Source organism: Streptomyces sp. NPDC049541 (assembly GCF_044465725.1).
Classification (GTDB): domain Bacteria; phylum Actinomycetota; class Actinomycetes; order Streptomycetales; family Streptomycetaceae; genus Streptomyces.
The window spans coordinates 534016-590704 of the sequence record NZ_JBITLY010000005.1 but is presented as its reverse complement, the minus strand read 5'-3'; the positions used below and the strand labels follow the sequence as shown (position 1 = coordinate 590704).

49 protein-coding genes and 1 pseudogene (1 of these 50 cut by a window edge) are annotated in these 56689 nt (G+C 70.9%); 14 read left to right on the top strand and 36 right to left on the bottom strand.

The window, feature by feature from the left end; genetic code table 11:
- On the bottom strand, positions 1–1282 hold the 5' end (the start) of the coding sequence (locus ACIBW9_RS22040) for a UPF0182 family protein (RefSeq protein WP_398957659.1). The gene continues 1655 nt to the left of window position 1, outside the view; only the first 1282 of its 2937 coding nucleotides appear in the window; its start codon is at positions 1280–1282; its stop codon lies beyond the left edge, outside the window.
- 166 nt (positions 1283–1448) lie between these two features.
- Between ACIBW9_RS22040 and ACIBW9_RS22035 the strand changes: the two genes are divergently transcribed.
- Positions 1449–1991 (top strand): PPA1309 family protein, encoded by a 543-nt coding sequence (locus ACIBW9_RS22035; RefSeq protein ID WP_398957440.1) that lies wholly within the window; start codon positions 1449–1451, stop codon positions 1989–1991.
- A gap of 19 nt (positions 1992–2010) precedes the next feature.
- On the opposite strand, the gene ACIBW9_RS22030 is transcribed toward ACIBW9_RS22035, so the two are convergent.
- From ACIBW9_RS22030 to ACIBW9_RS22015, 4 genes are all read right to left on the bottom strand, one after another.
- Positions 2011–3105 carry a PDZ domain-containing protein gene (locus ACIBW9_RS22030; protein WP_398957438.1) on the bottom strand — a complete coding sequence of 365 codons (1095 nt, stop codon included), beginning with the start codon at positions 3103–3105 and terminating at the stop codon, positions 2011–2013.
- Between the two features lie 56 nt (positions 3106–3161).
- A complete protein-coding gene (locus tag ACIBW9_RS22025; RefSeq protein ID WP_398957665.1) occupies positions 3162–3293 on the bottom strand; it encodes a hypothetical protein in 132 nt (43 codons plus the stop codon).
- Positions 3294–3502: 209 nt separating this feature from the next.
- A complete protein-coding gene (locus tag ACIBW9_RS22020; protein ID WP_390693452.1) occupies positions 3503–3961 on the bottom strand; it encodes a molybdenum cofactor biosynthesis protein MoaE in 459 nt (152 codons plus the stop codon).
- Positions 3962–4055: 94 nt separating this feature from the next.
- Positions 4056–5168, bottom strand: coding sequence for an SDR family oxidoreductase (locus tag ACIBW9_RS22015; RefSeq protein ID WP_398957436.1), 1113 nt, complete (start codon positions 5166–5168; stop codon positions 4056–4058).
- Positions 5169–5361: 193 nt separating this feature from the next.
- On the opposite strand from ACIBW9_RS22015, the gene ACIBW9_RS22010 reads away from it, so the two are divergent.
- Both ACIBW9_RS22010 and ACIBW9_RS22005 read left to right on the top strand, forming a co-directional pair.
- Positions 5362–6816 carry a zinc-dependent metalloprotease gene (locus ACIBW9_RS22010; protein ID WP_398957434.1) on the top strand — a complete coding sequence of 485 codons (1455 nt, stop codon included), beginning with the start codon at positions 5362–5364 and terminating at the stop codon, positions 6814–6816.
- Positions 6813–7334, top strand: coding sequence for an NUDIX hydrolase (locus tag ACIBW9_RS22005; protein WP_398957432.1), 522 nt, complete (start codon positions 6813–6815; stop codon positions 7332–7334). Before ACIBW9_RS22010 ends, ACIBW9_RS22005 begins: the two co-directional genes overlap by 4 nt.
- Positions 7335–7389: 55 nt before the next feature.
- Here ACIBW9_RS22005 and ACIBW9_RS22000 read toward each other — a convergent pair whose 3' ends face one another.
- From ACIBW9_RS22000 to ACIBW9_RS21985, 4 genes are all read right to left on the bottom strand, one after another.
- Positions 7390–8145 carry an AIM24 family protein gene (locus ACIBW9_RS22000; RefSeq protein WP_115906049.1) on the bottom strand — a complete coding sequence of 252 codons (756 nt, stop codon included), beginning with the start codon at positions 8143–8145 and terminating at the stop codon, positions 7390–7392.
- A 12-nt stretch (positions 8146–8157) separates the two neighbouring features.
- Complete coding sequence (locus ACIBW9_RS21995; RefSeq protein WP_398957430.1) at positions 8158–8838, bottom strand: AIM24 family protein; 681 nt, start codon at positions 8836–8838, stop codon at positions 8158–8160.
- Between the two features lie 11 nt (positions 8839–8849).
- Complete coding sequence (locus tag ACIBW9_RS21990; protein ID WP_398957428.1) at positions 8850–10472, bottom strand: TerD family protein; 1623 nt, start codon at positions 10470–10472, stop codon at positions 8850–8852.
- Between the two features lie 117 nt (positions 10473–10589).
- Entirely contained in the window at positions 10590–11186 is a 597-nt protein-coding gene (locus tag ACIBW9_RS21985; protein WP_398957425.1) for a M48 family metallopeptidase, read from the bottom strand.
- A gap of 253 nt (positions 11187–11439) precedes the next feature.
- Between ACIBW9_RS21985 and ACIBW9_RS21980 the strand changes: the two genes are divergently transcribed.
- Both ACIBW9_RS21980 and ACIBW9_RS21975 read left to right on the top strand, forming a co-directional pair.
- Complete coding sequence (locus tag ACIBW9_RS21980; protein ID WP_398957423.1) at positions 11440–12672, top strand: TOMM precursor leader peptide-binding protein; 1233 nt, start codon at positions 11440–11442, stop codon at positions 12670–12672.
- On the top strand, positions 12665–14029 hold the full coding sequence (locus ACIBW9_RS21975; RefSeq protein WP_398957421.1) for an ABC1 kinase family protein: 1365 nt from the start codon (positions 12665–12667) through the stop codon (positions 14027–14029). Before ACIBW9_RS21980 ends, ACIBW9_RS21975 begins: the two co-directional genes overlap by 8 nt.
- A gap of 161 nt (positions 14030–14190) precedes the next feature.
- Here ACIBW9_RS21975 and ACIBW9_RS21970 read toward each other — a convergent pair whose 3' ends face one another.
- The 5 genes from ACIBW9_RS21970 to ACIBW9_RS21950 form a co-directional block, all read right to left on the bottom strand.
- On the bottom strand, positions 14191–14400 hold the full coding sequence (locus tag ACIBW9_RS21970; protein WP_398957419.1) for a hypothetical protein: 210 nt from the start codon (positions 14398–14400) through the stop codon (positions 14191–14193).
- A 135-nt stretch (positions 14401–14535) separates the two neighbouring features.
- On the bottom strand, positions 14536–14859 hold the full coding sequence (locus ACIBW9_RS21965; RefSeq protein WP_389076121.1) for a hypothetical protein: 324 nt from the start codon (positions 14857–14859) through the stop codon (positions 14536–14538).
- Positions 14856–15224: a WhiB family transcriptional regulator gene (locus ACIBW9_RS21960; RefSeq protein WP_010984500.1), complete on the bottom strand. Its 369-nt coding sequence runs from the start codon at positions 15222–15224 to the stop codon at positions 14856–14858. The genes ACIBW9_RS21965 and ACIBW9_RS21960 overlap by 4 nt, the downstream gene beginning before the upstream one ends.
- 175 nt (positions 15225–15399) lie before the next feature.
- On the bottom strand, positions 15400–15723 hold the full coding sequence (locus ACIBW9_RS21955; protein WP_398957416.1) for a hypothetical protein: 324 nt from the start codon (positions 15721–15723) through the stop codon (positions 15400–15402).
- A 166-nt stretch (positions 15724–15889) separates the two neighbouring features.
- Positions 15890–18085: an ATP-dependent DNA helicase UvrD2 gene (locus tag ACIBW9_RS21950; protein WP_398957414.1), complete on the bottom strand. Its 2196-nt coding sequence runs from the start codon at positions 18083–18085 to the stop codon at positions 15890–15892.
- A 183-nt stretch (positions 18086–18268) separates the two neighbouring features.
- Here ACIBW9_RS21950 and ACIBW9_RS21945 point away from each other — a divergent pair, with 183 nt between their 5' ends.
- Positions 18269–18526, top strand: a complete 258-nt coding sequence (locus ACIBW9_RS21945) for a mycoredoxin (protein ID WP_398957412.1) — start codon at positions 18269–18271, stop codon at positions 18524–18526.
- Positions 18527–18692: 166 nt separating this feature from the next.
- Here the strand turns inward: ACIBW9_RS21945 and ACIBW9_RS21940 are convergent, their stop codons facing one another.
- On the bottom strand, positions 18693–18980 hold the full coding sequence (locus ACIBW9_RS21940; RefSeq protein ID WP_398957410.1) for a hypothetical protein: 288 nt from the start codon (positions 18978–18980) through the stop codon (positions 18693–18695).
- Positions 18981–20136: 1156 nt separating this feature from the next.
- On the bottom strand, positions 20137–21840 hold the full coding sequence (locus ACIBW9_RS21935) for a recombinase family protein (protein WP_398957408.1): 1704 nt from the start codon (positions 21838–21840) through the stop codon (positions 20137–20139).
- A gap of 46 nt (positions 21841–21886) precedes the next feature.
- On the opposite strand from ACIBW9_RS21935, the pseudogene ACIBW9_RS21930 reads away from it, so the two are divergent.
- A pseudogene (locus tag ACIBW9_RS21930) lies at positions 21887–21961 on the top strand (NrdH-redoxin); the annotation flags it as partial.
- Between the two features lie 41 nt (positions 21962–22002).
- On the opposite strand, the gene ACIBW9_RS21925 reads toward ACIBW9_RS21930, so the two are convergent.
- The 7 genes from ACIBW9_RS21925 to ACIBW9_RS21895 form a co-directional block, all read right to left on the bottom strand.
- Positions 22003–22248, bottom strand: coding sequence for a hypothetical protein (locus tag ACIBW9_RS21925; RefSeq protein WP_398957406.1), 246 nt, complete (start codon positions 22246–22248; stop codon positions 22003–22005).
- Positions 22249–22259: 11 nt separating this feature from the next.
- Positions 22260–22610 carry a class I SAM-dependent methyltransferase gene (locus tag ACIBW9_RS21920; RefSeq protein ID WP_398957404.1) on the bottom strand — a complete coding sequence of 117 codons (351 nt, stop codon included), beginning with the start codon at positions 22608–22610 and terminating at the stop codon, positions 22260–22262.
- 13 nt (positions 22611–22623) lie between these two features.
- The gene (gene nudC / locus ACIBW9_RS21915) at positions 22624–23568 is read right to left on the bottom strand and encodes an NAD(+) diphosphatase (protein WP_398957403.1); all 945 of its coding nucleotides are present in this window, start codon (positions 23566–23568) and stop codon (positions 22624–22626) included.
- A 156-nt stretch (positions 23569–23724) separates the two neighbouring features.
- The gene (locus tag ACIBW9_RS21910; protein WP_398957401.1) at positions 23725–25137 is read right to left on the bottom strand and encodes a dipeptidase; all 1413 of its coding nucleotides are present in this window, start codon (positions 25135–25137) and stop codon (positions 23725–23727) included.
- 10 nt (positions 25138–25147) lie between these two features.
- Entirely contained in the window at positions 25148–28717 is a 3570-nt protein-coding gene (locus ACIBW9_RS21905) for an ATP-dependent helicase (RefSeq protein ID WP_398957399.1), read from the bottom strand.
- 120 nt (positions 28718–28837) lie between these two features.
- Complete coding sequence (locus ACIBW9_RS21900; protein WP_398957397.1) at positions 28838–32182, bottom strand: ATP-dependent helicase; 3345 nt, start codon at positions 32180–32182, stop codon at positions 28838–28840.
- A 257-nt stretch (positions 32183–32439) separates the two neighbouring features.
- Positions 32440–32826: an MGMT family protein gene (locus ACIBW9_RS21895; RefSeq protein WP_398957395.1), complete on the bottom strand. Its 387-nt coding sequence runs from the start codon at positions 32824–32826 to the stop codon at positions 32440–32442.
- A gap of 186 nt (positions 32827–33012) precedes the next feature.
- On the opposite strand from ACIBW9_RS21895, the gene ACIBW9_RS21890 reads away from it, so the two are divergent.
- From ACIBW9_RS21890 to ACIBW9_RS21880, 3 genes are all read left to right on the top strand, one after another.
- Positions 33013–35757 carry a lysylphosphatidylglycerol synthase domain-containing protein gene (locus ACIBW9_RS21890; RefSeq protein WP_398957393.1) on the top strand — a complete coding sequence of 915 codons (2745 nt, stop codon included), beginning with the start codon at positions 33013–33015 and terminating at the stop codon, positions 35755–35757.
- Positions 35758–35834: 77 nt separating this feature from the next.
- A complete protein-coding gene (locus tag ACIBW9_RS21885; RefSeq protein ID WP_398957391.1) occupies positions 35835–37388 on the top strand; it encodes an alpha/beta hydrolase in 1554 nt (517 codons plus the stop codon).
- Between the two features lie 136 nt (positions 37389–37524).
- Complete coding sequence (locus ACIBW9_RS21880; RefSeq protein WP_398957389.1) at positions 37525–39078, top strand: alpha/beta hydrolase; 1554 nt, start codon at positions 37525–37527, stop codon at positions 39076–39078.
- 216 nt (positions 39079–39294) lie between these two features.
- Here the strand turns inward: ACIBW9_RS21880 and ACIBW9_RS21875 are convergent, their stop codons facing one another.
- The 5 genes from ACIBW9_RS21875 to ACIBW9_RS21855 all read right to left on the bottom strand — a co-directional run bounded on the left by ACIBW9_RS21875 (position 39295) and on the right by ACIBW9_RS21855 (position 44071).
- On the bottom strand, positions 39295–39519 hold the full coding sequence (locus ACIBW9_RS21875; RefSeq protein WP_398957387.1) for a hypothetical protein: 225 nt from the start codon (positions 39517–39519) through the stop codon (positions 39295–39297).
- 184 nt (positions 39520–39703) lie between these two features.
- Entirely contained in the window at positions 39704–40882 is a 1179-nt protein-coding gene (gene moeZ / locus ACIBW9_RS21870) for an adenylyltransferase/sulfurtransferase MoeZ (protein ID WP_398957385.1), read from the bottom strand.
- A 63-nt stretch (positions 40883–40945) separates the two neighbouring features.
- Positions 40946–41695: a spherulation-specific family 4 protein gene (locus ACIBW9_RS21865; RefSeq protein WP_398957383.1), complete on the bottom strand. Its 750-nt coding sequence runs from the start codon at positions 41693–41695 to the stop codon at positions 40946–40948.
- Positions 41683–42642, bottom strand: a complete 960-nt coding sequence (locus ACIBW9_RS21860; protein WP_398957381.1) for an NAD-dependent epimerase/dehydratase family protein — start codon at positions 42640–42642, stop codon at positions 41683–41685. The genes ACIBW9_RS21865 and ACIBW9_RS21860 overlap by 13 nt, the downstream gene beginning before the upstream one ends.
- A 175-nt stretch (positions 42643–42817) precedes the next feature.
- Positions 42818–44071, bottom strand: a complete 1254-nt coding sequence (locus tag ACIBW9_RS21855) for a hypothetical protein (RefSeq protein WP_398957379.1) — start codon at positions 44069–44071, stop codon at positions 42818–42820.
- Between ACIBW9_RS21855 and ACIBW9_RS21850 the strand changes: the two genes are divergently transcribed.
- Positions 44072–44683, top strand: coding sequence for a hypothetical protein (locus tag ACIBW9_RS21850; RefSeq protein ID WP_398957377.1), 612 nt, complete (start codon positions 44072–44074; stop codon positions 44681–44683).
- 62 nt (positions 44684–44745) lie between these two features.
- Here ACIBW9_RS21850 and ACIBW9_RS21845 read toward each other — a convergent pair whose 3' ends face one another.
- The 8 genes from ACIBW9_RS21845 to ACIBW9_RS21810 all read right to left on the bottom strand — a co-directional run bounded on the left by ACIBW9_RS21845 (position 44746) and on the right by ACIBW9_RS21810 (position 54955).
- Positions 44746–46473 carry a DUF3492 domain-containing protein gene (locus tag ACIBW9_RS21845; RefSeq protein ID WP_398957375.1) on the bottom strand — a complete coding sequence of 576 codons (1728 nt, stop codon included), beginning with the start codon at positions 46471–46473 and terminating at the stop codon, positions 44746–44748.
- 189 nt (positions 46474–46662) lie between these two features.
- On the bottom strand, positions 46663–48525 hold the full coding sequence (locus ACIBW9_RS21840) for a dipeptide ABC transporter ATP-binding protein (RefSeq protein ID WP_398957373.1): 1863 nt from the start codon (positions 48523–48525) through the stop codon (positions 46663–46665).
- A complete protein-coding gene (locus ACIBW9_RS21835; protein ID WP_398957370.1) occupies positions 48522–49520 on the bottom strand; it encodes an ABC transporter permease in 999 nt (332 codons plus the stop codon). The genes ACIBW9_RS21840 and ACIBW9_RS21835 overlap by 4 nt, the downstream gene beginning before the upstream one ends.
- Positions 49517–50527, bottom strand: coding sequence for an ABC transporter permease (locus ACIBW9_RS21830; protein WP_398957368.1), 1011 nt, complete (start codon positions 50525–50527; stop codon positions 49517–49519). Before ACIBW9_RS21830 ends, ACIBW9_RS21835 begins: the two co-directional genes overlap by 4 nt.
- Positions 50528–50531: 4 nt before the next feature.
- Positions 50532–52250 (bottom strand): ABC transporter substrate-binding protein, encoded by a 1719-nt coding sequence (locus ACIBW9_RS21825; RefSeq protein WP_398957366.1) that lies wholly within the window; start codon positions 52248–52250, stop codon positions 50532–50534.
- Positions 52251–52434: 184 nt separating this feature from the next.
- A complete protein-coding gene (locus ACIBW9_RS21820) occupies positions 52435–52527 on the bottom strand; it encodes an Ms4533A family Cys-rich leader peptide (protein ID WP_351483554.1) in 93 nt (30 codons plus the stop codon).
- Between the two features lie 56 nt (positions 52528–52583).
- Positions 52584–53885, bottom strand: coding sequence for a DUF3152 domain-containing protein (locus ACIBW9_RS21815; protein ID WP_398957364.1), 1302 nt, complete (start codon positions 53883–53885; stop codon positions 52584–52586).
- 8 nt (positions 53886–53893) lie between these two features.
- A complete protein-coding gene (locus tag ACIBW9_RS21810) occupies positions 53894–54955 on the bottom strand; it encodes an alpha/beta fold hydrolase (RefSeq protein ID WP_398957362.1) in 1062 nt (353 codons plus the stop codon).
- 164 nt (positions 54956–55119) lie between these two features.
- Between ACIBW9_RS21810 and ACIBW9_RS21805 the strand changes: the two genes are divergently transcribed.
- From ACIBW9_RS21805 to ACIBW9_RS21795, 3 genes are all read left to right on the top strand, one after another.
- Positions 55120–55344 carry a hypothetical protein gene (locus tag ACIBW9_RS21805; protein ID WP_398957360.1) on the top strand — a complete coding sequence of 75 codons (225 nt, stop codon included), beginning with the start codon at positions 55120–55122 and terminating at the stop codon, positions 55342–55344.
- 205 nt (positions 55345–55549) lie between these two features.
- A complete protein-coding gene (locus tag ACIBW9_RS21800; RefSeq protein ID WP_398957358.1) occupies positions 55550–56194 on the top strand; it encodes a TetR/AcrR family transcriptional regulator in 645 nt (214 codons plus the stop codon).
- A gap of 152 nt (positions 56195–56346) precedes the next feature.
- Positions 56347–56574 (top strand): DUF3107 domain-containing protein, encoded by a 228-nt coding sequence (locus tag ACIBW9_RS21795; RefSeq protein WP_030929216.1) that lies wholly within the window; start codon positions 56347–56349, stop codon positions 56572–56574.
- Positions 56575–56689: the final 115 nt, after the last annotated feature.

The window sequence follows — 56689 nt, the reverse complement described above, 5'->3', positions numbered from 1 at the left end:
GGTTCAGCTCACGCAGACCGATGACGGTGTCCTGCTCCTTGCCGTCCTTGCTGTAGCGGTCGACGTCCAGGTTGTTCGGGAACGCGTAGTAGTTCCTGATCTGTTGGAGCTGCTGGAAGGTCGGCGAGACGATGTTGGGGTCCAGGATGCGGATGCTCGCCGCGTCGTCGACGCCGTCGCGCAGCTTCGACTTGTCCTGGGTGGTGCTCGTCCCCGAGTAGTCGGTCACCTTGGTGTCGTCGATGCCGTACGCCTCACGTGTCGCCTTGAGGTTCTTCTGTACGTACGGCGCTTCCTTGGCCTGCTCGTTGGGCTGGACCTGGAACTTCTGGACGATCGCGGGGTAGAGCCCGCCGATGAGGATCGCCGAGAGCACCATGAGGCCGAAGCCGATCACGGGCAGCTGCCAGGTGCGGCGCCACAGGGTGGCGAAGAACAGCAGCGCGCAGATGACGGCGATGCAGAACAGGATGGTCTTCGCGGGCAGATAGGCGTTCGCGTCGACGTACCTGAGGCCCGTCCAGTTGTCCGTCGCCTTGAAGTCGCTGGACTTGACCGCGAGGCCGTACCGGTCGAGCCAGTACGCGACCGCCTTCAGCGCCACGAAGATGCCGAGCAGCACCGAGAGATGACCGGTCGCGGCGGCGGTGGCGCGCGCGCCCGGGGAGGTGATCCTGAGGCCGCCGTACAGGTAGTGGGTGAGCGCGGCGGCGATCAGGGAGAGGATCGCGGCCGCGAAGCCGAAGCCGAGCAGGAAGCGGTACCAGGGCAGGTCGAAGGCGTAGAAGGAGACGTCGAGGTGGAACTGCGGGTCCTTCTGGTGGAAGGGCACGCCGTTGACCCACATCAGCCAGGTGCGCCACTGGCTCGACGCCGAGGCGCCGGCGATCAGACCGACCAGGGCGGTGATCCCGAGCAGCAGCCAGGTCTTGTACGGGGCGATGCCCATCCGGTAGCGGTCCAGGCTCTGCTGCTCCATGGACATGGCGCTCAGCGGCGGCCGCAGCCGGTGCGCCAGCCAGACGTTGAAGCCGACCGCGAGGGCCATCAGCAGACCGAAGACGAAGAACAGTCCGATCTTGGTCCACAGGGTGGTGGTGAAGACGGACGAGTACTTCACGGAGCGGTACCAGAGCCAGTCCGTCCAGAAGCCCGCGAACATGGTGAACGCCATGCCGAGGACGGCAAGGACGCCCAGCGTCATCAGCAGGGTCCGGACTCGCCGGGACGGGCGGCCCACTCTGATCCGTGGCCCCGTCGGGCCTCCGCCGCGGTCCGGCATCTGGAAAGCCAAGGTGCGCACCTCGAAGTCGCTGTCGGTTCGTCAGGCCCCCGCGTGTTCGTGAGCCCCTCCGTGGCCCCCCGTGATCGCGGGCCCACACCTATGCAACTTACTCACCGTTTACTCGGTTCCCGATTCCGGCCATGAACGAGGCAGGATTGTGACCATGTCCAACACTCCCATGGCAGCGAGCCCGCTCACCCGGGCCGTACTCGAGATCGACGAGTACGCCTCCGGCCTCGGCTGGGACCAGCCCGCCCGCCTCTTCGCCCTCGTAGACACCGCTCGGCTGCGGTCCCAGGAGCCCGCGCTCGCGGCCCAGCTGGGCCTTGCGGACGAACCCGACAGCACCGGGCTCACCCCGGTCGAGCAGGACGAGATCCCGGCCGGCAAGCCGCTGGACGAGTTCCTCGCGACGATCGCCTGGCCCGACGCGGTGGCCGGCTGCGCGCTCACGGTGGAGCGGCTGATGCTGCCGCCGTCCGCCGAGTCCCAGGTCCCCGAGGGGCTGGACGAGGCGGGGCTGGCGAAGTGGGTGGCCGGGCACCCGGACCGTCAGGAGGTCCGGATGACGGTGGCGGTGCTGCGTGACGGCGCCCGTGACTCGGCGCTGCGGCTGCGCGAGAAGGACACGCCGACGGAGGTCCTCACGGGCTCCGACCTGGTGCCGGGCCTGGCGCAGGCCCTGGCCGCGACCTTCGAGGAGTAGGCCGCCGTAGCCCTTCGGGCTACTTGGTCGTGCACTTCGGCAGGTCGGACGTCTTTCCGGTGCGGATGTCCTTCAGCGCGCCGAGGGCGTCCTCGATGGTGCTCACCTTGACCAGGGTGAGGCCGCTCGGGGTGTCCTTGGCGGCGGCCTTGCAGTTGTCGGCCGGCGTCAGGAAGTACTGGGCGCCCTTGTCGCGTGCGCCGACCGTCTTCATCTCGATGCCGCCGATCGGCCCGACCTTGCCGTTGTCGTCGATCGTGCCGGTGCCGGCCACGAACTTGCCGCCGGTCAGGTCGCCCGGGGTGAGCTTGTCGTAGATGCCGAGCGCGAACATCAGACCGGCGCTCGGACCGCCGACGTCGGCGAGCTTGATGTCGATGGTGAACGGGAAGGTGTGATCGGTCCCCGCGGAGATCCCGACGATGGCGCGCTTCTTGCCGCTGTCGTCGGAGGTGGTCGTCGTGATCGTGACGTCCTGGGTCGTGGTCGCCGTCGTGTTCTTCTTCTCGGCGGCGGCCTGCTCTTTCGCCGGCACGATCGTGAAGTCGACCTTCTCGCCGGGCTGGTGCCTGGTCACCAGCTTGGCGACGTCGGAGGGCTGCTTCACGGCCGTACCGTCGACGGCCTTGATCACGTCTCCGGCGTGCAGCCGGCCCTGCGCCGGGGAGCCCTTGACCACGGTCGAGACGATCACCCAGCTCTGCACCGGGATGCCGAGTTCCTTCAGGGCTGCGACCTTGGCGCTCTCCTGGGACTGGCTGAACTCCTCGGCGTTCTCCTGGGTGGACTGCTGTTCGGTCTTGCCGTCCGGGTAGAGCGTGTCGTGCGGCACGACCTTGCTGTCGTGGGCCAGCCAGCCGTAGACGGCCTCGACGAGGTTCATCTTGTAGTCGGCGCTGGTCACCCGCACGGTCGTCATGTTCAGGTGGCCGTCGGCCGGGTAGGTCTTGCGCCCGGAGATCTGCAGCACCGGCTCGCCGTCGTGCTCCCCGAGCGTGTTGACCGTGGGTCCCGGGGACATCTCCGAGTACGGCACGGGAATGAAGACTCCCGCGCACAGGAGCGCGATCAGCATCAGGGTGGAGGCGAGCATCGTCGCGGTGCGGCGTGGCATGCCAAGACAGTACGGGAAGGTCCTGTCAGCGCACCGTCAGCCCCCGCTCTGTCATGTCACGTACGGGAGGGCGGCTTCTCCATGGCCTCACGGAAGCGGGCGTAGCCGTCGAGCTCGGGCCCGTCGCCGCGGACCTTGCGGGTCCGGTTGGCCCAACTGCCCCACAGACCGGCTCCGATCGCTGCCATGAGCGGAATCAACAACCACAGGAGCGCCCCCATGCCGACCTCCCGACCCCAGTGAGCGACCGCAAGAACTGACTGATCAGCAGATTAACCAGTCACACTGAGAACGCTGACGCCAGGGGTGCAGTTACGCAACCCGGGCGTGGCGCAGGAGGTTCAGCAGACCCCCACCCGCCGTCCCGTCGCCCGACCACCACCCCTCGACGACGGCGCTACGCGCCGACCCATTCGTCTGTTCCGTCCGAGAAGGTCTGGTGCTTCCAGATCGGCACCTCGTGCTTGAGGTCGTCGATCAGCTTCCGGCAGGCCTCGAAGGCCTCGCCCCGGTGCGGACAGGACACGGCGACGACGACGGCGAGATCCCCGACGGCCAGGTCACCGATGCGGTGCACGGCGGCCAGGGCCCGCACCGGGTATCCGGCCACGACCTTCTCGGCGATCCGCCGCATCTCGGCCTCGGCGCTGGGGTGGCACGAATAGCCGAGCCGGTCCACATCGGCTCCCCCGTCGTGGTTCCGCACGGTCCCCACGAACAGCGCGGTCCCGCCCGCGGCGTCGTCCCCGACGGCCTGGAAGACCTCGTCCAGGGAGAGCGCGGTCTCCCGGACGGCGATCAGCTTGATGGGGTCCTGCGCGGCCTGCTCGCCGGGATGGTCGTTGGTGGGTGCCATGCCTCCATCGTGCCGCACACCGCTGACAACCAGGAACAGACGTTTCACCCGGCACGCGCGTGTGCGGTCTTGGAGTCTCCTACAAGGTTCGCTCTCAGATCCGGCGGCGGGCCTTCCGGGCCCTGCGCACCACGGCCGCCGCGCCCAGCAGCGCCACCGTCGCGCCCGCCGCTCCGGCCGCCGTCGCGTCCTTGCGGCCGAGGCGGCGGCCGGCGACGGTGTGCCTGCCGGAGACCTCCTCAAGGAGCTCGGCGAGCACTTCCTCGTTGGTCCACTGCGGCCGCCAGCCCGCGTCGTGCAGCCGGCTTCCGCTGACCACCCAGGGGTACATCGTGTACGCCAGGTCCCCGGCCGGGGACGGTGTCAGGCCGATCCGGTGCAGCCGGGCCGCCGCACCCAGGGCGACGGCCGACGGCAGCTCCATCCGCCGGATGCCGCTGAGCTCCTCGACCTCCTCCTGTTCCAGCCAGCCGTCGCAGCCCACCGTGAGTTCCCCTTCGACCTTCTCCAGGACGGCGTACTCCAGGGCGCTGCACAGGTCCTCGACGTGGCAGAACTGCCAGGCGGGCCGCGACCCGGCGACCACGAGCAGCCGGGGCGACTCGAAGTACCTGGTCAGCGCGGTGTCGGTGCCTCCGACGAGCACCGTGGGCCGTACGACGGTGACGTTGAGCCCCGGATGCGCGCGCGGCGCGCGCCGGGCGAGCCGCTCGATCTCCAGGAGGTCACCGACGCCGGTGGCCTCGGCCGTGGCCCGCAGCTCCGCGTCCTCGGACAGGGGCAGCTCGTTGTCCGGGAGCGCCCCGTACACCATGGCGGACGTGCACAGCACGACCCGGTGGACTCCGGCCGCGGCGGCCGCGGTCAGCACGGTCTGCGTCCCGCGTACGTTGTAGGCCGTACGGGCGGCGGGATCGGTCTCCAGATCCAGATCGAGCGCCAGGTGCACCACCACGTCGGCGCCCCGCAGCTTGTCCGCGATGGCCGGATCCCGTACGTCCAGGATGTGCCACTGCGCCCCCGCGCACTCGCCGCGCCGCTCGTCGATCGCGATGACCTGCTTGATCTCGTCGGAGGCGACGAGCCGTTCGGTGAGCAGTGCGCCGATGCCGGAGGCGGCGCCGGTGACCGCGACGACGGGCCCGCGCGTGGCGGAACTGGTTGACTCGTTTCGCGCTGCGCGAACCTGCGGATCTGGGGAACTCACCGGGCGTCTCCAGCGGTTGTCTTCAGTACGAACGCGAGTGACGCGTCCGTACCAGGTGGCATCCATCCTGCCGCAGGCCGAGAGTCGGCGAAGCACCGAGGCCCGAACCGCCCATGGTGTCTACGCTGGGTGGTGTTATCGGGCAGCCGTGCCGTCGGAGGAAACCCGGCGGCCTTACCAGCCGAGGAATCCCGTGAGTGACACCCCATTCGGATTCGGCCTTCCGCCGGAGGAGCCGGAAGACGGCGACGAGGGCAAGAAGAAGGACCAGCAGAGCGGTGGTGGTCAGGGACCGGCCAACCCGTTCGGTTTCGGCGGGCTGCCGGGGGCCGGAGGCTTCGGCGGCCCCGGTGCGGACAATCCGCTCGCTGCCATGTTCGGTTCGCTGAACCCCACCGACCTGGGCGCCGCCTTCCAGCAGCTGGGCCAGATGCTCTCCTACGAGGGCGGCCCGGTGAACTGGGAGATGGCCAAGCAGATCGCCCGCCAGACGGTCTCCCAGGGCACCGCTGACGGCACCAAGGACGCGAGTGTCGGCGCCGCCGAGCGCACCGCGGTCGAGGAGGCCGTCCGCCTGGCCGACCTGTGGCTGGACGACGCGACGTCGCTGCCGTCCGGTGCCGGCTCGGCGGTGGCGTGGTCGCGCGCGGAGTGGGTCGAGGCGACGCTGCCCGCGTGGCAGGAACTCGTCGACCCGGTCGCCGAGCGGGTCGGCGCGGCGATGGGCGATGTCCTGCCGGAGGAGATGCAGGCCATGGCGGGCCCGCTGATCGGCATGATGCGCTCCATGGGCGGCGCGATGTTCGGCACGCAGATCGGGCAGGCCGTCGGGGTGCTCGCGGGCGAGGTCGTCGGTTCCACCGACATCGGCCTGCCGCTCGGCCCGGTCGGCAAGGCCGCGCTGCTGCCGGTGAACGTCGAGGCGTTCGGCAAGGACCTGGGTGTGCCGAAGGAGGAGGTGCGGCTGTATCTGGCGCTGCGCGAGGCCGCCCACCAGCGCCTGTTCGCGCATGTGCCGTGGCTGCGCTCGCACCTGTTCGGCGCGGTCGACGGGTATGCGCGCGGGATCAAGGTCGACACGGCCAAGCTGGAGGACGTGGTCGGCCAGTTCGACCCGCAGAACCCCGAGCAGCTGCAGGACGCCCTGCAGCAGGGCATGTTCCAGCCGGAGGACACCCCGGAGCAGAAGGCGGCCCTGGCCCGTCTGGAGACGGCCCTGGCGCTCGTCGAGGGCTGGGTGGACGCGGTGGTGCACGCGGCGGCGAAGCCGCGTCTTTCGTCCGCGGACGCGCTGCGTGAGACCCTGCGCCGACGCCGTGCGACGGGCGGCCCGGCGGAGCAGACGTTCGCCACGCTGATCGGCCTGGAGCTGCGCCCGCGCCGCCTGCGGGACGCCTCCCGCCTGTGGGCCTCGCTCACGGACGCGCGCGGGGTGGACGGCCGGGACGCCCTGTGGTCGCACCCGGACATGCTTCCGACGGCCTCCGACCTGGACGACCCGGACGGCTTCGTGCACCGCGAGCAGCTGGACTTCTCCGAGCTGGACAAGATGCTCGGCGAGGCGGCGGGCGGCGGCTCCGGGGCGAAGCCGAACCTGAAGAAGGACGACGCTGCCCAGGACGACGACAAGGGCGACGACACCGAGTGAGCCTGTACGACGACGCGGTTCTCGTCCTGAAGGGGTACGAGGACCAGGAAGAGCTGCGCCAGACCTATCTGGACCACCTCGCGGCACACCCGGACGGCCTGTGGAAGGCGTGCCACGCGGGTCACCTCACGGCGAGCGCCCTGGTGGTCGACCCCTCGCGCGAGCGCGTCCTGCTGACACTGCACCGCAAGCTGCGGATGTGGCTGCAGATGGGCGGCCACTGCGAGCCGCAGGACACGTCGCTGGAGTCGGCGGCCCTGCGGGAGGCGACGGAGGAGTCCGGTGTCACGGGGCTGACGCTGCTGCCGGGCGGCCCGGTCCGCCTGGACCGGCACCCCATCCCGGCGCCGTGCCACTGGCACCTCGACGTGCAGTACGCCGTCCTGGCACCGCCCGAGGCGGACGTCACGATCAGCGACGAGTCGCTGGACGTCCGGTGGTTCCCCTACGGCGAGGTCGCGGACGTCGCCGACGAGTCCGTCGTACGTCTGCTCGAATCGACGCGCGCCAGGCTGTGAAGCTGTAAGGGGCGCCCGCAGCAGCGGGCGCCCCTTACGTCTGTTTCCTGGACGCTCAGCTCCAGACGTTCCCCTGGTTCTGCGCCCGCGCCCCGTGCTGCCCCATGCCGTACTGCGCGGCGAGGCCCGATCCGATCTGGGCGTTCTGCGGTGGCAGCAGCTCGCTCGGCTGGACCAGCGCGTAGCCGCTGCCCATGAAGCTGAGCTCCCAGCCCTCACCGGTGTTGCCGCGGCGCCGCCACACGCCCGAGGAGTGCGTCTGGGCCTGCATCTGGACGCGCAGCCCGGTCGACCAGGCGACGATCGCATCGGCGTCGCAGTTGACGTACTTGTCGGGCGTGACCTGCATCATCAGCGGCGCACCCGAGGTCATCAGGGCGACCTTGCCGCGGCCGGTGATGTTCAGCTGGTACTTCCCCGAGCCGGAGATGCCGTAGAGGCTGTCGACGGCGATCACCTCGTGGTGCAGTGAGGAGTCCATCGCGAGGACGTAGCTGCTGTCCACGGTCAGGCCGTCCTGCTCCACGTCCACCACATGGATGTGCTGCGCGAGGTTGGCGAAGTAGACCGTGCCCTGCCCGTGGCAGCGCATCAGGCTGAGGCCCTCGCCGGTGTGCGCACGCGCGCGTCGCTGGTTGTTGCTCTGGTACTCGGCGTCGAACTCGACGAGCCCCTGGTAGGCGACCATGGTGCCCTTGCGGGCCAGGATGTCGTCGTGGCCCTCCAGGGTGACGCGCAGCATCTGCTTGTTCTGCAGGCTGTAGCGCTCCTGGGACTGCGAGTCGTTGAAGGCGAAAAGCGGACTCTGCATGGTGTCTCCCCCTCAGCCCCGGAACCGCAGGCGGTCGGTGCTGTCCTCGCTGGGCTGGACGACGACGATGCCCTGACCGGAGAAGGCCATCTGGTAGGCCTCGCCGCTGCCGCGGCCGATCAGCGACTGCGCCTTGAAGCTGCGCTTGCCCTTCACCTTGAGGTTCGGGGACCAGGCGACGAGCGCGTCCGGGTCGACGTACGTCTCGTCCTCACCGCCGCCGCAGTCGACGACGATCGGCTTGCCCCGGGAGGTCAGCGCGACCCAGCCCTGCCCGGAGATCTTGGTGTTCCACAGTCCCTGCCCGGCGAACTTCGCCAGCCCCTTGACGCGCTCGACTCCCCAGGTGAGGTGCGCGTCGAAGGCGAGCAGGTTGGTGGCGTTGACGGAGATCCCGTCGCCGTTGAGGTTGATCACGACGACGTTCGCGCCGTAGTCGGCGAGATAGAGCAGCCCGTCGCCGGAGCACTTCATCAGGGGTGCGCCCTCGCCGGTGATCCAGTCACGGGCGATCTGGCGCACGGCCGGCGGGTTGGGCTCGTACTGGATGAAACCCTCGTACGCGACCATCGAGCCCACGCGCGCGAGGATGTCGTTTCCGGTCTGCATGGCGACCTTCAGCATGTGGTCGCCGTGGTTCTCCATACGGGCGGTGACGGGTGCGGGGGCGTAGCCCGCGAGTGGCTGGTTCATGACGGGCTCCCTCAGACCTCGTACGGCTGGACGACGATGAAGTTGCCGGGCGCGCCCCGGAACTGCAGGTTGACGCTCTCGCCGGTGTCGCCCGGATAGGCGTTGCGGCGCATGCGCACCTGGCTGGAGACGATCACCTGGGAGGCGGCCGACCAGGCCACCACGGCGTTGGCGTCGGCGAACGTGGTCGGCGTGACCGGCAGCACCACGGGCGTGCCGTGCGTCTTGACGACGATCGTGCCGGTGCCCTGGAACTGCATCGTGAACAGCGCGCCCCCGGGGATGCCGTGTCCCTCGATGCGGCGGACCTCGTACTGGAGGCCCTCGTCGAAGGCGAGGACGCTCTCGGCGGAGACGCAGATCGCGTCGCCCTGGAGCTCGATGGGGTGCAGATAGGTGGCGTTCTCGGCGAGGAACACCTGGCCCTGGCCGGTGCAACGCATCAACTGCATCTCCTGCCCGGTCGCGTTGCCCACGATCCGGCCCGCGAAGCCGGCGCCCTTGTAGCCGAAGTCGACCTTGCCCTGGTAGAGCACCATGCTGCCCTGCCGGGCCAGCACGGGCTGTCCGCCCATGCCGAGGTCGACACGGATCAGCTTGCTGTTCTGCTGCGTCCAGCGCTGCCCGGTGGGGGTCTCCTTGAACATCTGCAGCGCCGCGGTCACCCCGGCACCGCCCTGGGGGGCGCCCTGAGGCGCACCGTAGGGCGCCTGCTGTCCCGGCACCTGCCCGAACGGGGGCTGCTGGCCGTAGCCGGGCGGCGGGCCCGGGGCCTGCGGAGCCGGGGGCTGGGCGTAGCCGGGTGGCGGCGGTGCGCTCTGGCCGTACGGCTGCTGGGGCGGCTGGCCGTAGGGTGCGGGCGCCGGGGCCGGCGGGTGCACCTGGCCGCCGCCGGGCGGGGACATGGGCGCGACGATGGTGGGCGCCGCGTGCACGTTCGGCGCGGGTGCGGGCGCCGGGGGCGGCGCGAAGCCCTGCGGGGCCGGGGCGGGGGCGGGAGCTGGGGCAGGTGCCGGGGCGGCCGGGGCGCCGAACGCGGGCGGGGCGAAGGCGGGAGCGGCTCCGGTCTGGGGCTGCTGCGGAGCAGGCGCGGCAGGTGCCTCCTCCTCCATGACCTCGCCGCCGAAGTTCTTCAGCAGCGCCTCGAGGCCGCCGTCGAAGCCCTGCCCCACGGCCGCGAACCGCCACACGTCCTTGAGGTAGAAGTCACCCAGCATGACGGCCCGTTCGGTGGAGAACTCCGAGCCGTTGAAGGCGTACCGGGCCACCTCCTCGCCGCCCGCGACGATACGGAGGTACCCGGGGGCGATCTGCGACATCTGCCCGGCCCCGTCGATCGTCGCCGTGAACGACAGCTTCTGGATCTGCGCCGGGATCCGGTCGAGCGTGACCCGGAAGGACTCCGTGTCGCCCGCCTGGGCACCCAGAAGCTGAATCGACTCCTCGGGGGACTTCGGCTGGTTGAAGAAGACGAAGTAGCGGTCGTCCGAGAGCCGTTCGTCGGCGTCAAGACCGAAGCAGCTGATGTCGAAGGTCAGTCCGGGGCCGCTGATCTGCACGCCTACGTACAGATCGGTGCCCGCGGTGAGGTCACTGATCCTGGCCTTGTGGCCGCGTTGGAATTCCCTGGCCATGCGTAACGACCGTCCCCCATCCCGAATGCGAGTGCGTCGCGCCAGGTTAACGGCTAACTCGGACACCGGATGAAGTCGGTACAGACCCGGTACACAACCACCGCCCCACAGCGGCCGTCACTCCCCGCGAGCCCCCGGCAGATGCGGCAACCGTTCCGCGGCGACCACCCCTTCGAGGTAACCCCGGGCCCGCTCGGTGCGCGGATAGGCCTCAAGGAGCCGCCAGAAGCGGGGACCGTGTCCCGGCACCAGCAGATGCGCGAGCTCGTGGAGGAGGACGTAGTCGACGACGTACTCGGGCATGCCCTGCAGCCGGTGCGACAGACGGATACTGCCTTCGGCCGGGGTGCACGAGCCCCAGCGCGTGTTCTGGTTGGTGACCCAGCGCACCGAGGTGGGCCGCGCGCGCCCGTCGAAGTACTGGCCCGACAGCCGCTCCGCCCGCTCGGCCAGCTCACCGTCACCGAGGACCCGCTTGCTCTCCTGGGCTGCCAGCTTGTCGAGCATGACGGTCACCCAGCGCTGCTCCTCCGCCTCGGACATCCGGGCAGGGATGAGCACGACGGTGCGATCGCCCTCGCGGTACGCGGAGACCGTCCTGCGTCGACGGGAACTCCTGCGGACCTCGATCGCGCTCGCCCCCGAGCCGCTCGGCGGCTGGCTCGTCGTGCTGCGCTGTGGCATTCCGGCGCGGTGCAGTGGGTCGGCGGGCACGCCCCGACGTTACCCGCTGCACACGGGGGAAGTCCCGACTCCTGGACGGTTCCGCCTCGATCCGCCACCAAGCGTTTGATTTATACGACAAATATCCACCGCCTGTGGACAACTTTCGGCACCCGTCCGCCCGTGCGGGCATGCTGGTTCCCGCCGGCACAGCCACGACGGACCGTCGACCGACCATCGACCGCCCGCCGACCGAGCTCCACCGGCGGACAGGAATGTTCAACGAGGGCTACGGGGGCCTGTCATGGATGCGATGGTTCCGCTCGCGCCGATGGTGAAGCCGGCGCTCAGGCGCGGCTGGCGCGATCTCAACACCGTGCAGTTCGGAATGGCACCGTCGCACGCACTGACACTGGGCCCGGTGGACACGGCGACGGGCAGCTTTCTCGACCTGCTCAACGGCACCCGCGGACTGCCCCTCCTGCGCGAGGAGGGACGCCGTATGGACCTGCCCGACGGTCACGTCGACAGACTGGTGGAGCGGCTGGCACGCGCCGGCCTCCTCGACGACGCAAAGGGCGGCGGGCCGGCCGCCGACGCACTGCGCGCCAAGAAGGACGTCCTCGCCCGCCTGCGCCCGGACCTCGCCTCACTGTCCCTGACCACCACCGAACCGGGCGACGCGATCAGCCGCCTGGCCGCGCGCCGCTCACTGCGGGTCCAGGTACGGGGCGCGGGCCGGGTGGGCTCGATCCTGGCCTCACTGCTCGCGGGCGCCGGCATCGGGGAGGTCGATGTGCGGGACGTCGGCAAGGTCGAGGCCGGCGACGTGGCACCGGGCGGCCTGCCCGCCGAGTCCATCGGCGACCGCAGGGACGAAGCCGCCCGGCAGGCCGTACGCCGGTCCGCCCCGGACCGCCCGCCACGCCGCGGCAACACGGCACCGCCCCCGGACGGCGAGCCCGGCTTCTCCCTGGTGATCCTCGCCCCACGCGACGACGTCGCCGTCCACGCCCCCGCCCCCTCCACCGCCGAACCCCTCATCGCCTCGGGCACACCGCATCTGTACGCCGGCGTCGTGGAGGCGACCGGCGTCGTCGGCCCTCTCGTCCTGCCCGGTGAGACGGGCTGCGCGGGCTGTCTGCACGAGGGCCGCACCGACCGGGATCCGGCCTGGCCCCGGCTGGTCGCGCAGTGGCGCTCCGGCACACCCCGCCAGGCCCGGCCCTGCGACCTTGCGCTGGCCACGACGGTGGCCGGGCTCGCGGCCGCACACGCGCTCGCGTTCCTGGACGGCCGGGTCCCGACGAGTGCCGGAGCACGCTGGGAGGTGTCCCTGCCCGCTCTGACCTGGCATGCACGACCGGTCTGGGCCCATCCGGCATGCCCCTGCGGGGCCGCGGACAAAGGTAAGGGAGAACACACCTCCGAGGACGAGGAGTCACACGAGACAATGAGGGGGCAACGGTCGCCGAAGGAGCTCAGCCGTACGGCACGAGCGGCGCGGCCGGCAGGGACTTGGAGGGCGCATGTCTGATCTTCCCCGCAAGGCGGTCACCCGGACCGCCAAGCTCGCCGCGCTCCCGCTCGGCTTCGCCGGACGGGCGACCTGGGGACTGGGCAAGCGGATCGTCGGGGAGTCCGCGGAGATCGTCGGCCGCGAGCTGCAACAGCGCACGGCGGAGCAGCTGTTCAAGGTGCTCGGCGAGCTCAAGGGCGGCGCCATGAAGTTCGGCCAGGCCCTGTCGGTCTTCGAGTCGGCACTGCCCGAGGAGGTCGCCGGCCCCTACCGTGCGGCGCTGACGAAGCTGCAGGAGGCTGCGCCGCCGATGCCGACCAGCACCGTGCACCGCGTGCTCGGTGAGCGGCTCGGCGAGGACTGGCCCGACCTGTTCCTCGAGTTCGAGGACAAGCCCGCCGCCGCGGCCTCGATCGGACAGGTCCACCGCGGGGTGTGGCACGACGGCCGCGAGGTGGCGGTCAAGGTGCAGTACCCGGGTGCCGGCGAAGCTCTCCTGTCGGACCTGAACCAGTTGAGCCGTTTCGCCCGTCTGCTGGGCCCGCTGATCCCCGGCATGGACATCAAGCCCCTGATCGCGGAACTCAGGGACCGTGTCTCGGAGGAGCTGGACTACGGTCTGGAGGCCCAGGCCCAGCAGGCGCACGCCGAGGAGTTCACGGACGATCCGGACGTGGTGGTGCCGGGTGTGGTCCACCAGTGCGACCAGGTCCTGATCACCGAGTGGATCGACGGAATTCCCCTCTCGGAGATCATCTCGGACGGCACCCGGGAACAGCGCGACCGGGCCGGTCAGCTCCTGGCCCGCTTCCTCTTCTCCGGCCCGGCCCGCACCGGCCTGCTCCACGCCGACCCGCACCCGGGCAACTTCCGACTGCTGCCCGGCGGCCCCGGCGGCGAGGACGACTGGCGCCTGGGGGTACTGGACTTCGGCACGGTCGACCGCCTCCCGGGCGGCCTGCCGGCCCCCATCGGCGACTCCCTGCGCATGACCCTCGACGGCGAGGCGGAGGCCGTCTACGAACTCCTCTGCGCGGAGGGCTTCGTCAAGGAATCCATCGAGCTGGACCCGAGCGCCGTCCTGGACTACCTCCTGCCGATCATCGAACCGGCCCGGGCCGACGAGTTCACCTTCACTCGCGGCTGGATGCGCAGCCAGGCGGCCCGCATCGCCGACCCCCGCTCCCCCGCCTACCAGCTGGGCAAGCAGCTGAACCTGCCACCGGCATACCTCCTGATACACCGGGTGACATTGAGCACAATCGGCGTGCTGTGCCAGCTGGGGTCGACGGTGCGACTGCGCGAGGAGTTGGAGGAGTGGCTCCCGGGGTTCGTGGCCGAAGCCACTGAGGAGGAGTCGGCCGCGGAGGCTTGACCGGGGCTGCGGGGCACGGCCCTCACTGGGGGCCGCCGCGCCGAGGGTGCGCCACTGCGGGCCGGGGGCCGTGCTGCCTCGGTGCGCGCCGCGGGGCTGTGTTTCGGGGGGCGAGGGTGGGGGCGGGGGGAGGGGGAGGGGGAGGCCCCCAGAGGGACGTCTCACCACCAGGCAGAGTCCAGCCGCCCCTCGATCGCCCTGAGGTTCTCCCGCGAGCAGCCGTCGCAGAAATACTGGCGGGCGCCGTTTTCCACGGAGCAGGTCCAAGTGGGCTGCGGACCCCCCGCCCGGGCGCCGCAGCGGCCGCACACCAGAGCTTGGGGCTCCGCGGGGGAGCCTGAGTCGTCACTGCCTCCGGGAAGACTCGTCACCCGGTGACGATAACTCCGCGGTGGGTGGATCGCGGGCACAACGCACCGCGGGGGCCGGTCCGTTCGGACGGACCGGCCCCCGCGGGGAACTACTGCCTCCCGGGGTCGGGAGGCCACCGCTTCAGGTGTGATCGGTTACTGCATGACCGCCATGGCGAGCGCGCGGCGGGCGCGCATCGAGGCGCGCTCGGCCCGGCGCTGCATCCGGCGGGCGCTCGCCAGGCGCACTGCCCGGCGTTCCCGCTCGGCCTCATGCAGTTGGTCGTGCATATGCGCACGAGCCAGGGCTTCTTGGAGGAGTTGCATCTCTCGGGTCCTGTTCTGACGCGAGCCTGTCGCGCCTGTGGTGGTGAAATCTTCGATCGCGGAGCCGGCGGGCTCGTTGGTGGACGGCTTCATCGGGGCCTGCTTCTTGGGGTCGTTCGTGAGGGGGCGGTCGATGGTTCCGGTGATGTTCATGCTGTGACCGGGTTCTTGCGCGGGCGGCCACGCGGCCGCTTCCGGGCGACGACGACACCCTGGACGAACAGCTCGCCACCCCAGACGCCCCAGGGCTCACGCCGCTCCTTGGCACCGGCGAGGCAGGCCTCGATCAGCGGGCAGGTGCGGCAGAGGGACTTGGCGTACTCGACGTCGGCCGGCGACTCGGCGAAGAAGACCTCCGGGTCGTAGGAGCGGCAGGGGACGGGTACGCCGAGGTTCTCGATGGCGTCGTCGAGCGCGGTGAGCGCAGTGAGCGGGATCAAGGTGGAGTCCTCCGTGAGGCCGGGCGGGGGGATCGTTTCGGAAGGCGGTACGGACGGGGCGTGCGCTTCGAGTTGCACGGTTCGTCTTCCTCGTCTGGTCGTTCCGGTCCTGTTGGACCGGGTGGCGGCTGGTACCGGGTTCAGCTCTTGTCCCGAGGCCCCTTCGCTCCGTCGTCCCCGTTCGGGGAAAACAGAAGGGCCGCGGATCCCGGATGGGGTTCCGCGGCCCTGAAGGCGCCGGCCTGATCGGCGATCAGGCTGGATCACTCCAGGGTTCTGGCCCACGGAAGGCCCACATCAGGTGGTGCTGCGTCGTCTGCTTCCGGTTTCCGGCACCGACCGCGGTAAAGGCATAGGCCTGCGCCTGTGCCACTACTGCTTCCAGTGCCTTGGTCGGTCGCTCATTGCGCTCACGGATGGGAAGACCCGCGAGAGAAACGGGGGCGGACGCCAGACGACCGGCAGGAATGCCGGACAGACCGGTGCCCAGGTTGGAGGCGCCGAGCATGCACGTGGAGACGACCGAGCGATCGGTCAGTTTGGCGGTGCTGATGGAGCTGGTGCTGATGCTGATCACTTCAATCGCCTCCTCTCGGCGTCTCGGGGGACCGGGGGTGAGCCAGTCCGACGGATATGCAAGTAGAACACGGAATCAGGGCCTCCGAGAAGGCCTCCGTCCCCGTGGCTAAGAACCTATGGGGATTGCTGGGGCATGCGCAAACTATTTTTTCGACGAGTTTGAATCAGTCCCCTTCGTCCTGTTCTCCGGGTTCGCGACCTGCGCAGAGGGCCAGGACATCGGCCCCGTAGCGGTTGAGCTTGCGTACGCCGACCCCGGGGATCCGCGCCAGTTCGCCCTCCTCGTCGGGGGCGGCCTCGGCGATGGCCATCAGTGTCTTGTCGGTGAAGATGCAGAAGGCGGGCTGTCCGCTGCGGTGCGCCTGGTCCGCGCGCCACTCGCGCAGTCGCTCGTAGAGGCCCTCGTCCATGTCGGTGGGGCAGTCCTCGCAGCGCATCAGTTTCATCTCGCCGGCGTCGCTGAGCGTGCGCCCGCACACCCGGCAGCGGGCCGGGGTGCGCTGGGTGCGCCGGGGTACGGCGTCCGGTCTGCGGGTGAAGCCGCGCTCGACTCCCCCTGCGCCGCTCGCGGCGGTACGGCCGGCGGTGGCGGTGGAGCCCGGTCGCAGGGCGTCCAGGAAGCGGCTGGGGCGTCGGCTCGGGCGGCCGCCGGGTGAGCGGGACAGTGACCAGGAGACGTGCAGGCGCTCCCTGGCCCGGGTGACGCCGACGTAGAGGAGGCGGCGTTCCTCCTCGATCTGCTCGTCTGTCTTGGCGTAGGTGATCGGCATCATGCCCTCGGCGACGCCGACCAGGAAGACGACGTCCCATTCGAGGCCCTTGGCGGAGTGGAGGGAGGCCAGGGTTACGCCCTGGACGGTGGGGGCGTGCTGGGCGCCCGCGCGTTCGTCGAGTTCGGCGACGAGGTCGCTGAGGGTGGCGGTGGGTTTGGCGGCGGCGAAGTCGTGCGCGAGGTTCACGAGGGCAGCGAGGGAGTCCCAGCGTTCTCGGACCGCTCCGGAGCCTGCTGGGGGCTGGGGGGTCCAGCCTTCTCCGGAGAGCACGGCGCGTACCTGGGAGGGCAGGTCCACGGCGTCGTCGAGGAGGGTGTCGTTGCCGCCGAAGCGGGCCGCGCCGCGCAGGGCGACGCCTGCCTTGCGGACCTCGGGGCGGTCGAAGAACCGCTCGGCGCCGCGCAGCTGGTAGGGGATTCCGGCGTCGGCGAGGGCTTGTTCGTAGGTCTCGGACTGGGAGTTCGTCCGGAACAGGATGGCGATTTCGCTGGCGGGGACGCCGGCGTCCATGAGTTCGCGGATGCGGCGGGCGGCGCCCTCGGCTTCGGCGGGTTCGTCGGTGTACTCGGTGTAGCCGGGTTCGGGGCCCGGGTCGCGTTGTGAGATCAGTTCGAGGCGGTGGTCGGCTGCGCGGCCTCGGGCCTGGGCGAGGAGGCCGTTGGCGAGATGGACGATCTGGGGGGTGGAGCGGTAGTCGCGGACGAGTTTGACGACGGTGGCTCCGGGGTGGCGGGTGCGGAAGTCGAGGAGGTGGTCGGGGGTCGCTCCGGTGAATGAGTAGATCGTCTGGCTGGCGTCGCCGACGACGCACAGGTTGTCGCGTTCGCCGAGCCACAGTTCGAGGAGTCGTTGTTGGAGGGGGCTGACGTCCTGGTACTCGTCGACAACGAAGTGCTGGTACTGGGAGCGGACCTGGTCGGCGATGTCGTGCCGGTCCTGGAGGATGGCGACGGTGAGCAGCAGGACGTCTTCGAAGTCGATGACGGAGCGGTCCCGTTTCAGGTCTTCGTAGACGGAGTAGAGCTGGGCGATCTCGGCCGGGTCGCGGGGGGTGTCGCGGCCGGCCTTGGCGGCGGCGGGGGCGTAGTCGGCGGGGACGGTCTGGGTGACCTTGGACCATTCGATTTCGGCGGTGACGTCCCGCAGTTCGCCGCGGTCGAGGCGGATGCGGCAGGCGGCGGCCGCGTCGGCGACGAGTTGGATCTTGCGGTCGACGAGCCGGGGCATGGAGCCGCCGACTGCTTTCGGCCAGAAGTACTGGAGTTGGCGCAGGGCGGCCGAGTGGAAGGTGCGGGCCTGGACTCCGGCGGCGCCGAGGTGGCGCAGTCGGCCGCGCATCTCGCCGGCGGCGCGGTTGGTGAAGGTGACGGCGAGCACGCTGGAGGGCTGGAGGATTCCGGCGCGGACTCCGTAGGCGATGCGGTGGGTGATCGCGCGGGTCTTGCCGGTTCCGGCGCCGGCCAGTACGCACACCGGTCCGCGCAGGGCGGTGGCCACCTCGCGCTGTTCGGGGTCGAGCCCTTCGAGCACGGCGTCGGGTGTCTCCGGTACCTGCGGGAAGAGCGTGGAGTGCGTTGCTGCTGTCACATGGCCATGCTGCCAGGTCGTCGGAGGCGGGTGCGGTGGTTGTCCACAGGCAGGTACCTGCAGTCGTACTAATGCGGCAGGCGTCACGTCGGGGGAGGTACCGCGTGCGGGAATGGTGGCTGTTTCAAGTACGTTCCATCACTGCGACCAAGCATCCCCGAGCAGCTGAGGAGCGCGAGAGACATGCCGGGCACTGTGACGATGTACAGCACCACGTGGTGTGGCTACTGCCGTCGGCTGAAGAGCCAGATGGACCGTGAGGGCATCGCGTACAACGAGATCAACATCGAGCAGGACCCGGATTCCGCGGCGTTCGTGGAGAAGGCGAATGGCGGAAACCAGACGGTGCCGACGGTTCAGGTAGTTCCCTCCAATGGTGGGGCTGAGGTCGTGATGACGAACCCGAGCCTTGCCCAGGTGAAGCAGGCGCTCGGCGTCTGACCCTCGCGAGACGCAGCCCCCGACCGGCCTGACGCTGATCGGGGGTTTTGTGTGCCCCAGAGAGACCTCAGCGGCAGGACAAGGCCCGCCCTCGGCACCCGTCGCTGTGGATGCGGGGCCGTCTCCTGAACGCGCCCTGCGGGGCGCGGAGAGTTCGAGACGCCCGTTACTGATCACGCTGCGCAACGGTCGGCGAGACGGAGACGAGCATCGGCCCGGCTGCCTTGCTCCATGTCCCGCCCTGCGACAGGGCCGACTGTCCGTCGGTGCTCAGAGCGTTGACCACGGGAGCAAGGAAGGTTTCCCGCCGGTGCTGTATCGCTTCGGCGGTCATGCCGCTCGCCTCGATGACGTCCCCGACTCGCGCTGCTAGCACCGCTGCGCCCTCTTGTACGTCGGCCCCGATCCATGCGTCCGCGTGCTCGCCTGCCAGCGCCCAAGACATCTTGATCATGGCTGCATCGTAGGAGCGGGGTGGAGCGGCCGAGAGCCAGAGGGGGTGGGGTATGACCCCTTGAGCCCGGCAAGAGGGACCGCCGGGTCATGGCGGCCAAAATCCTGCCACGGTCTCAGGGCCTTTCAGGCAGGTGCGGCCCCCAGCAGGCGACGGCGTAGCGCCTGGTCACAGGCAAGAACAGCCTTCTCTGCGACGGCGCTGGAATGCACAGGAGTGAGCCTTACGGCTTCCCATGTGGGGCGCGGTAGCGCCCCCCTTGAGCTTGCTCCTGTCGGCCCCTTGCGGTGCCCGCTCTGCTGCAGAGACTTTGGACTGTGGCGGCCGAACGGCCGCCCATGCTGCTTACCGCTTCGGCTATGCCCGTCTCTGGGGGCGCTGACGCGCCCCTCCTCCGCTTGCCGTAGGCGGAAGCCGTCTCTCTCTGTCGCCCCAACGGGGACGCAACTGGGAAGACCCAAACAGAGAAGAGAGGGCACGAACCTTTCCGCAGGTCACTGCTCATGTGCCTACACGTCGGGCGTGTGCTGACTACACCTGCGGTGTGTGGTCACCGGTCTTGATGAACTCGACACGGTACCGGCGCGCCCTTCCCCTTCTGGAAGAGGTGAGGAGGCAGGACAAGGCAAGCGGTCCCCGATCGGGGCGAGATGAGCTGGAGTCGCTTGGCCCGGTTGACTGCGTTGGTCGTGCTCTGGTCGGACAGGGGCTTGCCCTCCTTGCCCAGCAGGGCGGCCAGCTTCCCGGGGTCGAAGGGCGCGTGTCCCTGACGGTCAGCCCAGCCCAGTGCGGCGAAGTGCACTCGGTAGGCGAGCGGGTGCCAAGGTTCCTGCGCCATGCGCCGGTACTCGCGCGGGGAGACTCCGCTCCACGGGCGGTCATGACCGAAGCTGATGGCCACTGGTTGCGGCTCCTTCCTGTGAGGCGCACAGGGGTGCGCCGGCGACCCCCGCCGGATGGCGGGACATGCGTCTCCCTTGTTCGCGGGGTGGCCGTGCGGAAGATACAGCGCGCTTCACAGGTGGGCGCCCAAGGCTTCGGGCCTGGACTCGGACTCTTGCGGTCGGGAGCGACGGCGGCGACCTGGCCCGGCACCGTACAACATGCCGAAACGGGAAAGGCCCCCACGGTCGGGGGCCTTCCTTGCTTGCCAGCGTCAGGCGGGAGCCGGAACCTTGTTGGCCCGCTCTGCTCCCTTGGCTTCCCCTTCGGCCTTCGCTTGCTGCGCGGCACGTTCCGCTTCGAAGTCCTCCCAACGGCTCACGATTTCCCACTCCACCCCCGTGAGCGTCGGAGGCTTCTCGTACGGCTTCGCAGACAGCGAGACAGGCACGATCGGCGCCAGCACCTGCGAAGCCTTGACGGGGACGTCCCACCAAGAGACACCCTGCTGCCGGATGTTCTCGATGAGGTCGCCTGGATCGATGGCGAGGACATCGGGCCGGAAGTACGCCTTCACCTTGTGCTTCTTCAGGAACTCCCGGCGCTCGTCGGTGCTCGACCGCTGCCACCAGTCCGTGTAGCTCTCCCCCGTTCCCGTCCATACGGTCACGGGCTTCGGCCCTTCCTGGTTGGTGATCTTCTCGCGTTCCTGGGCGAGGCTCGCGACCTGCGAGGCGTATGCGACGGCGCTGATCTCGTCCTGCTGGAGCTCCTTGAGGAGCTGGTTCATCTTGCCGTCGATCACGGCGAGCTTCGCCGCGCGGCTGTCGTCGATGGTCGTCGTCGACTCCATCCGTTCCAGGTGGCCGATCTCTCCGAGCAAGGCCGACTCCAACCAGGGGTACAGATCCTCGGCCCAGAACCTCTGCTTCGGGCAGGCGTCGATGCCCTTGCTCTTGTTGCCGTGACAGCGGTACCGCTCACGCTGCCCCTTGGACAGGTTGCCCTTGACGTAGTACAGCGGGCTCCCGCACGTCAGGCAGAACGTCACGCCCACCGTCGGCGAGGTGGAGCCCTTCGGTTTCTTGTACTTGACCGAGGCGACGGCTTCCGACAGCTTGGCCCACTCCTCCTCGTTCAGCACCGGTTCCGACCGCATGACGGGCGTTCCGTCATCGTTGCGGACCACGGAGCCGTTGGCGCTTACGTACTCCCCAAGAAGGGATCGACTGGTCAGTACGGCCTGCACCGTCGTCGCTGTCCACCTGCTTCCGCGCGGCTTCGGAGCGGCCAGCCGCGTCGTGCTCTCCCCAGCCGCCGCGCGGATACGAGCGATGTCCTGAGCCGTAGGTACGCCTTGCTCGTTCAGCCAGTCGGCCACACCCGAGAAACTCGGCTTCTCAACGAAGCGCCGAATCATCTCGATCAGCGTCGGGCCGTACTCGGGGTCCAGTTCCAGATTGAACCCTTCGTCGCCCTTCACCGCCCTGCGCCCGAAGGGGACAAGGCCCCCGGGCCAGCGACCCGTCTTGCGCATGGTCTCCCGGGACGCCTTGTTGCGGACCTTGATGGCGTCCAGCTCCGCCTCCGCGACCACGGCCAGGATCTTGGCAATGGTCTTACCCCATGGCTTCGAGAGGTCGAAGCCCTCCTCACAGGAGATCAGGCCCTTACCGTTCGCCTCGCACCACTCGATGATGTCGGAGAGGTGACGGACCGACCGAGCGATGCGGTCGATCTTCAGGATGACGATGTGGTCGAACTGGTCTCTCTTGTTGTTGAGCCAGTCACCCAAGGACGGGCGCATCCACGGCGAGATGGACGCCGACACGTCGATGTCGACGGCGAAGTCGACCAACTCCATCTCTTCGGCGTCCGCCCGCTTGCTGATGCGTGTGCGCTGCGTTTCCTCACCGGTCTGGTTCTCGTTGCCTACAGACAGACGGACCACGCCGAGCGCCCTGGGCTTGTCGCTCACCCTTGCCCCTCCCCAAGACATGGGCGGCCCTCCCTGGCCGCCACAGACGGTGCTGTTCCCGGATGGTTCGACGCTGACGAACCCGTCGCTGGCGCAGGTGAAGCAGAAGATCGGCGCGTAGGCGCTGCAGGGTTTTGTTCGGAGGGCGGTTCCTGGGTCGGTTCAGGAACCGCCTTCTTGTGGTTTGCCCCACACTGCGGTGTAGCGCCACAGCAGTCGGCGGCGGAACCGGCAGCCGGGCAGCAGGTGGTGTGCCGCTGTGCGGGCCTCGGCCCGGTGCATGGCGGAGTCCTTGACGGGCATGCCGGCCGGGCCTCGTTTGCCGCCGTGCAGCCGTGCGTTCAGCAGGCTTGCGGGCAGGCCGCAGCCGCTGATCACCCGGTCGAGGGCGGTGTGGTGGTACGCCATCCCGACGATCATCAGTCGGCCGCCGGGGGCCAGCAGTCGTACCAGGCCCGCACGGCGTCCTCGAACGGCGCGTGGTGGACCACGGCGACGGCGCTGACGAAGTCGTACCTGCCCTCGGGGAGGGTGTCGTCGAGGTAGTCGCCCTCCTGGAATGTGACGTTCTCCGGCGTCTGCTCGCGCGCGAGCCGGATCATTTCCGGTGAGCGGTCCATGCCGGTCACCGATTCGGCTTTCTGTGCCGGCTTGCGTGCGAGCAGCCCGTCGCCGCATCCGACGTCCAGGGCCGTCCGGCAGCCGTCGGGGACGGCTGCGAGGACGACGGGGTGGTAGTGGACGTTGTGGTTCCAGTACGGGTCTGTCATCGCGGCGTCGGGCTCAGACGAAGCTCCTCGTCGGCAGGGGCTTGCCGTACCACATCTCGATCAGGCGGGCGGCGATGGAGATGCCGTAGGGGGGCAGTACCTCGCCGGTTTCGAATGCTGCGCCCAGTTCGTCCCGGGAGAACCAGCGGGCTTCGTGGATCTCGTCGCCGTCGACGTTGATCTCGGTGGAGGTGGCGCGGGCCATGAAGCCGAGCATGAGGCTGGACGGGAAGGGCCAGGGCTGGCTGGCGACGTACTCGACGGTGCCGACGGTGATGCCGGCCTCCTCGAAGACCTCGCGTCGTACGGACTGCTCGATGGACTCGCCGGGTTCGACGAAGCCGGCGAGCGTGGAGAAGCGCCCTTCGGGCCAGTGGACCTGGCGGCCGAGCAGGATGCGGTCCTCCTCGTCGGTGACGGCCATGATCACGGCGGGGTCGGTGCGCGGGTAGTGCTCGGCGCCGCAGGCGGAGCAGCGGCGGATGTGGCCGGCGGCGGCGATGACGGTGCGTTCGCCGCAGCGGGAGCAGAAGCGGTGGGTGCGCTGCCAGTTCTCCAGGCCGACTGCGTGCACCATCAGGCCCGTGTCGCGGGGGGACAGCAGGAGGCCGGCCTCGCGCAGGCCCGCGGGGCGTGCGGACTGGTCGATGCGGCCGGGCAGGGCGTCCTTCTGGAGGGCGAAGTAGCTGATGCCTTCTTCGTCGGTGCCGAGGAAGTAGCGGTGGGCCTCGGTGAGGGGGGCTTCGAAGGAGGGGGTCATGACGAGTTCGGTGCGGCCGTCGGGTGTCTCGTCGATGAGGACCTGGCCGCCGGAGACCACGAAGCAGCGGGTGGTGGGGTGGCTCCATGCCGCTGCGAGCCAGGCCTCGTCGAGGCGGTGGTGGGCGGCGCGGTCGATGCCGCTGGGGGCGGTGAGGGAGATGGGGCGGTCGGCGGTGTGGTCGGTCCAGGTGGTCACGGGTGCTTCCAACTCCCCCAGTGGAACGGATTGTTTCGGCGGGCGGTACGGCGGGACGGACGGCGGGAGGCGAACGGATCCGGCGGGGCTGGGCGGTGCGGGGCGGTTCTTTCAGTGTTCCCCGCGCGCGGTGCCGCTACGGACGGCGCGGGGCGCTCAGGGTGCATGGCGCCAGGTGTCGGCGAGGTCGGCCCACAGGTGTGCGCTGGTCTCGACGCCTTTGAGGAGCAGGTCGAGCTCGACTTTCTCGTTCGGGGCGTGCCAGCCGTCGGATGGGACGGAGATGCCCAGGAAGAGCACGGGTGCCCCGAGGACTTCCTGGAGGTCGGCGGCGGGTCCGGAGCCGCCCTCGCGGGTGAAGCGGACGGGCTTGTCGAAGGCCCGGCCCATCGCGCGGACGACGGACTGCAGTGCGGGGTGGTCCAGCGGTGTCAGACAGGGGCGGGTGGCCGCGGCGAACGTGATCTCGTACCGGATCCCGGCGGGCACCTGTTCGGCGGCCCAGCTGCGGACGGCCTTCTCGATGTGGTCGGGGTCCTGGCCCGCGACCAGGCGGAAGGAGAGCTTCACCATGGCCGTGGAGGGGATGATCGTCTTGCTGCCGGGGCCCTGGTAGCCGCCGCCGATGCCGTTGACCTCGGCGGTGGGGCGGGCCCAGATGCGCTCCAGGGTGGTGTGTCCGGCCTCGCCGTGGGTGGCGTACGACTTGGCGGTGCGCAGCCACTGCTGCTCGTCGAAGGGCAGTTCGGCGAAGAGTTCGCGTTCGCGGTCGGTGAGTTCGACGATGCCGTCGTAGAAGCCGGGGATCGCCACGCGTGCGTGCTCGTCGTGGAGGGCGGCGACCAGGCGGGCGGCGGCGGTGGCCGGGTTGGGGACGGCGCCGCCGAAGGAGCCGGAGTGGATGTCCTGGTCGGGGCCGGAGAAGTGGATCTCGCACTCGGCGAGGCCGCGCATGCCGGTGCACACGGTGGGGGTGTCCGCGGACCACATACCGGTGTCGGAGACGATCACGGCGTCGGCGGCGAGCCGGTCGGTGTGCTGTTCGACGAGGGTGCGGAAGTGCGGTGAGCCGGACTCCTCCTCGCCCTCGATCAGCAGCTTCAGGTGGACCGCGGGGGCGGTGCGGCCGGTGGCGGCGAGGTGGGCGCGGACGCCGAGTGTGTGGAAGAACACCTGGCCCTTGTCGTCGGCCGCCCCGCGCGCGTGGAGACGGTTTCCGCGGACGACGGGTTCGAAGGGGTCGCTGTCCCAGCCGTCCTCGCGGGCGGCGGGCTGCACGTCGTGGTGGCCGTAGACGAGGACGGTGGGTGCCGCGGGGTCGGTGGCGGGCCACTCGGCGAAGACGGCCGGGGCGCCCGGTGTCTCCCAGACTTCTGCGGTGGTGAAGCCGGTGTCCTTGAGTTTGGCGGCGAGCCAGTCTGCGCTGCGTCGTACATCGGGTGCGTGGTCGGGCTGGGCCGACACGGACGGGATGCGCAGCCACTCGGCGAGGTCGTCGAGGAAGGCGGCGCGGTGCTGCTCGATGTACGTACGGACTGCGCTGACGGCACTGTCAACGGGCTGGCTCATGGTCACGAGCCTATCGGCCCGCACTGACATCGTCGGTGGGCGGTTCCTCACAGTTTGCTTCCGCGGCCGGCTCGTCCAGCAGCAGCCGCTCCAGTGCGGACCGGTCCGGCAGGCCGTCCGGCCGTACGACCTCACCCGTGCGTACGTACAGGAACGCGGCGTTGACGGACTCCAGGGGCACGCCCTGCTGCTCGGCCCAGGCGAGCCGGTACAGGGCGAGCTGGAGGGGGTCGGCGGTGCGCGAGCGGCTGGTCTTCCAGTCGACGATCTCGTACGTCGTTCCGTTGCCGTCGTCGTCCTTGTAGACGGCGTCGATGCGGCCCCGGACGACACGGCCTGCGATGGCGAGCTGGAAGGGCGCTTCGACGCGGTGGGGTGTGCGGTGGGCGTACTCGGTGCGTTCGAAGGCGTCCTTGAGGGCTTCCAGGTCGTGTTCGTCGGCGATCTCGGTCTCGCTGCCGGGCAGTTCTTCCGGCTCCAGCATGGGAAGGGTCAGTTCTTCGAAGCGGGCCTCGACCCAGGCGTGGAAGCGGGTGCCCCGGCGGGCGGCGGGTTGCGGGGGGCGCGGCATGGGGCGTGCGAGTTCCTGTGCGAAACCGTCCGGGTCGGTGGCCAGGCGCAGCACCTGGGAAGCGGTGAGGGACGCCGGGAGGGGGACGTCCGTGACGGCCTCGCGGGCGCGCAGGAGTTCGCCGGTGAGGGCGTCGAGGTCGCGGTCCCAGGAGGCGAGGGTGCGGGCTTCTTCCGGGGTGAGGCGGGTCGGGGCGCGGCGCCCAGGGGTGGTGCGGGCGCGTTCGGCAGCGGCTTTCGGTGTGGTGGGGTGCGGGCGTGCGCCCTGGTTCCCGGTTTCCTCCGGAGCCGCCGCCTGGTGCGGGACGGTCGGGCGGTCCGTGGACCAGGCGTCCCAGTCGGCCGGGTTCTCCTCGGCCAAGAGGTCCTCCTCGGCGAACTGGTCCTCCTCTTCGTACGGCAGGTCCTCTCCGTACGGCAGGTCCTCGTCGTCCGGCGGCGGGGGCCACTCCGGGTCGTCGTGGCTGTCCGGGTCGTGGGTGGCGGCCGGGCGGCCGTCCTCGTGGGCGGCGAGGTCCTCAAGGTGGGCGAGGACTGTTTCGGCGGCTGTCCGGCGCCGGGCCAGGGATGCCTCGTCCAGGGGCAGGGGCCAGACCTGGTCGGCGGTCGGTGTGTGCAGGGCCGGGTTCTCCTCGCCCTCGGCGGGTTCGTCCGCCCACGCCTCGATCTCGCCGTATCCGGCCGCGCAGTGATCGTGGAGGGCCTGCAGGAAGTCGGACGGGCCGCGGGGCTTCTTCTGGGTGGGGCCCCACCAGTGGCCGGAGCCGAGGAGGAGGGAGCGGGGGCGGGTGAAGGTGACGTAGCCGAGGCGGAGTTCCTCGGTGTGCTGGTGTTCCTTCATGGCCTCCTGGAAGGCCTTGAGGCCCCGGGAGTCCCAGGTGTCGACGTCGGGCAGGGTGTCGGCGTCGCCGCGCAGTTCGTGCGGCAGGACCTTGCCCTGGGCGGTCCACTTCTCGCGGCCCTGGGTGCTGGGGAAGGTGCCGGTGACCAGGCCGGGGACGGCGACGACGTCCCACTCCAGGCCTTTGGACTTGTGGGCGGTGAGGACCTTCACGGTGTTCTCGCCCCCTGGGAGGGCGTTGTCGAGGCCCTTCTCGTACTGGGCGGCGGTGCGCAGGAAGCCCAGGAAGGCGAGCAGGGTGGCCTCGCCGTCTCCGGCGGCGAAGGAGGCGGCGATGTCCAGGAAGTTGGAGAGGGTCTCGCGGCGGCGGGCGGCCAGGGCGTGCGGGGACGCCGACAGCTCCACTTCCAGGCCGGTCACGGCGAGGACCCGGTGCAGGACGTCCATGAGGGGGTCGGCCAGCGAGCGGCGCAGGTCGCGCAGTTCGGCGGCCAGGCGGGCGAACCGCACGCGCGCGTCCGGGGAGAAGGGCAGCCCGTCGTCCTCCTTTTCGGCGTCGAGCGGCATCTCCAGGAACGTGTCGAGGGCGTCCGCGAGGGAGGTCACCTCAAAGGGGTCGACTCCCTCGACGGCTTCGGCGAGCCGGCGGTCCGGGTCGTTCTCGTCGCCCACGCGCGCGTGGGCGACGAGGAGCCGGGCGCGGCGCCCCAGGAGGGCGAGGTCGCGAGGGCCGATGCGCCAGCGCGGGCCGGTCAGCAGGCGGACCAGGGAGGCGTTGGCGCCGGGGTCCTGGAGGACCTCGCAGACGGCGATCAGGTCGGCGATCTCGGGCAGGTGCAGCAGCCCGGACAGGCCGACCACCTCGACGGGGACGTCCCGGGCTACGAGCGCACCCTGGATCTCCGCGAAGTCGGTTGCCGTGCGGCACAGGACGGCGATCTCACCGGGCGCCTTCCCGGTGTCGACGAGGTGGGCGATGGAGTCGGCGAGCCAGTCGATCTCCTCGGCGTGGGTGGGCAGCAGCGCGCAGCGCACGATGCCGTCGCGTTCGGCGCCGGGGGCCGGGCGGAGGGCCTGCACGCCCGCGTGCATGGCGCGCAGGGGCTCCGCGAGGCCGTTGGCGAGGTCGAGGAGACGGCCGCCGCTGCGGCGGTTCTCGCTGAGTGCCTGGCGGGTGGCCGGGTGGCCGCCGGGGTGGGCGAAGTGCTCCGGGAAGTCGTCCAGGTTGGCGACGGACGCGCCGCGCCAGCCGTAGATCGCCTGACAGGGGTCGCCGACGGCGGTCACGGGGTGGCCGGTTCCGTCGCCGAACAGGCCCGCCAGGAGGATGCGTTGGGCGACCGAGGTGTCCTGGTACTCGTCGAGGAGGACCACACGGAACTCGTCGCGCAGGATGCGGCCCACCTCGGGGATGCGGGCGAGCTGCGCGGACAGGGCGATCTGGTCGCCGAAGTCGAGGAGGTCCCGCTCGCGTTTGGCGGCGCGGTAGCGGACCACCACGTCGGCGAGTTCACGGCGGGCGGCGGCCGCTTCGGGGACCTTGCGCAGGTCGGCGTTGGTGAGCTTGGCGCCCTCCAGGGTGCGCAGCAGCCCGGTGTCGTACGCGCGCAGTTCCTCGGGTCGTACGAGGTGCTCGGCGAGTTCGGCGTCGAGGGCGAGGAGGTCGCTGACCAGGTCCGCGAAGGAGCGGGTGAGCGCCGGGTAGGGGCCCGGGGCCTCGCGCAGCACGCGCGCGGCGAGCTGGTAGCGGGTGGCGTCGGCGAGCAGACGGGCGGTCGGTTCGAGGCCGATGCGCAGGCCGTGGTCGGTCAGGAGGCGGCCGGCGAAGGCGTGGTACGTCGAGATCACGGGCTCGCCCGGCGGATGGTCCGGGTCGATGACGTCCGGGTCGGTGACGCCCGCCTTGACGAGTGCCTTGCGGACGCGCTCGGCGAGTTCGCCTGCCGCCTTGTTGGTGAAGGTGAGGCCGAGGACCTGCTCGGGGGCGACCTGCCCGGTGCCGACCAGCCACACCACGCGTGCCGCCATCACCGTCGTCTTGCCCGATCCGGCTCCGGCCACGATCACCTGCGGGGCGGGCGGCGCGATGATGCAGGCCGTCTGCTCCGGGGTGAACGGAATCCCGAGGAGCTCCTTGAGCTGATCGGGATCGGTGATACGGGGTGGCACGTCAGAGAGGCTAGCGGCGGCCACTGACAGTGGAGGCCGGATCGGCCTCCGGGCGAGGAGAAGCGCAGGTCAGCACGTGTGGTGCGGTCGATCACAGAAGGCCCGGGAAGATCGGCCTCGTCATTCGACGACGTGTCGCCCTTCGGGCCTCGCGCTGCAGGAGGCCTGGAAGGCGCAGTGCGAGCAGTGCTGGCCGGCGCTGGGTGTGAACCGTTCGTCGAGGACCTTTCCGGCGGCGTTGGCCAGCAGCTCACCGACCCACTCCCCCGCGGCGCCCTCGATGGAGTCCTGGGCCTGCACCTTGGGCAGGGTTTCGCCGCCGTCGCGCCGTGCGGCGCCCTGGCGCAGCTGGACGAGTTCGGCGCCGCCGGATTCGGGGCGTATGCCGTCGAAGGCCTCGTCGACGGCGCCTTCGCGGACGGCGAGCTGGTAGACGGCGAGCTGGGGGTGGCGTGCCACCTCGCGGGCGGTGGGCGTCTGTTTGCCGGTCTTGAAGTCGACGACGTAGGCGCGGCCCTCGCCGTCGGTCTCGACGCGGTCCATGGAGCCGCGGATGCGGACCTCGTAGTCGCCCGCTTCGAGGGTGACGTCGAAGCCGTGCTCGCTGGCCACCGGAGTGCGGCCGGTGCGGTCCATGACGTGCCACTTCAGGAAGCGTTCGAGCGCCACGCGCGCGTTCTCCTTCTCCTGCGCCGACTTCCACGGCGCGTCGAAGGCGAGCGCGTTCCACACGGAGTCGAGGCGCTCCATGAGGACGGCGAGGTCGGCCGGGGTGTGTCCGGAGGCGACCTCGTCGGCGAGGACGTGCACCACGTTGCCGAAGCCCTGGGCGGCCGTCGCGGGCGCGTCGGCCTTCACCTCGCGGGCCAGGAACCACTGCAGGGCGCAGGTGTTGGCGAGCTGGTCGAGGGCACTGCCCGAGAGCACGACGGGCTGGTCGCGGTTGCGCAGCGGCACCTTGCTCTCGGTCGGCTCGTACATGCCCCACCAGCGGTAGGGATGGGCGGAGGGGACGAGTGGGCGGCCGTCCTCGTCGGCGAGCGCGGCGAGCCGGGCCAGGCGGTGGGCGGCGGCCTCCCTGAGGGTGTCCGAGACGCGCGGGTCGACGGTGGTGGCGCGCAGTTCGGCGACGAGTGCGGCGACGGACAGCGGGCGGCGCGGGCGGCCCGTGACGTCCCTGGGTTCGACGCCGAGTTCGGTGAGGAAGCGGGAGGGCTGGTCACCGTCGTCCGCGGGGGCCTTCACCGCGGTGACGACGAGACGCTCACGCGCGCGCGTGGCGGCCACGTAGAACAGGCGGCGCTCCTCGGCGAGCAGCGCGCCCGGGGTGAGCGGTTCGGCGAGTCCGTCGCGGCCGATGCGGTCGGCCTCCAGGAGGGAGCCCCGGCGGCGCAGGTCCGGCCACAGGCCTTCCTGCACGCCCGCGACGACGACCAGGCGCCACTCCAGGCCCTTGGAGCGGTGCGCGGTCATCAGACGTACGGCGTCGGGGCGCACGGCACGCCGCGTGAGGGTGTCGGCGGCGATGTCCTCGGCCTCGATCTCCTCCAGGAAGTTGAGGGTGCCGCGGCCGCCGGTGCGCTCCTCCGCGCGCGCGGCGGTCGCGAACAGTGCGCACACGGCGTCCAGGTCACGGTCGGCGTTGCGGCCGGCGGCGCCGCCGCGCCGCGCGGACCGCTCAAGGCGGGTGGGCCACGGTGTGCCGTCCCACAGGTCCCACAGGGCCTCTTCGGCCGTGCCGCCGCTCGCGAGGCGCTCACGCGCGGCGCGCAGCAGTGCGCCGAGCCGCTGGGCGCCACGCGCGTACGCCGGGTCGTGGGCGACGAGGCGCTCCGGCTCTGCCAGCGCCCGCGCGAGCAGCTCGTCCGAGGGCGGCGGCAGCGGGTTTCCCGCGGCCCGCTCCTCGTCACGCAGGGCACGCCCGAGGCGGCGCAGGTCGGCGGCGTCCATGCCGGCCAGCGGGGAGGCCAGCAGGGTCAGGGCGGTTTCGGTGTCGAGCCAGCACCCGGCGCTCTCCGGCTCTTCGGAGGCGGGCTCGGCAGCTGCGGCGTCCGGCACTTCGGTCCGTGCCGCCTCCGCCTCGGCCACCGCCCGCAGTGCCGTCAGCAGCGGTGTCACGGCCGGTTCGTGCCGCAGCGGCAGGTCGTCACCGTCGATGTCCAGGGGCACGCCCGCCGCGGTGAGCGCGCGGCGGACCGTGGGAATCGTGCGCGATCCGGCCCGCACCAGTACGGCCATCTCACGCCAGGGGACACCGTCCTCCAGGTGCGCCCGGCGCAGGATGTCGGCGATGTTGTCCAGCTCGGTGCCGGGCGTCGGGTACGTGTACACCTCGACGCTGCCGCCGTCGCGCACCGGGGCGAGGTCGCGGTGGGCGCGTACCTTGTCCGCCGGGAGCCGGGTGAGCGGCATGCGCTGGGTGAGCAGCCGGGTCGCGGCGAGCAGGGCGGCACCCGAGCGGCGCGAGGTGCGCAGGACCTCGACGGGCGCGGGGCGGCCGTCCGCGCGCGGGAAGGCGGCCGGGAACTCGAGGATGCCGCCCACGTCCGCACCGCGGAACGCGTAGATCGACTGGTCGGGGTCACCGAAGGCGACGAGGGTGCGGCCGCCGCCCGCGAGGGCGTGCAGCAGCCGTACCTGGGCGGCGTCCGTGTCCTGGTACTCGTCCACGAAGACGGCGTCGTAGCGCGCGGCGAGCCGCTCGGCGGCCTCGGGGCGGCGGGCCAGGAGGACCGCGCGATGGACCAGTTCCGCGTAGTCGAGCACGCCCTGCAGGTCGAGCACGTCGAGGTACTCGGCGAGGAAGGTGGCCGCGGCACGCCAGTCGGGACGGCCGATGCGGCGGGCGAAGGCGTCCAGGGCGCCGGGCCCCAGCCCCAGCTCGCGGCTTCGGGCGAGGACCGCGCGGACCTCGTCGGCAAAGCCCCGGGTGGTCAGGCAGGCCCGCAGTTCGTCGGGCCAGCGCACGTGCGCGAGGCCGAGGCGCTCCAGGTCGGCCTGGCCCGCGAGCAGTTCACGGACGGTCACGTCCTGCTCGGGGCCGGACAGCAGCCGCAGCGGCTCCACGAACAGGTCGTTGTCCTGATGGGCGCGGACCAGGGCGTAGCAGAACGAGTGGAAGGTGGTCGCCTGGGGCGCGCGTGCCGCCCCTATGCGCAGGGCCATGCGGTCGCGCAGTTCGACGGCCGCCTTGCGGCTGAACGTCAGCACCAGGATGCGCTCGGGGTCCCCGCCACGGGCGATCCGCGCCGCCACGGACTCGACGAGCGTGGTGGTCTTGCCGGTGCCCGGACCTGCGAGGACGAGCAGCGGGCCGGCCTCGTGGTCAACCACGGAGCGCTGTGGCGCGTCCAGACGAGGGGGATCCTGTCGGCTCGGCGGGGTACGCAGCAGTCGGTAGGCGCCACGGCCCCCCTGTCGCACCTGGGGGTGCGACAGGCGCCTGGTGGAGGAAGAGGAGCTCACGTGGTTCGCCGGTCCTGGTGGTTGTACTGGTCGTCGGACCACCGCGCGTGCAGGGCGGTGATCGGGAGGTGAGGGGGGCACGTGCAGCCGACGCTACGCCGACGCAGGTTGCGGAAGCAGGGCTTCCTCTTCTTCCCTCGCGGCACGCGAAACCCGCAGGCCCCTCGCCCCACGAACGTACGCCATGCCACAAACGTGCCCCTCGTCCCCCGTACGGATCACGGGTCACACGTCGGGCGGTTCCATGGCGGAAGCTTTCAGGTGTGACCGTCTGCGCGTTCGCCGCCGTCCCATCGCGCCCGCCTCATGTCGAGGCGAGGCAGGTGACCCTCGGCGGTCCTGCTCGCCTCCTTCAGGGGGGTGCCCTCGGCGCGGTAGTGATCGAGAGCACGCAGTTCGTGTCCCGGGAGCAGGGCGCCGTCCGCGCGTACGACGCGCCACCACGGGACGGCTCCCCCGTAGAGGGCCATCACCCGGCCGACCTGACGGGGCCCGCCCTGCTGCAGCCATTCGGCGACGTCCCCGTACGTCATGACACGCCCGGGCGGGATCAGTTCGGCGACCTCGAGCACACGCTCGGCGTATTCCGGCAGCGCGTCCGCGTACCCCGGGCCGGCGTCCCGTGGAAGGCTCTCCTCGCTCATCCGGCCCATCTTGCCGCATGCCACCGACAGCGTGACGCGCTCGCAACGATGCGTATCCCTCGCCCCCGGGCGGCGCTTCCGGCAGACTGTGCGCCCCCGCTCTTGCACCCTGATGCCCCCGTGTGTCGGTGGAGCATGCCACCATCATGCGGGCGGTGACCGGTGATACGAGACCAAGAAGAGACGATGAAGCAGCAGGGTGCGCACCCAGAGGACGCCGAGAGCACCTCTGACGGCTCGTCGCGCCCCGGCACCGGCTCCGGCTCGGGCACCGACCGCAAGGACTCCGCTTCCACGGACGTCGGCACGGGCGAGGACGACTTCCTGGACGAGGCCCACAACGACGAGGTCGAGGGCGACGAACCGCTGCTCCCCGCGCGCGTGCACCGTCCGTCGGATCTGATGCGCCTCCTGGTGGGCGTGCTCGGGATCGTCCTGCTGCTGGCGATCGCCGCGTTCGCCCACGGCACCACCTCGGGCCTCGAACAGGACATCAACAAGGGCACCGGCCAGGCGCCCGATCTGCTCATCAAGATCGCCGGCCTGGCCTCCAGCATCGCGATCCTGCTGGTACCGGTCGCTTTCGCGATCGAACGGCTGATCAAGCGCGACGGGCTGCGCATCGCCGACGGCGTCCTCGCGGCCGTCCTCGCGCACGGGGTGACTCTCGCCACAGACCTGTGGGTCGCCAAGGGCGCCCCCGGCTCCATCCAGGAGGCGCTCACCCAACCCTCCCCCGGCGACATCCACGCCCTGACCGACCCGGTGCACGGCTATCTCGCGCCGGTCATCGCGTACATGACGGCCGTCGGCATGTCGCGGCGGCCGCGCTGGCGCGCGGTGCTGTGGACGGTGCTGCTCCTCGACGCGTTCTCCATGCTCGTCTCCGGCTACACGACACCGTTCTCGATCATCCTGACGGTGCTGATCGGCTGGACCGTGGCCTACGGGACGCTGTACGCGGTCGGCTCGCCCAATGTCCGCCCCACCGGACGGACGCTGATGGCGGGCCTGCGGCACGTCGGCTTCCGCCCGGTGACCGCGTCGCGCGAGGAACTGCCCGAGACACCGGAGACCGGCGACCGCGGACGGCGCTACTTCGTCACCCTGGAGGACGGCCCGCCCCTGGACGTGACGGTCGTCGACCGCGAGCAGCAGGCGCAGGGCTTCTTCTACCGCGTGTGGCGCAATCTGACGCTGCGCGGCTTCGCCACCCGCAGCAGCCTCCAGTCGCTGCGCCAGGCACTGGAGCAGGAGGCACTGCTCGCCTACGCGGCCATCGCGGCGGGCGCGAACGCGCCCAAGCTGATCGCGACCTCCGAGCTCGGTCCCGACGCCGTGATGCTCGTCTACGAGCACACCGGCGGGCGCACCCTCGACACCCTGGCGGACGAGGAGATCACCGACGAGCTGCTGCGCGACACCTGGCACCAGGTGCGCGCACTGCAGTCCCGGCGCATCGCACACCGCAGGCTGGTGGGCGACGCGATTCTGGTGGATCGTTCCGGCACGGTCATCCTCACCGACCTGCGCGTCGGCGAGATCGCGGCCGGCGACCTGCTGCTGCGCATGGACATCTCACAGCTCCTGGTGACACTCGGGCTGCGGGTGGGCGCCGAGCGCGCGGTGGCGTCGGCGGTGGGCGTGCTCGGCCCGGACGCCGTGGCCGACTGCCTGCCGATGCTGCAGCCCATCGCGCTCAGCCGCACCTCCCGCGCGACCCTGCGCAAGCTGGCCCGGGAACGGGCCCAGCGCGAGCGGGAAGCGGTCCTGGAGGCGTCCCGGCAGGCCAAACAGGCCCGCTTGGAAGAGACCCCCGACGAGACCGGCCCCGTACTCGAAAAGCCCGACAAGAAGGCCGTACGTGCTGAGCAGCGGGCCGAGAAGCGGGCCATCGACGAGGCCATCGAAGAGGCGCGCGAGGAGGACCTGCTCACGCAGATCCGGCACCAGGTGCTGTTGATCAGGCCGCAGGCGCCGGTCGAGCCGGCCCGGCTCGAGCGGGTACGGCCGCGGACGCTGATCAGTTTCATCGCCGGTGCCATCGGCGCGTACTTCCTGCTGACGCAGCTCACCCACATCGAGTTCGGTCCTCTGGTCGCCAACGCGCAGTGGGGCTGGGTCGTCGCGGCCGTGCTGTTCTCGGCGCTGAGCTATGTCGCGGCGGCCATGGCCCTCCTCGGGTTCGTGCCGGAGCGGGTGCCGTTCCTGCGTGCCGTGGCGGCGCAGGTCGCCGGGTCGTTCGTCAAGATCGTCGCGCCGGCCGCGGTGGGCGGTGTCGCCCTCAACACCCGTTTCCTGCAGCGCGCGGGCGTGCGCCCGGGGCTCGCGGTGGCGAGCGTCGGCGCCTCTCAGCTGTTCGGGCTCGGCTGCCACATCCTGATGCTGCTGTCGTTCGGCTATCTGACCGGCACCGAGAAGACGCCGTCCCTGTCGCCGTCCCGGACCGTCATCGCGGGTCTGCTGACGGTGGCCGTGCTCGTCCTCGTCGTCACCTCGGTGCCGTTCCTGCGGAAATTCGTCTCCACGCGTGTGCGGTCGCTCTTCGCCGGTGTCGTGCCGCGCATGCTGGACGTGCTGCAGCGGCCGCAGAAGCTCGTCACCGGCATCGGCGGCATGCTGCTGCTGACCGCCTGCTTCGTGATGTGCCTGGACGCCTCGATCCGCGCCTTCGGACAGGCGGGGACCTCGCTCAGCATCGCCAGCGTCGCCGTGGTCTTCCTCGCCGGCAACGCGCTCGGCTCCGCGGCCCCGACACCGGGCGGCGTGGGCGCCGTGGAGGCGACCCTGACGGTAGGACTGATCGCCGTGGGCCTCCCCAAGGAGGTGGCGGCCCCCGCCGTGCTGCTGTTCCGGCTGCTGACGCTGTGGCTGCCCGTGCTGCCGGGCTGGCTGGCCTTCAACCAGCTGTCGCGCAAGGGTGCGCTGTAGTACGAAGACCGTAGTCGGGCTACCTCTTACGGCCCGTGTCCCGAGCGCCCACGCGCGCGTGACGACAGGATGGGAGCATGCCGAACCCTTTCCGCCCACGCGCGGCCGCCCTGACCGCCACCCTCCTGCTGCTGTCCTGCGTGCTGGCAGGCTGCAGCGACAGCTCCAAGGACGCCAAGGGCGGGGACCTGTCGGCCCAGAAGTTGGACTGGAAGGACTGTCCGGCACCGTCCGCGGCGGAAGGCGGCGGCAACGCCCCGTCGCCGCTGCCGAACGGCGGCCAGTGGCAGTGCGCCACCATGAAGGCGCCCCTCGACTGGGCGAAGCCCAAGGGCGACACGATCGACATCGCACTGATCCGTGCGAAGACCAGCGGCGACAGCAGCAAACGCATCGGCTCGCTCGTCTTCAACTTCGGCGGGCCCGGCGGCTCGGGCGTCACCACGCTGCCCGCCTTCGGTGAGGACTACGCGAAACTGCGCACCCGCTACGACCTGGTCAGCTTCGACCCGCGCGGCGTCGGCAGCAGTGCCCCCGTGAAATGCGAGAACGACCAGCAGCTCGACGCGTACTTCCAGCAGGACGCGACCCCGGACGACGCCGGCGAGCGCACCACGTACCTGGACAACACCAAGAAGTTCAACGCGGCCTGCGAGAAGAACTCCAAGAAGGTGCTGCCGCATGTGCGCACCACCGACGCGGCCCGTGACATGGACCTCATGCGGCAGGTGCTCGGCGACGACAAGCTGTACTACTTCGGCATCTCGTACGGCACCGAACTCGGGGGGGTCTACGCCCACTTGTTCCCGAAGAAGGTGGGCCGCGCCGTCCTGGACGCGGTCGTCGACCCGACGCAGAACGCCGAGCAGAGCTCCCTCGGACAGGCCAAGGGCTTCCAGCTCGCGCTCGACAACTTCGCCGCGGACTGCACGTCGAAGGCCACTCCATGCCCGATCGGCGACACCCCGCAGGACGTGAAGGACCGTATCGCCAAGCTGCTCAAGGACCTCGACGCGAAGCCGATCCCCGGCATCCTCCCCCGCGAGCTGACCCAGTCCGCCGCGACCAACGGCATCGCGCAGGCCCTGTACTCCAAGGACTACTGGCAGTACCTCACCCAGGGCCTGCAACAGGCGTACAGCGGCGACGGCAAGGTCCTCATGGCCCTGTCCGACTCGCTGAACGGGCGCAGCGAGAACGGCGAGTACAGCAACATCACCGCCGCCAACATCGCCATCAACTGCGCCGACGAGAAGCCCCGTTACAGCACGGCCTACGTGGAGCAGAAACTGCCCGAGTTCCGGGCCGCCTCACCGCTGTTCGGCGACTTCCTGGCCTGGTCCATGCTCAGCTGCACCGACTGGCCCGTCGCGGGGGCCGCCGACCATCCGGACGTGAGCGCGCCTGGAGCCGCGCCGATCCTCGTCGTGGGCAACACCGGCGACCCCGCCACGCCGTACGAGGGTGCGAAGAAGATGGTGGACGCGCTGGGCAAGGGCGTCGCCGTGGAGCTGACGTACAAGGGGCAGGGGCACGGCTCCTACGACAGCAAGAACAAGTGCGTGCAGTCCGCAGTGAACGGCTATCTGCTGGACGGGAAGGTACCGGCGGCCGGCACCGTCTGTTCCTGAGACCTGACGCGGGTTTGCGGTAAAGCAGCAGGTCAGAAGGTTATCCACAGGCTCCGGCCGGTCTGCGTTGATCCGCCTACGATGGCCTGACAGCCGTCTGCTGCTCGATGCGGACGGCCCGTGAGGGGGGACGCACATGGCGCGATTCGCACGGTGGACGGCTCTGGGTGCCGCCGCGGCGCTCCTGGTGGGCGGTTGCAGCAGTGGCTCGTCGTCCGACGGCGGCAAGGGCGGCGGGAGGACGAGCGCGGCCGCCTCGCCGTCGTCCAGCTCCTCCGGCACCACGGCGCTGCCCTCCTCACTGACCGCGCAGAAGCTCGCCTGGGGCGACTGCAAGGCCACCGACGACTCCCCGGCGCCGGGCAACGACTGGCAGTGCGCGACGCTGAAGGTGCCGCTGGACTGGTCGAAGCCGCAGGGCGAGACGATGGGCCTCGCACTGATCCGCGCCGAGGCCCGCGGGGGCGAGCGGATCGGCTCCCTGCTGTTCAACTTCGGTGGCCCCGGCGCCTCGGGAGTCTCCTACCTGCCGTCCTTCGGACCCACCTTCGCCAAACTGCGGGAACAGTACGACCTGGTGAGCTGGGACCCGCGCGGCGTCGGATCGAGCGGGGGGATCCGCTGCCGCAGCGACAAGGAGATCCAGGCCGCGGAGTCGGTGGACACCACACCGGACACCCCGGCCGAGGAGAAGGCGTATCTCCAGGACGCCGTCGACTTCGGCAAGGGCTGCGCGAAGGCCGCCGGAAAGCTGATGTCGCACGCGTCGACGACCGACACCGCACGCGACATGGACCTGATGCGCCAGGTGCTGGGCGACTCGAAGATGCACTACTTCGGCATCTCCTACGGCACCGAACTCGGCGGTGTCTACGCCCACTTGTTCCCGAAGAGGGTCGCGCGGCTCGTCCTCGACGCCGTGGTCGACCCGAGCGCCGACCTGGTGGGTCACGCCGAGAACCAGGCCAGGGGCTTCCAGCGCGCACTGGACGACTACCTCAAGTCGACGGGACAGGACCCGGCGCAAGGATCACAGAGGATCTCGGCCCTGCTGAAGCGGATCGACAGCCGCCCGCTGCCGACCTCGAGCGGCCGCAAGCTCACCCAGACGCTCGCGCTGACCGGACTGACCTACCCCCTCTACTCCAGGCAGAGCTGGCCCGTTCTCACCAGCGCGCTGAACGCCGCCGAGAACGGGGACGGTTCGGAACTGCTGTCGCTGGCCGACGGCTACAACGGCCGCGACGCTTCGGGGCACTACGAGACGACGACCCACTCGCAACGGGTCATATCGTGCCTGGACAGCAAGATGCGCCCGACACCCGCCGCAACGAAGAGGCGGCTCGCGCAGTTCGAGAAGATCTCGCCCGTCTTCGGCGACTTCATGGGCTGGGACACCGCCGGCTGGTGCCACGACTGGCCGGTGGCCGGCCAGTGGGACACCCCGCCGGCCAGTGCGCCCGGCGCTGCCCCGATCCTCGTGGTCGGCAACACCGGCGACCCGGCGACACCCTACGAGGGAGCCCGCAAAATGGCCGACGAACTGGGCAAGGGCGTCGGTGTGGAGCTCACCTGGAAGGGCGAGGGACATGGCGCGTACGGGAACGGGAGCGACTGCGTGGACTCGACGGTGAACGCGTATCTGCTGAACGGGACGGTGCCGAAGGACGGAAAGGTCTGCGCCTCGTAGCCCGGGCGGCGGGACTCGCAGACCGGGCAGCGAGAAGGGCCCCGGCACCGGGATGGGGGGCACGTGCGCGACCGCAGGCCCGTAGCGGCGTGCGCGGGGTGCTTCCGTCCCGTCCGCCATCGACCAGGCAGAGCCGAGCAGACCACGCTCAGTCCACGGTGTGCGGCGGACGGGAGGGAAGCTGGGGAGAGTGGTGGGTTGAGGGAACCGTTCGACCTAGATCGTCGGGTAATCGAGCACGTTGCCGTTCGGGCAGTTGTTGGCGTGGATGGGAACGAAGTCAGTCAGAATCGGCAGCGCCGACACCTCTGCCCCTTCCAGCCCGCAGACGGATCCCGGCGCGAAGGTCCAGTGGGGGGTCGACTTGTCGTCCGCATGGGCAGGAACTGCCATGGCGACAGCAGCCACGGCCAGCGTGGCGGTCATGATGATCTTTCGCATGCTCGCTCCAACGACCATGCCCATCACCAGACACGGCTCACCATGGGCATGTCCCCCACGTGTCCGAACCAGCGAGCGCCACGCGAGGTCACTCGACGGCGACCGACGACGACAGAAGCCCACGGCATCCGAACTGGTCAGAGCCGTGGGCTTCCTCAGTCTCGCTGGTCGGCGAGAGCGGTGATCAGTAGACGGGCTTGTGCGGCTCGATCTGGTTGACCCAGCCGATCACGCCGCCGCCCACGTGTACGGCGTCGGCGAAGCCCGCGGACTTCAGGACGGCGAGGACTTCCGCACTGCGGACACCCGTCTTGCAGTGCAGGACGATCTTCTTGTCCTGCGGGAGGGTCTCCAGGGCGGTGCCCATGAGAAACTCGTTCTTCGGGATCAGCTTGGCGCCGGGGATCGAGACGATCTCGTACTCGTTGATCTCACGGACGTCGATGATCTCGATGTTCTCGCCGTCGTCGATCCACTCCTTGAGCTGCTTCGGAGTGATCGTCGAGCCGGCGGCCGCCTCCTGGGCCTCCTCGGAGACGACGCCGCAGAAGGCCTCGTAGTCGATGAGCTCGGTGACGGTCGGGTTCTCGCCGCAGACCGCGCAGTTCGGGTCCTTGCGGACCTTGACCTGGCGGTACTGCATCTCCAGGGCGTCGTAGATCATCAGGCGGCCGACCAGGGGCTCACCGGTGCCGGTGAGAACCTTGATGGCCTCCGTGACCTGGATGGAGCCGATGGACGCGCACAGCACGCCCAGGACGCCGCCCTCGGCGCAGGAGGGGACCATGCCCGGCGGCGGGGGCTCCGGGTACAGGCAGCGGTAGCAGGGGCCGTGCTCGGACCAGAAGACGGAGGCCTGACCGTCGAAACGGTAGATCGAACCCCACACGTACGGCTTGTTGAGCAGCACGCACGCGTCGTTGACCAGGTAGCGGGTCGCGAAGTTGTCCGTGCCGTCGACGATCAGGTCGTACTGGCTGAAGATGTCCATCACGTTGTCGGCCTCGAGCCGCTCCTCGTGAAGGATCACGTTCACGTACGGGTTGATGCCGAGGACGGAGTCGCGCGCGGACTCGGCCTTGGAGCGGCCGATGTCGGCCTGGCTGTGGATGATCTGGCGCTGCAGGTTCGACTCGTCGACCTCGTCGAACTCCACGATGCCGAGCGTGCCGACGCCCGCCGCGGCCAGGTACATCAGCGCCGGCGAGCCCAGGCCGCCGGCGCCCACACAGAGCACCTTGGCGTTCTTCAGCCGCTTCTGCCCGTCCATGCCCACGTCGGGGATGATCAGGTGGCGGGAGTACCTGCGGACCTCGTCTACGGTGAGCTCAGCAGCTGGCTCGACCAGGGGTGGCAGCGACACGGGGACTCCGTTGGTCGGTCAATCACTACAGTTGTTCTCCCCGTAACACTGCCACGGCCTTCTTCATTCCGAGACACCCGTTCCGATCCGCGAGACGATTTCGTCCCAGTAGCCGGGCATGGTCTCCCAGGGGTCGGCGCGGCCGCCCCGGTCGGTGTGGTCGGTGAAGTAGATCGTCGAGGCGCCCTGCCAGCGCGCGATGCGCAGTGCTTCCTCCAGGTGGGGGCGGGGCACTCCGTGGACGAAGTGGCAGAAGCGCTCCGGCGGGTGGTCCGCGGTCCACTCGGCCACCTGCGACCAGCGGTAGTCGCTCCAGGACCCGGAGAAGGTGACCAGTTGGTCGGCGGTCTCGGCATAGCCGGGGTGCGGGTGGGTGCCGTGGCCGAGGACGATGTGGGCAGCGTCACGGATCCCTCGGAGCGCGGTGACGGTCCGGCGGACCTCGGGGAGCGAGACGTGTTCGGCCGGGCAGCGGTCCAGCAGAAAGCCGTCGACCTGGTACCAGTCGAGGTAGCGGTGCGCGTCGGAGATCACCTCGCCGAAGGTGCGGGCCCCGTGGGCGGCGTCGAGGTGGCCGAGGACCCGGACGCCCGCGTTGCGCAGGCGGCCGGCGGCCTCCAGGCAGTGCGGGTCGGGGCGGGAGCCGGGGCCGTCGGCCACGTTGAGGACGACCCAGTGCAAGGGCGTTCCGGGGCGGGTGAGTTCGCCCCACTCGGTGGGGGCGACGAGGGGGTGTGCGTAGCCGGGGATGCCGAACCCGGTGCGGACGCCGGTGCTCGCGGTGCCTGCTTTGGCGCTGGTCAGATACGGCATGCCGCCTCCATCCAGATGTCGGCGAGGGACTCTTCGAGGTTGATGCGGGGCCGCCAGCCGAGCCGGTCGCGTGCGGTGCGCACATCGGCCTGCTGCCAGCTGCCGCAGCCGTCGGGGTACGGGTACGCGACCGGGGCGGCGTGGTCGGATTCGCTACGGGGGTGGCCGATGGTGGCCCGCAGCGGGCCGGGCGGCCCGTCGAGTTCGTGGAGCGCGCCGCCGTATCCGGCCACGCGGGCGAGCACGGCGGCGGCGTCGCGCAGCCGGACGGCGCGGCCCGAGCCGATGTTGATGACGCCCTGCGCGGCGGACAGCGAGGCGGCGTGCACGGCGCGGGCCACGTCGCGTACGTCGATGAAGTCGCGCTGGACGCCGAGGCCGCCGAGTTTGAGTTCGCCGTCGCCGGACTGCATGGCGCGGCGCATGGCCTCGGCGAGCCGGCCGAGCGGCGAGCCGGCGGGGGTGCCGGGGCCGGCCGGGGAGAAGACCCGCAGGACGACGGCGTCCAGGCCCGAGCCCAGGACCAGTTCGGTGGCGGCGAGCTTGCTCACGCCGTACGGGCCTCCGGGGCGCGGGACGGCGTCCTCCGCCGTCGACGAACCCGGCTGGCTCGGGCCGTACTCGGCGCCGCAGCCGATCTGCACCAGGCGGGCGCCGCAGCCGCTGCGGCGCAGGGCCTCGCAGACGGTGGCGACGGCGACGGTGTTGTGGCGGGTGAGGTCGCGGGCGCCGCCCCGGGTGGCGCCGGCGCAGTTGATGACGACACCGGGATGGACCGCGTCGAGGAAGCGGGTGAGGGCTCCGGGACTGCCGGACGCGAGGTCGAAGCGGACGTCGGCGTCGTCGCCGCGGCCGAGCGCGGTGAGCTGGACGGCCGGGTCGGCGAGCAGACGGTCGGCGACGAAGCGGCCGAGGTAGCCGTTGGCTCCGATCAGCAGGACTCTCATCGGGCGGCTCCCGGGGCCGAGATGTCGGGTCGGGAGGTGATCATCTGGGGTTCTCCTTCGGAGGGGGTGGTGCGCTTGCCTCGGGCGGCGGGGCCGGGCGCCTGCGGCAGTGCGTGGGCCGGCGCCCGTCGGAGTACGTGCGACTCGTGGGGGTGCGCTGGGGACGGCTGCCGCGTCAGCACGGCCGGTCCGCGGGCGCATGGGCCGAGGCCCGGGTGAGGGTGCGGGTGGCGTGGATCAGCAGGGTCAGTGCGGCTGTCCCACAGGCCAGGGCCGGGACGCTGCCGGGGCCCCAGTGGTCGACGAGGGTCTCCACGGGGGTGGCGAGGAAGCCGCACCCGGGGAGGCGGCCCGCGAGGACGGTGGCCGTGGCGGTGGCCTCGGCCGCGGCCGTGGTGGTGAGGACGAGCGCGGGGGCGTGGGTGAAACCGTGCGTGGTGAGGAGGCGGGCGAGGAGCAGCAGGGCGCCCAGGGTGACGGTCTGGGCGTGGTCCACGGGTTCGCCCAGGGCCGCGCCGCACAGGGCGAGCAGGGCCGTCAGCGCGCACAGGAACAGGGCGAACGTGCCGATGAGGAGCGGTCGTACGGAGGCTGCGTACTCCTCCAGGGCACGGCTGGCGGTCAGTCTGCGGCGGGCGCGTACGGCGAAGAGGTGGGCGCTCCAGGCCGCGGGGGCGCAGGCCAGCATGAGGGCCAGGACGGGAGCCGTGGCGAGGGGCCAGGGGCCGTGAGGGCCTCCGGCGAGGGCTGAGCGCAGGAGGCCGTCGCCGAGGAGGGCGTACCCGAGGAGCCAGTACGTGCTCATACGGCTGCCGGGCGCGTGCGGGAGGGGTCCCGGGGGTCTGCGGTCCGTCACGCCGAGGGGGCCGCGGGTGAGCGCCGCGCGCACGGCGAGAGCGACGGCGAGGACTCCGACGGCGGCCGCGATCGCGCGGGCCTGTCCGTGGGTGAGGTGCAGGGCGGCGACGGTCGCCGCGCACAGTGCGCCGGGCAGGAGGGTGAGCAGAGCCCAGCCGAGGCGTGCCCTGGGCATCTCGAGGGCTGCTGGGCGGACGGAGGCGCCGTCGTCGCGAGGCACGCGCGCGTACATCTCCTCCGCCAGGGAGAAGACGTCCCGGTGCCGGAAGCGTGCGGCGGTCCGGTCGGTCACCCCGTGCGCCTCCAGACCCGCAGCGATCTCCAAGGGGTCCACCGCCCGCTCGCACAACTCGCGGTGACGGTGCATCAGCGCCTTCACGGGGTCGGCGGCGGCGCGCCGCGGAGCAGCTGGCGGCCGGGAAGTGGCCGGGCGGTCGGTGTCTGCCTGCACCGCCGCGGGGGCTTCGACGTCCGCACGCGTAGGCGCCACCGCGTCGGCCTCTGCACGCGTGCGTGCCGTGGCTTGGGCGTCTGCCCGCGCGCGGGTCGAGGGTTCGGGGTCGCCACGCATGTGTGCCGAGACTTCGGCATCAACGCCCGCCCCAGCCGACGATGCGGCGTCGCCACGCGTGCGTGCCGAAGCTCCGGCGTCAGCACCCGCGCCGGTCAGGCATTCGGCATCGCCACGCGTGCGTGCCAGGGGTTCGGCGTCAGCACCCGCGCGGGCCAGGCATTCGGCGTCGCCACGCGCGCGTGCCGCGGCTTCGACATCAACACCCGTGCGGGCCAGGCATTCGACATCAACACCCGCGCCAGCCGACGATGCGGCGTCGCCACGCGTGCGTGCCGAAGCTCCGGCGTCAGCACCCGCGCCGGTCAGGCATTCGGCATCGCCACGCGTGCGTGCCAGGGGTTCGGCGTCAGCACCCGCGCGGGCCAGGCATTCGGCGTCGCCACGCGCGCGTGCCGCGGCTTCGACATCAACACCCGTGCGGGCCAGGCATTCGGCGTCGCCATGCGTGCGTGCCAGCGGTTCGGCGTTTGCGTCGCCACGCGTGCGTGCCAGCCCCTCGGCATCGGCCCGCGCGCATGCCCCAGCGTCATCGCCGCCGCGCCCACCAGGTGCCGCCTCCCCTCCGGGGGCGTCCGGGGCGGTGGGCTCCTCCGCGAGCCATCCCTGTGACCGTTCGTCCCAGGCTCCGGGGCTGTCCGGGGTGCCAGGGCGGTCCAGTGCTCCCAGGTCGCTCATCGCGCCCCCTCGGTGGCCGGCATCGGAGGTGTGGGCCGCGGCGGTGTCGCGCGTACCGGGGTGCCCGTGGCCCAGCCGGGGCCGCCGCGGGCCACCACGCGCGCGTCCGGGTGGGTCCAGCGGCCGGGGAGGTGCGCCTCGGCGGGGACGGCGAACGGCAGGGGCTCTCCCGTGTCGTCGAGGACGACACGGCGCACCGGGGTGCGCGAGACGACCTCCAGGTAAATGCCGTGAAATGCCGTGGTGTTCTGCTCGACGGTGAACAGTTCGAGCGCACGCGCGCGTGCCGCGGCGCCCAGGCGCTCCCGGCGCTCGGGGTCACGCAGCAGCGCCAGGCACGCTTCGGCGAGCGCCCGCGGGTTGCGCGGCGGTACGACGAGCCCCGTGCCCCCGATGACCTCCACCACGGCGCCGACATCCGTGGAGACGGTCGCGCGCCCGCAGAACATCGCCTCGACGAGGCTGATCGGGAAGCCCTCGACGACGCTGGACAGCACGGTCACGGCGCCGGCGGCGTACGCGTCGGCGAGGCTCGGCAGCTCGGGGCCGCCGATCTCCTCGAAGGACACGGGATTGTCGCCGACGGCGTGCAGCCCTGCCGCCTCGTCGGGGAAGAGCTGCGCGGCAAGAGCCCGGCAGTGCCCGAGATAGGCCTCGCCGTCGGGGCCGTCCGGGGAACCGACGATCCGCAGCAGGGCCTTCGGCGCCTCCTTGCGGATCTCCGCGAAGGCGTGCAGCAGCGACACCAGGTCCTTGGCGGGTTCGACGCGGCCGACCCAGACCAGCGTGTCGGGGTCCGCGGACTGGGGGGACTCGCCCACCTCGGCGAAGCGGGAGGCGTCCATGCCCGGATAGACCGTGCGCAGCTTCGCACGGTCGGCGCCGCACCGTTCCTGCCAGCGGCGGGCGTGCGCGTTGCCGGGCGTGACGATCGTGGCGCGGTCGTAGATCTCGGCGGCGAGCCTGCCGTGGAAGGCGGCGAGCAGGGACCGTACGGCGGGCGGCGCGCCCGTGGCGGCCAGGTAGTGGGTGCGCAGTCGCACGCCGTACTCGGTCAGCAGCAGGGGTACGCCGTGGAAGTGGCGGGCCAGCAGCCCGGGCAGGGCCGCGGGCCCGCCGGACGTCGCGTGGCACAGGTCGGCCGAGCCGAGGTCGTCGTCCTCGTACCAGTCGAGCGAGAGGGGGCGCAGGGCGCGTTCCAGGTGCGCGGCGACGGCGAGCAGATCCGGTACGCGCGCTTCCCGAGCCGCTCCGAGGGCGCCCGGCGCACGACAGGCGCGTTCCAGGACTCGTACGGCGGCCTCGGAGCGGAGCGCTCCCACCAGGCCGCGCTCGTCGCGGGCGAGTTCGGCGAGCCCGTACAGCGCGCTGCTGAAACGGTCCGCCTCAGTGGCCGGGGTCTCCCCCGAAGCGCCGTAAGGGTCCCTGGGGTTCCCCGCGCACAGCGCGGCCGCCAGCTCCCCGTAGCACTCGGCGAACCGGCGCCGCGCCCGGCGCCCGTAACTCGTCCCGTCGTCCTCCGCCGTCCACAGCGGCGCCGTCCGCACCCGGCCGACCTGCGGCGGGAGCGCGACCCAGCCCTCGCTCTCCTGGCGCTCACTGCGGCTGAGCGCGTAGACGTCGAACTCGTGCTGCCCGAGCCCGCGCACGAGCCGGTCGCACCAGAGCCTGGCGTCACCGCTCACATACGGATAGCCACCCTCCGTAAGCAGTCCGATGCGCACGAACGCACCCCCGATCACCCTGTGGGGAGCCGCCGTTGACCCGGCGGCTCGCAGCGGGAAGAACGTATGCGGACAAGGCGGTGGCGCGACGGACGGTTGTCCATCGCGCCACCAAAAGGGGTGAACGGTCGTAACTTTCCCGTGCGGATCGCGTTCGATCGCGCTACGAGATCAAGCAGTTACATCACGTCAGGCCACGGCCAGTTCCCGCCGGGCGGCCCTGCGCCGGGCCGCGACCCGGGGGTCGAGTGCCGGTACGGCGGCGAGCAGCTGCTTGGTGTACGGATCCCGGGGGTTGTCGTACACCTCGTCGGCGGGCCCGGTCTCGACGATCCGGCCGCGGCGCATCACCGCGACCCGGTCGCTGACCTGTCGTACGACGGCGAGGTCGTGGGCGACGAAGACGAGCGCGAGCCCGAGTTCGCGCTGCAGCTCGCCGAGCAGGGCCACGACCTGGGCCTGTGTGGTCACGTCCAGCGCGGAGACGGGCTCGTCGCAGACGATGACACGCGGGTCGGCCGCGAGTGCCCGGGCGATGCCCACGCGCTGGCGCTGGCCGCCGCTGAACTCGTGCGGGTAGCGGTCGTAGTGGGCCCCTTCGAGCCCCACGCGCTCCAGCAGTTCCGTCACGCGCTGCCTGATGCGCTTCTCGTCCCGCTCGCCACGCGCGCGCAGCGGATCGGCGATGGACTCGCCCACGCTGCGACGGGGGTTGAGGGAGGAGACGGGGTCCTGGAACACCATCTGGACGGCCGGATTCACGCCCACGCGCGTGTGCCCCTCGTAACGGACCTCACCCGCGGTCGGCTCCAACAGCCCGACCAGCATCCGTCCGAGCGTCGTCTTGCCGCTGCCGCTCTCGCCGACGACGCCGAGGGTCTCGCCCCGGCGGAGCGTCAGCGACACGTCGTCCACGGCGGCGAACGCCCGCTTGCCGCGCCCGAATTCACGCCGCAGCCCGGCCGTCTCCAGGACGACGTCCCCGGAAGCACCCGAAGAGGCCGTCCGGCCGTTCTCCGTCACGGCGGCCTTGGAGGCAGCCCCGGGGCCCTCCGCCGAAGCGCTCGATGAGCCGCCGTCCCCCAAGGAGCCGGCCCGGGCGCCCCGCGCAGGAGCACCCGAAGAGGCCGTCTCACCGGCCGCGGACGCAGCACCCGCGGACACCGGCCCGTCCTCCTCCGACGAGCCGGGCCGAGCGCCTTCCGCCGAAGCCTCCGGCAGGTCGATTCCGCCGTGGCCCGCCGCAGATTGCGAGGCGACCCCGGGTGTCGTCCGCCGTGCGTCCACGCGCGGGACCGCTGCCAGCAGGGCCCGTGTGTAGGGCTCCGTCGGGGCGTCCAGGACGTCCGTGACCGGCCCGTGTTCGACCACGCGGCCGTGCCGCATGACGAGGACATCGTCGGCGCTCTCGGCGGCGACGCCCACGTCGTGCGTGACGAGCAGCAGCCCCATGCCCGTCTCCTCGCGCAGGGTGTGCAGCAGGTCGAGGATCTGGGCCTGGACGGTGACGTCGAGCGCGGTGGTCGGCTCGTCGGCGATCAGCAGCTCGGGCTCGCAGGCGAGCGCCATGGCGATGAGCGCGCGCTGGCGCATGCCGCCGCTGAACTCGTGCGGACGGGAGCGGGACCGGCGTGGTGCGTCAGGAATTCCCACCCGGTCGAGCACCTCCACCGCACGCGCGCGTGCCGCCCGTCGTGGCACACGCGTGTGCACGCGGTACACCTCGGCGATCTGGTCGCCGATCGCGTAGTACGGGTCGAGGGACGACAGCGGGTCCTGGAAGACCATCGCGGCCTTCGCGCCCCGCAGCCGTCGCAGTGCGTCCTCCGACGCCTGCTGTACGTCGGTTCCCGCGACCTCGATCGAGCCGCCGACCCGCGCGCCCGTGCCGCGGTGCAGTCCCAGCAGCGCCGAGGCGACGGTGGACTTCCCGGAGCCCGACTCGCCGACCAGGGCCAGGGCGGCGCCCTGCTCCAGGCGGAAGGAGAGGCCGTCGACGGCCCGCAGGTCGCCGAACTCGACGGAGAGATCCGTGACTTGGACGAGACTCACGTCAGTACCACCCGTCGGTCGGCCACCGCGTACAGCACGTCCGCGACGGCGTTGGCGAGGACCACGAAGAAGCCGATCACCAGGACCATGCCCACGACGACCGGCAGGTCGACCACATTGACGGCGTGGACGAGTTCCTGGCCGATGCCGGGAAGGCCGAAGAGGGTCTCGGTGAGCACCGCGCCGCCGATCGCCGAGCCGACGTTGTTGGCGTTCAGCGCGATGACGGGCGCCAGCGCCCCGCGCAGCGCGTGCCGTCCCACGATCGTCCGCTCGGCGACGCCGTAGGCCCGGAACGTGCGGATGTGGTCCTCGGCCAGGGTCTCCAGCATCGACGACCTGGTCAGCCGGGCGAACGCCGCGGCCTCGATGAGGGCGAGCGAGAGCCAGGGCAGGAGCAGGTTCCACGCCCACTGCTCGGGGTCGTCGGTGAAGTTCACGTACTGCGGGAAGGGCAGCAGCTGCAGCTCGCCGCAGACGACGATCATCAGGACCAGCCCGATGACGAAGACCGGCGTGGCCCAGCCGGCCAGGGTGAGGGCGGTCAGCACCCGCTCGGTGAACCGGCCGCGCCGCCAGGCGGAGAGGACACCGGTACCGACGCCGAGCACCAGCCACAGCACCATCGCGCCGAGCACGAGCGAGAGGCTCACCGGGAGCTTGGTGAGGATGAGGGCCATGACCTGCTGGTCGCTCTGGTAGGAGAGCCCGAGGCAGGGGGCCGGGCAGTGCTCCACCGAGGTGCCCGTGGAGTAGTCCTGGCCGACGACCAGACCCTCCAGGAAGTGCCAGTAGCGCAGGTACAGCGGATCGCCGAGCTTCAGCTGCTGTGCCACCTGGTGCACCTGCTCCGGGGAGCAGCGCGGGCCGCAGGTGATCTGGGCGACGTTGCCGGGGGTGGCGTAGAAGACGACGTAGACGATCACCGAGATGGCCAGCAGGGTCACCACGGCGCCGACGGTGCGACGCAGGAGGAAGCCTCCGAAGCCGCTCATGCGGTTCCCTCCTTGCCGGCCCTGGCCTCACGCCTGCTGCCCGTGCCGACGCTCAGACGCGAGGCGGCGCGCGGGTCCAGGGCGACGCGGACGCCGTCGCCGAGGACGGTCAGCGCGAGGACGGTGACGAACAGCGAGCCCGCCGGGAGCAGCAGGTACTGCGGGGCCGCCTGGTACCAGACGTCCGCTGCGGTGAGCATCTGTCCCCAGGACGGCGTCGGCGGCTTCACACCGACGCCGAGGAAGGACAGGGCGGCCTCGACGCTGATGTTGACCGGCATGAGGATCGCTGCGTACGTGATGACCGGCGCGGCGAGCCCCGGCAGCAGCTCCCTGCGGGCGATGCGCCAGGTGCCCCAGCCGCTGAGCCGCGCGGCGGAGACGTAGTCGAGCCCCTTCAGGGTGAGCGTCTGGGCGCGCACGATCTTGGCGATGTTGCCCCAGGCGATGAACCCGATGACCAGCGTGACCAGTACAGGTCGCGGGAAGCTCGCCGGGACGATCGCGAGCAGGGCCAACGACATGATCATCAATGGCATGGCGACGAAGATGTCGGTGATCCGGCTCAACAGTTGATCAACCCATCCACGGCCGAGCGCGGAGGCGATGCCCATCACGACACCCACGACGACCTGGATGACCGTCGCGGCGAGCGCGACCCCCAGCGAGACCCGCGCCCCGTACACCAGCCGGGCGAACAGATCCCGCCCGGTCTGCGGTTCGACACCGAGCCAGTGGTCCCCGCTGATGCCTCCGAAGGAGCCGGTCGGCACGCCTCCGCGCGCGGACTCGACGAGCGAGGGGTGGTACGTGGTGGGGTCCTGGCCCTCGAGGGCGGTGAGAAGGGGTGCGGCGACCGCGACCAGGACCAGCAGCGCGACGACGGCCGCCGCGACGAGGGCGGCGCGCTGCGTGCGCAGCCGCCGCCAGAACTGACGGGCGCCCGAGGCCCCCGGGACGACGGTGTCCGTCCCGGGGGTCCGGGCGGTGAGAAGTGCCTCGCTCACGGTGTCACTTCACCGCGACCTGCGAGGGGTCCAGGACGCCGTCCCAGTCGCTGATCACGATGTTGCGGACGTCCTTGCCGTACAGCCGCTTGTAGACGGGGTGGAACAGCGGGACGGTCAGCGCCTGCTCGCCGATCTTCTTGTCCAGCGCGCCCCACCGCTTGGCCGCCTCGTCAAGGTCGGTCAACTTGTTGATCGCGTCAATCTCGTCATTGACCGACTTGTCGTTGAGGAAGCCCGTGTTGAAGTTCGCGCCGTCCTTGACGATCTGCCGGCCGTCGAAGATCGGTGCCAGGAACGGGCCGCCGGAGGGCCAGTCGGCACCCCAGTGCGCGAGGAAGAAGCCGGGCTCGGTCTTCGCGTTGTGAGTCTTGTCGGAGTAGTCGTTCTCCTCCAGACCCTGGAGCTTGACGGTGATGCCGGCCTTCTTGAGCGCGTCCTGGATCGCGGTCGCGATCTCGGGGCTGGTCTCGAAGTCCTTGCTGTTGGAATGGGTGAGGGTGACGGTGAGCCCGTTCTTGTGGCCCGCCTGCGCCAGCAGCTCCTTGGCCTTGGCCGGGTTGCCGGTCTTGCCGGCCGGGAACAGGTCGTACGGCGTGTAGCCGAAGGACTTCTGGTTCGGCAGGAACGTGGTCGCGGCCTCGGCCAGCGCCGAGCCGCCGGCCGCGTTGACCACGGAGGAACGGTCGATGGCGTACGAGATCGCCTGCCGCACCCGGATGTCGTCGAACGGCTTCACCTTCGGGTTGAAAGCGATGTAGTCGGTGTAGCCGAAGTGTCCGGTGCCCACGCGCGCGGCGAGGCTCTTGTCGCCGGTGACCTTGGCCAGCTCGGCGGGGCCGAGGTTGGTGTCGGTGGTGACGGCGGCGGCGTCGGCGCCCTGCGACGCGGAGAGCCGCTGGTTGATGACGGACGAGTCGAGCCCGGACCGTACGTCGATCTTGTCCGGGTAGGCCTTGCGCTCGGCGTCCGTGGCGGCGGACCAGTAGGTGTTGCGCTCCAGGATCAGCCGCTCACCGTCGTTCTCGTTCTTGACGACCTTGTACGGCCCGGACGAGACCGGGTGCTGTTCGTACTTCGTGCCGGTGTCCTTGGCCTTGGGCACCGGCGCGAACTGCGTCTGCGTCGCGAGGAACGGGAACTCGCCCTCGGGCTTGTTCAGGTGGAAGACGATGGTCCGCGCGTCCGGCGTCCGGATGGAGTCCAGCCCGCCCTTGTCCTTGTAGGGGCCCTGGTAGTCGGCGCCGCCGATCAGCCAGTCCCGCAGGTAGGGCGCGCCACCCGAGAGCTCGGGGGCGAAGGAGCGCTCGATGCCGTACTTGATGTCGGCCGAGGTGATCGGCGAGCCGTCCTCGTACTTCAGCCCCTTCTTCAGCGTGTACGTCCACACGGTCGCGTCCTTGTTGGGGCGTCCGGTGTCGGTGGCGAGGTCCGGGACGACCTTGGCGCCGGCAGCGCCGTTCTCGCGGTTGCGCGTGGTGAGCGTGCGGAAGACGAGGGAGGGCACCTTGCCGCCGCCGGAGGTGTACAGGCGGGCGGGGTCGAAGTCCTGCTGCGGGTTGGAGTTCAGGATGGTCAGGGTGCCGCCCTTGTGCGGCGTGGAGTCGCCACCGGAGCCCTTGGCATCGTTGTCCTTCGGCCCGCAGGCGGCGGCGCCCAGGGCCAGAACCAGGCCTATGGATGTCGCCGCCACGCGGGCGCTGTTCACGGACGGTTGACGCATCGGAATGACGACCTCTCGGAGTGTTCGGGGCCCGGAAAACCCGGATGAGCCCGGATGGTGAGACGGATGGACGAGGAGTGAGACGGAAGTGAACAGACCTCTGCCCGGGCGTCAGGTCGCCGAAAACCGTGACCGGGTCACGGAGGGAGAAAGGGATCGCGACGCGAACGCCAGGGGGCGAGCGTCAGCGACAGTGGATGTCGGCCACGCAGAGCGGGGTCACGCCGATCAGCGCCAGCTCGATGGCGGCGCGGTCGAAGGCGTGGGGGGTCGACATGCCCAGAAATATGTATGAACTTTCTGCGCATGTCAACGTGACATATGAGGGGCCTGTCAACTGCCGGGATAGGGCCAGGGGTTGGGCAGGCAGTGGATCCCGTTGTGGTCGAGGAACTTGGTCTGCTGCTGCATGACCGGCGCGAGCTGGCCGTTCTTGCTGCAGGTGACATGGCTGTAGCCGAGCCGGTGGCCCACCTCGTGATTGATCAACATCTGCCGGTAGGCGTGAATTCGGTCACCGTAGGTCTTCGATCCCTGCGCCCATCTGTATGCATTGATCATCACGCGCTCGGTGGCGGCCGAGTCGCACGAGACATTGTCCTCGGTCGTGTCGAGCCCGGACTTCGCGCACCATTGCGCGGTCGTCCCGGGGCTGGCGAGCGTGATCACGAAGTCGGGCTTGCCGGTGTAGATGCGCTCGAAGGTGCGGGCGCCGTGGTGGGCCCAACTCCGGTCGTCGTTGAGCGTCTTCTGCACGGCCTCGGCGAAGAGTGCGCCGTCGAGCCCGAGCCCCTGCTCCACGTCCACGCGGTAGGTGTACTTCTGCCCTGTGCCCGGCGCCTTGTCGAACCCCGGAACCGCGTCGAACTTGCCCGAACCCTTGAGCGTGGCGCTGAGCGGGTACTTCTCCCCCATCGCCTGCGCGTACGTCAGTGTCGCCACGCCGGCCGAGGAGGTCGGCGAGGGCCCCGAGTCCCGGGCGTCGCGTGCCTGGTCGGTGGCCGACTGCGTGCCGATGCCGGTGTTCCCGGTTCCGTTCGTGACCTGGCCGGCGACGACGACGGCCAGCACGGTGGTGACGGCGGCGGCCGCGATACCGGTGAACGCCCGCCCCTTGCCGCCCCTGGTCTGCGCGGGCACACCGGTGGGCGGCGCGTCGTCCTCGCTCTCGGAGGGCACGCCGACACGGGTGCGGGTGTCCCCGCCGGTGACGGAGGGATACGGCTGCGAGGCGTGCGCCGGGGCACCGGTGCGGGGCGCGAAGACGTCGTCGTCCTCGTCGAAGGCCTCGAGATAGTCCTGCCGGGGCCCACGGAACGGCGCCTGACGCTGCCGCGGTATGGCGACACCGGGACCGGTACCGCTGCCCGGCCCCCTCAACTCACCCCATCCGCCACCGGCTTCACGCTGTTCGGGGTGACCGCCGCGTACCTGGGGGGTGCCGTGCGCGGCGGTGCCGTCGGGGAACCGCGGCATTCCATGGGCAGGCGTACCGTCCGCCGTCCTCGGCGTCCCGTACCCCGAAGCCCGCTGCTGCGCGCCCGACGGCCCGGGCACCCGGCGGCCCCCCGCGCCTATGTCACCGGCGTCACCCTTCGCGGCGGCAGCGCCCCCGCGGCGGCTGTGGCGTCCCACGTCGGCTCTCAGCTCCCCGCACTCTCGGCGGCGGCCTGGCCGTCGTCGACGACCGGCCCACCTCCGTCGAAGGAACCCGCGGCCGCGGGTTCGCCGGACGGGACTCCCTCGGCCAACTCTCCCGTCTCACCGAGGAGTTCGCAGAAGGCCCGGGCCACCGTGTCCGGGTACTCCATCATCGCCACATGCCCCGCGTCCGGCAGGGTGAGCAGACGGGAGTCGCGGAAAGCGCGGGCCGCCCGCTGGGCCATGCGGAAGCCCACGAGTTGGTCCCGGCCGCCGTAGACGAGCAGGGTCGGGGCGAGGACGCGCTCGGCCTGGCGCCACAGACCGTGCTGGCCACCCAGCGTGTAGGCGTTCACCACCCCGCGCGCGGAGCGCGTCAAAGCGTCCCAGAAGTAGGGCAGTTGGAGGCGCCGCTCCATCTCCTCGACCGCATTGCGGAAACCTTCCGGCGTCACCCGCCCCGGGTCGCCGTAGCAGAGCGCCGTGACCCCGCGGACCCGCTCCTCCGCCGACCACTCCTTGGTGAACCGGGTGAAGAGCGCGGTGACACCGGGCAGCGCCAGCAGCGCCGTGGGGACCGCGGTCCGCTGGACGCGGATCTCCGGGAGCGCCGGTGACACCAGCGTGAGCGTCCGTACGAGGTCGGGCCGCAGCGCCGCGACACGGGTGCTGACGGCGCCGCCGAGCGAGTTGCCGAAGAGGTGCACGGGCCCGCGTCCGGCCGCGTCGAGGAAACGGATGACCGCGCGCGCGTGCCCGGTCACCGAGTAGTCGCCGTCGTCCGGCGGCGGCGAGTCGCCGAAGCCCGGCAGGTCGATCGCCTCGCCGTCGACGACACCCTCCAGCTGCTGCATCAGAGCCGACCAGTTCTGCGAGGAGCCGCCGAGGCCGTGGACGTACAGCGCGGGCGGCAGCCCCTCACGGACCGGCGGTCTCGAGCGCACCGACAGCGTGATCCCCGGCAGCCCGACCGACCTGAGCCGCTCACCGTCCGCGACCCTGACGGGCGCCACCTTCGGGAGCGCAGTGGTCGCCGGCACGGAGGGCAGCTCGGTCGAAGACATGCGGCAATGTTACGAGACGATCACGCAGTGACTGCTGTGTTCGCCGTCACAGATCGCATGCACAGCGCATGGCGTCCGGATCGGGTGTCTCCTAGGCTCATAAAGAGGGCACCCGCTGTGGTCCCTGCTTCTTCCAGGGACAGTCGTAGGAAGGGAGCCCAGCCATGGCCGTAGACCCCACCGATCCCGAGACGTTCGAGGACGAGGACACGCAGGAAGCCCAGGAGATCGACGTCGAGGCCCCCGAGAACGACGCCGCGGAACAGTACGCCCACCTCGTGCCCGACCGCGACGACCCTCTCGAGGACGTGGACCCGGCCCGCGCGAACGAGGCCGATCTCGTGGAGCAGCGCCGTGTCGTCTCCATCGACGAGGACGACTACCGCTGACAAGCGCTTACGGGACGGCGAAGGGTGGCGCTGAGCTGGAACGGGGCGGCCCGCTGCCCGCTTCGGCGTGCTTTGAAACCCTCCGTACGGCTTTCGCCACCGTCCGGTCCGTGAAATTCTGCGCTCGCACCGCGCACGACAGGGTTACCGAAAAGTACGATGGCCGCGCGGCGCACACCGCATGTGGACGATTTTGGGAGGCGGCGTGACAGCCATCGAGCAGACAGAGGCGGCACGCCCGCGGGGCACGCGCCTGCCGCGCCGTGCCCGACGGAACCAGTTGCTGGGCGCCGCACAGGAAGTCTTTGTGGCGCAGGGGTACCACGCGGCCGCGATGGACGACATCGCGGAGCGCGCCGGCGTCAGCAAGCCGGTGCTCTACCAGCACTTCCCGGGCAAGCTCGACCTCTATCTCGCACTGCTGGACCAGCACTGCGAGTCGCTGATCGGGGCGGTTCGCGGGGCGCTCGCCTCGACGAGCGACAACAAGCAGCGCGTGCGGGCGACGATGGACGCCTACTTCGCGTACGTCGAGGACGACGGTGGTGCCTTCCGCCTGGTCTTCGAGTCGGACCTGACGAACGAGCCCGCGGTGCGCGAGCGCGTCGACAAGGTCACGAACGAGTGCGCGGAGGCGATCTGCGACGTGATCGCCGAGGACACCGGCCTCTCGCGCGCCGAGTCGATGCTGCTGGCCTCCGGTCTCGGCGGCCTCGCCCAGGTGGTGGCCCGGTCCTGGCTGCACAGCGACCGCAGCGTGCCGCGCGACCAGGCGGTGCAGCTGCTGACCTCGCTCGCCTGGCGCGGCATCGCGGGCTTCCCGCTGCACGGCACCGAACAGCACCACTGACCCGCACGCGCGCGTACAGGCCGTTTGTTCCCGTCCGCTGTTCGCTCCTGGCGTGCAGGCGCGGAGGGTGTACGTCCCCTCACCGGGCTAATGTGTGCTGGGTACGGCGCGTAAAGGTCGCGCACTTCACTGACCGTCGGAGGGACATAGCCGTGGAGGTCAAGATCGGCGTGCAGCACGCGCCCCGCGAGATCGTTCTGGAGAGCGGTCAGAGTGCCGAGGAGGTCGAGCGGGTCGTGGCCGAGGCACTGGCCGGGAAGTCGCAGCTGCTGACCCTCGTGGACGAGCACGGCCGCAAGGTCCTCGTCCCGGCCGAGCGCCTCGCCTACGTCGAGCTCGGCGAGCCGGCCCCGCGCAAGGTGGGTTTCGGAGCGCTGTAGGAGCACAACAGCACATCACCGGAGAGGGGCCCGGGGGCCCGCTGGGGGGCGGGGCCCCCCCCCGCGCCCCCCCCAAATTTTTGAAAAAAAGGTGAACAACACCCGCCCACCGGGG

What these genes read in the sequence shown, in the direction of transcription:
- ACIBW9_RS21980 (WP_398957423.1), top strand. Translation starts at nt 11,440, where the DNA reads ATGGATGCGATGGTTCCGCTCGCGCCGATGGTGAAGCCGGCGCTCAGG.
- ACIBW9_RS21820 (WP_351483554.1), bottom strand. Translation starts at nt 52,527, where the DNA reads ATGTCGACCCCCCACGCCTTCGACCGCGCCGCCATCGAGCTGGCGCTG.
- ACIBW9_RS21965 (WP_389076121.1), bottom strand. Translation starts at nt 14,859, where the DNA reads ATGAACATCACCGGAACCATCGACCGCCCCCTCACGAACGACCCCAAG.
- ACIBW9_RS21995 (WP_398957430.1), bottom strand. Translation starts at nt 8,838, where the DNA reads ATGAACCAGCCACTCGCGGGCTACGCCCCCGCACCCGTCACCGCCCGT.
- ACIBW9_RS21875 (WP_398957387.1), bottom strand. Translation starts at nt 39,519, where the DNA reads ATGCGAAAGATCATCATGACCGCCACGCTGGCCGTGGCTGCTGTCGCC.
- ACIBW9_RS22030 (WP_398957438.1), bottom strand. Translation starts at nt 3,105, where the DNA reads ATGCCACGCCGCACCGCGACGATGCTCGCCTCCACCCTGATGCTGATC.
- ACIBW9_RS22000 (WP_115906049.1), bottom strand. Translation starts at nt 8,145, where the DNA reads ATGCAGAGTCCGCTTTTCGCCTTCAACGACTCGCAGTCCCAGGAGCGC.
- ACIBW9_RS21855 (WP_398957379.1), bottom strand. Translation starts at nt 44,071, where the DNA reads ATGCGTGGCGACCCCGAACCCTCGACCCGCGCGCGGGCAGACGCCCAA.
- ACIBW9_RS21860 (WP_398957381.1), bottom strand. Translation starts at nt 42,642, where the DNA reads ATGAGAGTCCTGCTGATCGGAGCCAACGGCTACCTCGGCCGCTTCGTC.
- ACIBW9_RS21880 (WP_398957389.1), top strand. Translation starts at nt 37,525, where the DNA reads ATGGCGCGATTCGCACGGTGGACGGCTCTGGGTGCCGCCGCGGCGCTC.
- ACIBW9_RS21810 (WP_398957362.1), bottom strand. Translation starts at nt 54,955, where the DNA reads ATGTCTTCGACCGAGCTGCCCTCCGTGCCGGCGACCACTGCGCTCCCG.
- ACIBW9_RS21940 (WP_398957410.1), bottom strand. Translation starts at nt 18,980, where the DNA reads ATGATCAAGATGTCTTGGGCGCTGGCAGGCGAGCACGCGGACGCATGG.
- ACIBW9_RS22025 (WP_398957665.1), bottom strand. Translation starts at nt 3,293, where the DNA reads ATGGCAGCGATCGGAGCCGGTCTGTGGGGCAGTTGGGCCAACCGGACC.
- ACIBW9_RS21835 (WP_398957370.1), bottom strand. Translation starts at nt 49,520, where the DNA reads ATGAGCGGCTTCGGAGGCTTCCTCCTGCGTCGCACCGTCGGCGCCGTG.
- ACIBW9_RS21865 (WP_398957383.1), bottom strand. Translation starts at nt 41,695, where the DNA reads ATGCCGTATCTGACCAGCGCCAAAGCAGGCACCGCGAGCACCGGCGTC.
- ACIBW9_RS21925 (WP_398957406.1), bottom strand. Translation starts at nt 22,248, where the DNA reads ATGGCGTACCACCACACCGCCCTCGACCGGGTGATCAGCGGCTGCGGC.
- ACIBW9_RS21990 (WP_398957428.1), bottom strand. Translation starts at nt 10,472, where the DNA reads ATGGCCAGGGAATTCCAACGCGGCCACAAGGCCAGGATCAGTGACCTC.
- ACIBW9_RS21945 (WP_398957412.1), top strand. Translation starts at nt 18,269, where the DNA reads ATGCCGGGCACTGTGACGATGTACAGCACCACGTGGTGTGGCTACTGC.
- ACIBW9_RS21825 (WP_398957366.1), bottom strand. Translation starts at nt 52,250, where the DNA reads ATGCGTCAACCGTCCGTGAACAGCGCCCGCGTGGCGGCGACATCCATA.
- ACIBW9_RS22020 (WP_390693452.1), bottom strand. Translation starts at nt 3,961, where the DNA reads ATGGCACCCACCAACGACCATCCCGGCGAGCAGGCCGCGCAGGACCCC.
- ACIBW9_RS21805 (WP_398957360.1), top strand. Translation starts at nt 55,120, where the DNA reads ATGGCCGTAGACCCCACCGATCCCGAGACGTTCGAGGACGAGGACACG.
- ACIBW9_RS21885 (WP_398957391.1), top strand. Translation starts at nt 35,835, where the DNA reads ATGCCGAACCCTTTCCGCCCACGCGCGGCCGCCCTGACCGCCACCCTC.
- ACIBW9_RS21895 (WP_398957395.1), bottom strand. Translation starts at nt 32,826, where the DNA reads ATGAGCGAGGAGAGCCTTCCACGGGACGCCGGCCCGGGGTACGCGGAC.
- ACIBW9_RS21920 (WP_398957404.1), bottom strand. Translation starts at nt 22,610, where the DNA reads ATGACAGACCCGTACTGGAACCACAACGTCCACTACCACCCCGTCGTC.
- ACIBW9_RS21975 (WP_398957421.1), top strand. Translation starts at nt 12,665, where the DNA reads ATGTCTGATCTTCCCCGCAAGGCGGTCACCCGGACCGCCAAGCTCGCC.
- ACIBW9_RS21910 (WP_398957401.1), bottom strand. Translation starts at nt 25,137, where the DNA reads ATGAGCCAGCCCGTTGACAGTGCCGTCAGCGCAGTCCGTACGTACATC.
- ACIBW9_RS21890 (WP_398957393.1), top strand. Translation starts at nt 33,013, where the DNA reads ATGAAGCAGCAGGGTGCGCACCCAGAGGACGCCGAGAGCACCTCTGAC.
- ACIBW9_RS22035 (WP_398957440.1), top strand. Translation starts at nt 1,449, where the DNA reads ATGTCCAACACTCCCATGGCAGCGAGCCCGCTCACCCGGGCCGTACTC.